This is a genomic window from Thermostichus sp. MS-CIW-30, assembly GCF_054058015.1.
In genome coordinates, this window is sequence record NZ_JBSRZW010000015.1 from 1 (window position 1) to 57097 (window position 57097).

General features: G+C 58.7%; 50 protein-coding genes, 2 tRNA genes and 2 pseudogenes (1 of these 54 cut by a window edge). 35 read left to right on the plus strand and 19 right to left on the minus strand.

Going from position 1 to position 57097, the window contains the following annotated elements; genetic code table 11:
- On the minus strand, positions 1–289 hold a 289-nt coding region (locus ACVWXW_RS08025), incomplete at its 3' end, for an IS607 family transposase (RefSeq protein WP_457403461.1).
- Between the two features lie 258 nt (positions 290–547).
- On the opposite strand from ACVWXW_RS08025, the gene ACVWXW_RS08030 reads away from it, so the two are divergent.
- From ACVWXW_RS08030 to malQ, 11 genes and pseudogenes are all read left to right on the plus strand, one after another.
- Positions 548–1150, plus strand: a complete 603-nt coding sequence (locus ACVWXW_RS08030; RefSeq protein ID WP_457403462.1) for an aldo/keto reductase — start codon at positions 548–550, stop codon at positions 1148–1150.
- 35 nt (positions 1151–1185) lie between these two features.
- A pseudogene (locus ACVWXW_RS08035) lies at positions 1186–1369 on the plus strand (hypothetical protein); the annotation flags it as partial.
- 33 nt (positions 1370–1402) lie between these two features.
- Positions 1403–1822 carry an aldo/keto reductase gene (locus ACVWXW_RS08040; protein WP_414331959.1) on the plus strand — a complete coding sequence of 140 codons (420 nt, stop codon included), beginning with the start codon at positions 1403–1405 and terminating at the stop codon, positions 1820–1822.
- A 168-nt stretch (positions 1823–1990) separates the two neighbouring features.
- The gene (locus tag ACVWXW_RS08045; RefSeq protein WP_457403463.1) at positions 1991–4585 is read left to right on the plus strand and encodes a heavy metal translocating P-type ATPase; all 2595 of its coding nucleotides are present in this window, start codon (positions 1991–1993) and stop codon (positions 4583–4585) included.
- Between the two features lie 288 nt (positions 4586–4873).
- A complete protein-coding gene (locus ACVWXW_RS08050; RefSeq protein WP_457403464.1) occupies positions 4874–5755 on the plus strand; it encodes a DUF4388 domain-containing protein in 882 nt (293 codons plus the stop codon).
- An 80-nt stretch (positions 5756–5835) separates the two neighbouring features.
- Entirely contained in the window at positions 5836–6204 is a 369-nt protein-coding gene (locus ACVWXW_RS08055) for a roadblock/LC7 domain-containing protein (protein WP_011433098.1), read from the plus strand.
- A 54-nt stretch (positions 6205–6258) separates the two neighbouring features.
- Positions 6259–6795, plus strand: coding sequence for a protoglobin domain-containing protein (locus tag ACVWXW_RS08060; protein WP_457403466.1), 537 nt, complete (start codon positions 6259–6261; stop codon positions 6793–6795).
- A gap of 37 nt (positions 6796–6832) precedes the next feature.
- On the plus strand, positions 6833–7378 hold the full coding sequence (locus tag ACVWXW_RS08065) for a GTP-binding protein (RefSeq protein ID WP_457403467.1): 546 nt from the start codon (positions 6833–6835) through the stop codon (positions 7376–7378).
- A gap of 195 nt (positions 7379–7573) precedes the next feature.
- Positions 7574–8191: an orotate phosphoribosyltransferase gene (gene pyrE / locus ACVWXW_RS08070; protein WP_414408097.1), complete on the plus strand. Its 618-nt coding sequence runs from the start codon at positions 7574–7576 to the stop codon at positions 8189–8191.
- Positions 8192–8231: 40 nt separating this feature from the next.
- Positions 8232–9104, plus strand: coding sequence for a polysaccharide deacetylase family protein (locus ACVWXW_RS08075; RefSeq protein WP_457403469.1), 873 nt, complete (start codon positions 8232–8234; stop codon positions 9102–9104).
- A gap of 155 nt (positions 9105–9259) precedes the next feature.
- Positions 9260–10861 carry a 4-alpha-glucanotransferase gene (malQ, locus tag ACVWXW_RS08080; RefSeq protein WP_414341584.1) on the plus strand — a complete coding sequence of 534 codons (1602 nt, stop codon included), beginning with the start codon at positions 9260–9262 and terminating at the stop codon, positions 10859–10861.
- Here the strand turns inward: malQ and ACVWXW_RS08085 are convergent.
- The 4 genes from ACVWXW_RS08085 to thrS form a co-directional block, all read right to left on the minus strand.
- Positions 10858–12405 (minus strand): ABC transporter ATP-binding protein, encoded by a 1548-nt coding sequence (locus ACVWXW_RS08085; RefSeq protein WP_457403470.1) that lies wholly within the window; start codon positions 12403–12405, stop codon positions 10858–10860. The two genes, malQ and ACVWXW_RS08085, sit on opposite strands and share 4 nt — an antisense overlap.
- Before the next feature lie 314 nt (positions 12406–12719).
- Positions 12720–13025 carry an FmdB family zinc ribbon protein gene (locus tag ACVWXW_RS08090; RefSeq protein ID WP_414341588.1) on the minus strand — a complete coding sequence of 102 codons (306 nt, stop codon included), beginning with the start codon at positions 13023–13025 and terminating at the stop codon, positions 12720–12722.
- Between the two features lie 10 nt (positions 13026–13035).
- Entirely contained in the window at positions 13036–14241 is a 1206-nt protein-coding gene (fmdA, locus tag ACVWXW_RS08095) for a formamidase (protein WP_414341590.1), read from the minus strand.
- Positions 14242–14683: 442 nt separating this feature from the next.
- Entirely contained in the window at positions 14684–16495 is a 1812-nt protein-coding gene (gene thrS / locus ACVWXW_RS08100) for a threonine--tRNA ligase (protein ID WP_457403471.1), read from the minus strand.
- Positions 16496–16702: 207 nt separating this feature from the next.
- On the opposite strand from thrS, the gene ACVWXW_RS08105 reads away from it, so the two are divergent.
- Positions 16703–18430, plus strand: a complete 1728-nt coding sequence (locus ACVWXW_RS08105) for a Ppx/GppA phosphatase family protein (RefSeq protein ID WP_457403473.1) — start codon at positions 16703–16705, stop codon at positions 18428–18430.
- Positions 18431–18448: 18 nt separating this feature from the next.
- On the opposite strand, the gene ACVWXW_RS08110 is transcribed toward ACVWXW_RS08105, so the two are convergent.
- Positions 18449–20134, minus strand: a complete 1686-nt coding sequence (locus tag ACVWXW_RS08110; protein WP_414408682.1) for an S-layer homology domain-containing protein — start codon at positions 20132–20134, stop codon at positions 18449–18451.
- Between the two features lie 309 nt (positions 20135–20443).
- Between ACVWXW_RS08110 and psbE the strand changes: the two genes are divergently transcribed.
- The 7 genes from psbE to ACVWXW_RS08145 all read left to right on the plus strand — a co-directional run bounded on the left by psbE (position 20444) and on the right by ACVWXW_RS08145 (position 23019).
- Positions 20444–20689 carry a cytochrome b559 subunit alpha gene (gene psbE / locus ACVWXW_RS08115; RefSeq protein WP_011433109.1) on the plus strand — a complete coding sequence of 82 codons (246 nt, stop codon included), beginning with the start codon at positions 20444–20446 and terminating at the stop codon, positions 20687–20689.
- A 76-nt stretch (positions 20690–20765) separates the two neighbouring features.
- Positions 20766–20897, plus strand: a complete 132-nt coding sequence (gene psbF, locus ACVWXW_RS08120; RefSeq protein ID WP_011433110.1) for a cytochrome b559 subunit beta — start codon at positions 20766–20768, stop codon at positions 20895–20897.
- A gap of 5 nt (positions 20898–20902) precedes the next feature.
- Positions 20903–21028 carry a photosystem II reaction center protein L gene (locus ACVWXW_RS08125; protein WP_011433111.1) on the plus strand — a complete coding sequence of 42 codons (126 nt, stop codon included), beginning with the start codon at positions 20903–20905 and terminating at the stop codon, positions 21026–21028.
- Positions 21029–21169: 141 nt separating this feature from the next.
- The gene (locus ACVWXW_RS08130) at positions 21170–21289 is read left to right on the plus strand and encodes a photosystem II reaction center protein J (protein ID WP_011433112.1); all 120 of its coding nucleotides are present in this window, start codon (positions 21170–21172) and stop codon (positions 21287–21289) included.
- Between the two features lie 536 nt (positions 21290–21825).
- Positions 21826–22296, plus strand: coding sequence for a photosystem I reaction center protein subunit XI (locus ACVWXW_RS08135; protein WP_011433113.1), 471 nt, complete (start codon positions 21826–21828; stop codon positions 22294–22296).
- A gap of 38 nt (positions 22297–22334) precedes the next feature.
- Positions 22335–22448 (plus strand): photosystem I reaction center subunit VIII, encoded by a 114-nt coding sequence (locus ACVWXW_RS08140; protein WP_011433114.1) that lies wholly within the window; start codon positions 22335–22337, stop codon positions 22446–22448.
- Between the two features lie 304 nt (positions 22449–22752).
- Entirely contained in the window at positions 22753–23019 is a 267-nt protein-coding gene (locus tag ACVWXW_RS08145; RefSeq protein ID WP_011433115.1) for an ARPP-1 family domain-containing protein, read from the plus strand.
- A gap of 83 nt (positions 23020–23102) precedes the next feature.
- Here ACVWXW_RS08145 and ACVWXW_RS08150 read toward each other — a convergent pair whose 3' ends face one another.
- The 5 genes from ACVWXW_RS08150 to ACVWXW_RS08170 form a co-directional block, all read right to left on the minus strand.
- Complete coding sequence (locus ACVWXW_RS08150; protein WP_414381867.1) at positions 23103–24536, minus strand: 1-acyl-sn-glycerol-3-phosphate acyltransferase; 1434 nt, start codon at positions 24534–24536, stop codon at positions 23103–23105.
- A 334-nt stretch (positions 24537–24870) separates the two neighbouring features.
- A complete protein-coding gene (locus tag ACVWXW_RS08155) occupies positions 24871–26463 on the minus strand; it encodes an Hsp70 family protein (protein ID WP_414416189.1) in 1593 nt (530 codons plus the stop codon).
- A complete protein-coding gene (locus ACVWXW_RS08160) occupies positions 26463–27026 on the minus strand; it encodes a helix-turn-helix domain-containing protein (RefSeq protein WP_457394672.1) in 564 nt (187 codons plus the stop codon). Before ACVWXW_RS08160 ends, ACVWXW_RS08155 begins: the two co-directional genes overlap by 1 nt.
- 47 nt (positions 27027–27073) lie before the next feature.
- Positions 27074–27616: a hypothetical protein gene (locus ACVWXW_RS08165; RefSeq protein WP_414351906.1), complete on the minus strand. Its 543-nt coding sequence runs from the start codon at positions 27614–27616 to the stop codon at positions 27074–27076.
- A 259-nt stretch (positions 27617–27875) separates the two neighbouring features.
- On the minus strand, positions 27876–28235 hold the full coding sequence (locus tag ACVWXW_RS08170) for a hypothetical protein (RefSeq protein WP_457403474.1): 360 nt from the start codon (positions 28233–28235) through the stop codon (positions 27876–27878).
- A 208-nt stretch (positions 28236–28443) separates the two neighbouring features.
- Between ACVWXW_RS08170 and trpB the strand changes: the two genes are divergently transcribed.
- The 9 genes and pseudogenes from trpB (at position 28444) to lysS (ending at position 36906) form a co-directional block, all read left to right on the plus strand.
- Positions 28444–29721 (plus strand): tryptophan synthase subunit beta, encoded by a 1278-nt coding sequence (gene trpB, locus ACVWXW_RS08175; RefSeq protein WP_457403475.1) that lies wholly within the window; start codon positions 28444–28446, stop codon positions 29719–29721.
- Between the two features lie 247 nt (positions 29722–29968).
- Entirely contained in the window at positions 29969–30589 is a 621-nt protein-coding gene (locus ACVWXW_RS08180) for an AMMECR1 domain-containing protein (RefSeq protein ID WP_414407326.1), read from the plus strand.
- Positions 30579–31343: a pantothenate kinase gene (locus ACVWXW_RS08185; RefSeq protein ID WP_011433124.1), complete on the plus strand. Its 765-nt coding sequence runs from the start codon at positions 30579–30581 to the stop codon at positions 31341–31343. Before ACVWXW_RS08180 ends, ACVWXW_RS08185 begins: the two co-directional genes overlap by 11 nt.
- 53 nt (positions 31344–31396) lie before the next feature.
- On the plus strand, positions 31397–32533 hold the full coding sequence (gene aroC, locus ACVWXW_RS08190) for a chorismate synthase (protein ID WP_414351901.1): 1137 nt from the start codon (positions 31397–31399) through the stop codon (positions 32531–32533).
- A gap of 12 nt (positions 32534–32545) precedes the next feature.
- Positions 32546–33940, plus strand: coding sequence for a DNA repair protein RadA (radA, locus tag ACVWXW_RS08195; RefSeq protein ID WP_457403476.1), 1395 nt, complete (start codon positions 32546–32548; stop codon positions 33938–33940).
- A 240-nt stretch (positions 33941–34180) separates the two neighbouring features.
- Complete coding sequence (locus ACVWXW_RS08200; protein ID WP_457403477.1) at positions 34181–34600, plus strand: hypothetical protein; 420 nt, start codon at positions 34181–34183, stop codon at positions 34598–34600.
- A gap of 35 nt (positions 34601–34635) precedes the next feature.
- A pseudogene (locus ACVWXW_RS08205) lies at positions 34636–34819 on the plus strand (hypothetical protein); the annotation flags it as partial.
- Between the two features lie 33 nt (positions 34820–34852).
- Positions 34853–35320, plus strand: a complete 468-nt coding sequence (locus tag ACVWXW_RS08210) for a hypothetical protein (protein WP_457403479.1) — start codon at positions 34853–34855, stop codon at positions 35318–35320.
- A 50-nt stretch (positions 35321–35370) separates the two neighbouring features.
- Positions 35371–36906, plus strand: a complete 1536-nt coding sequence (gene lysS / locus ACVWXW_RS08215; protein ID WP_457403481.1) for a lysine--tRNA ligase — start codon at positions 35371–35373, stop codon at positions 36904–36906.
- Positions 36907–36999: 93 nt separating this feature from the next.
- Here lysS and ACVWXW_RS08220 read toward each other — a convergent pair whose 3' ends face one another.
- From ACVWXW_RS08220 to ACVWXW_RS08240, 5 genes are all read right to left on the minus strand, one after another.
- Entirely contained in the window at positions 37000–40875 is a 3876-nt protein-coding gene (locus tag ACVWXW_RS08220; protein ID WP_457403482.1) for a tetratricopeptide repeat protein, read from the minus strand.
- A gap of 95 nt (positions 40876–40970) precedes the next feature.
- Positions 40971–42596 carry a copper resistance CopC/CopD family protein gene (locus ACVWXW_RS08225; RefSeq protein ID WP_457403483.1) on the minus strand — a complete coding sequence of 542 codons (1626 nt, stop codon included), beginning with the start codon at positions 42594–42596 and terminating at the stop codon, positions 40971–40973.
- Between the two features lie 17 nt (positions 42597–42613).
- Positions 42614–43207, minus strand: a complete 594-nt coding sequence (locus tag ACVWXW_RS08230; RefSeq protein WP_457403485.1) for a YcnI family protein — start codon at positions 43205–43207, stop codon at positions 42614–42616.
- Between the two features lie 62 nt (positions 43208–43269).
- Complete coding sequence (locus ACVWXW_RS08235; RefSeq protein WP_457403486.1) at positions 43270–43617, minus strand: hypothetical protein; 348 nt, start codon at positions 43615–43617, stop codon at positions 43270–43272.
- Positions 43617–43958 carry a c-type cytochrome gene (locus tag ACVWXW_RS08240; protein WP_011433133.1) on the minus strand — a complete coding sequence of 114 codons (342 nt, stop codon included), beginning with the start codon at positions 43956–43958 and terminating at the stop codon, positions 43617–43619. The genes ACVWXW_RS08235 and ACVWXW_RS08240 overlap by 1 nt, the downstream gene beginning before the upstream one ends.
- 135 nt (positions 43959–44093) lie before the next feature.
- On the opposite strand from ACVWXW_RS08240, the gene dnaG reads away from it, so the two are divergent.
- Positions 44094–46034, plus strand: a complete 1941-nt coding sequence (gene dnaG, locus ACVWXW_RS08245; RefSeq protein WP_457403488.1) for a DNA primase — start codon at positions 44094–44096, stop codon at positions 46032–46034.
- Between the two features lie 147 nt (positions 46035–46181).
- On the opposite strand, the gene alaS is transcribed toward dnaG, so the two are convergent.
- Complete coding sequence (gene alaS, locus ACVWXW_RS08250; RefSeq protein ID WP_457403489.1) at positions 46182–48836, minus strand: alanine--tRNA ligase; 2655 nt, start codon at positions 48834–48836, stop codon at positions 46182–46184.
- A gap of 284 nt (positions 48837–49120) precedes the next feature.
- On the opposite strand from alaS, the gene ACVWXW_RS08255 reads away from it, so the two are divergent.
- Positions 49121–50764, plus strand: a complete 1644-nt coding sequence (locus ACVWXW_RS08255) for a protein kinase domain-containing protein (RefSeq protein ID WP_457403490.1) — start codon at positions 49121–49123, stop codon at positions 50762–50764.
- A 272-nt stretch (positions 50765–51036) separates the two neighbouring features.
- On the opposite strand, the gene ACVWXW_RS08260 is transcribed toward ACVWXW_RS08255, so the two are convergent.
- A complete protein-coding gene (locus ACVWXW_RS08260; protein WP_457403491.1) occupies positions 51037–51540 on the minus strand; it encodes a hypothetical protein in 504 nt (167 codons plus the stop codon).
- 49 nt (positions 51541–51589) lie between these two features.
- Here ACVWXW_RS08260 and ACVWXW_RS08265 point away from each other — a divergent pair.
- The 3 genes from ACVWXW_RS08265 (at position 51590) to ACVWXW_RS08275 (ending at position 55445) form a co-directional block, all read left to right on the plus strand.
- Positions 51590–51663 (plus strand) — tRNA-Asp (locus ACVWXW_RS08265).
- A 159-nt stretch (positions 51664–51822) separates the two neighbouring features.
- Entirely contained in the window at positions 51823–53004 is a 1182-nt protein-coding gene (locus ACVWXW_RS08270) for an aldo/keto reductase (RefSeq protein WP_457403492.1), read from the plus strand.
- A gap of 92 nt (positions 53005–53096) precedes the next feature.
- The gene (locus ACVWXW_RS08275; protein ID WP_457403494.1) at positions 53097–55445 is read left to right on the plus strand and encodes an exonuclease domain-containing protein; all 2349 of its coding nucleotides are present in this window, start codon (positions 53097–53099) and stop codon (positions 55443–55445) included.
- 227 nt (positions 55446–55672) lie between these two features.
- On the opposite strand, the gene ACVWXW_RS08280 is transcribed toward ACVWXW_RS08275, so the two are convergent.
- Positions 55673–55746, minus strand: a tRNA-Pro gene (locus ACVWXW_RS08280).
- Between the two features lie 290 nt (positions 55747–56036).
- On the opposite strand from ACVWXW_RS08280, the gene rpsB reads away from it, so the two are divergent.
- Positions 56037–56831: a 30S ribosomal protein S2 gene (gene rpsB, locus ACVWXW_RS08285; RefSeq protein WP_414358039.1), complete on the plus strand. Its 795-nt coding sequence runs from the start codon at positions 56037–56039 to the stop codon at positions 56829–56831.
- A gap of 144 nt (positions 56832–56975) precedes the next feature.
- A protein-coding gene (gene tsf, locus ACVWXW_RS08290) for a translation elongation factor Ts (protein ID WP_457387299.1) crosses the window boundary here: on the plus strand, positions 56976–57097 show its start. 670 nt of this gene lie beyond the right edge of the window; the window shows 122 of its 792 coding nt (coding positions 1–122); it begins with the start codon at positions 56976–56978; the stop codon falls past the right edge of the window.

Consider the following 57097-nt stretch of genomic DNA (forward strand, 5'->3'; position numbering starts at 1 on the left):
GACCGCCGCCAATCTCTCCGACCACTTCGGCTCCAGGATAGAGGTTAACCAGTCTTGCAATCTGTCTCTCCAAGTCTGGTTTCTGCCCTCGACTGTTGACTCGGGCGTACAAGACGACTCGTTTGTCCTTTTTGGGCGCTCTGATGTAGCTGTCGAGGTCATACCTTCTCGCCCTACCAGATGGTGTACGTACTGCATGGATCCAGCCCTTCTGTTCCCATCGCCTCAAAGTGTGGAGACACACCCCAAAATAATCTGCCGCTTCTCTCGGTTTTACATACCTAGCCATACCAAGCAGCCATACTGAACATACTGTACATTATTTTCAGTATAGTCCAGCGTATCATTGACTAGAGTCATGCTCTACCAGTGAGTGATCTAGCTGGAATCACTACTCTACTGAGCCTCTCTCCCCAACAAGCAGAGGAAAAAGCCTGGTTGCTGTTTCCCAAGGCAGCTAAAAGAGGGAGGTCGTTGGCGCAAGGGGGACTGCCCACCTGCTGACGGTTGCTAGCATGCGGGAGGAGACCGCCTCGCAGAAGTTGCCATGGAGTTCATCGATCTTGCCGAGACGGGGCTAAAACTAAGCCGCGTGGGGCTGGGCACCTGGAGCATGACGGGGGATTGGTGGGGGCCAGCAGATCCTGAGGAGGCCTACGCCACTCTCCGCAAGGCCATTGACCTAGGCATCACCCTCTTTGACACCGCTCCGGCCTACGGCCGCGGCCTTTCGGAAGTGCTTTTGGGACGGGCCATCCGGGATGCCGGCTGCCGGGATCGCCTAGTCATTGCCACCAAGGCCGGCCTGCAGTGGGTCAACGGCAAGGTGGTGCGCAACTGCAGCCTCAGTTGGCTAGCTCAGGATTTGGAAAACTCCCTCCGCCGCCTGCAGACGGAGGTCATTGACATCTACCAGGTACACTGGCCAGATCCCCTAGAGCCCCTGGAGGAAACAGCCGCCTTTTTCCAGCGCCTGCTGCAGGAAGGCAAGATCCGCGCCATTGGGGTCAGCAACTTTTCCCCAGAACAGATGGATCGGTTTCGCCAGGTGGCTCCTCTGCACACCGCCCAGCCCCCCTACAACCTGTTCGAGCGGCAGATTGAAGCAGAGGTCTTGCCCTACTGTCGAGAGCATGACTCTAGTCAATAATAAGCTCAACTATACTGAAAATAATGTATAATATGTTCAGTACGGATTACTACCAGTTGATCTTTCTGTTTACTTTCGAGTCTGCCAACATGGTAGCCAAAGCAAAGCAGAAAATTGGTAGTAAGACGACACGGAAACTGCGCTTTGGGTATTCTACTCAAAGCTTTGCGGGATACCGCCATTCTGGTTGGAAACAAACAGAATGCTATCGCTGCATAGTTGAACAGTGATGTTCAGCAGTGTTCAGCGTAAATGTATCAGCACGGCATTCACACCTTGGTGTACAGCCCCCTCTGCCGAGGTCTGCTGAGCGGACGGATGACGCCGCAAACCACCTTCCCCCCAGGGGACATGCGCGCCGGGATCGATCCCAAGTTTGTTGAACCGCGCTACTCCCAGTACCTAAAGGCGGCAGAGGCATTGAGCCGGTTTGCTCAGGATCGCTATGGCAAGACCTTGGCTCAGTTGGCGGTGCGCTGGCTGCTGGATCAACCAGGGGTGAGTGTGGCACTGTGGGGGGCACGCAAGCCCTATCATCTGGAGGCAATATCCGGCCTTTGGGGCTGGTCGTTGGATGCGGAAGCGATGCAGACCATCGAGGATATTTTGCAAAGGTATGTTCCCGAGTCCATTCCCCCCAGCTTTATGTCCCCGCCTGCCCGCGCTGCCTAGTTGTTGCTTTCTGTTCCCTTGCCGTTTGCGTTAGCGGTGGGGAGCACTTTGTCGCCGGGATCCCAGTCCTACGATTGAGTTTGGCAAAAAATGGGATGTAGAGCCCTGTCCTACCGCTACATAACTGGCCAGTAGGGCGAGGGGGCTGTTAACCACGGGAGAACAAAGATGGCCATCCCAGATGCATTCGCGTCAGCAGTGCGGAGCACTTTGACCCACAAAGCAGACAGGCCAAGGGATCCGGCTGACCAGAATGGGCCCACAGCGCCTTCTCAGGAGGGATCCCTGATTCTCCAGGTGGGGGGCATGAGTTGTGCCGGCTGCGTTCGCACCGTTGAGCAGGCCCTGCTGAGACAGCCGGGGGTGGTCAAGGCCAGCGTTAACCTGGTTACCGAGTCGGCCCTTGTGGAGTTTGCCCCTGGGATCCGGCCCGACCCGCAGCACCTGGCCCAGATTTTGACAGAGGCAGGGTTTCCCAGCCGCTACAGTTCAGAGGGTGAGGCCCTCTCCGGCGGGAGTTCCGTTCGCGTCAGCGGTGCGGAGCACTCTCAAGATCCCTCTTCCCCTCCCGGTGGGTGGGAAGAAGCCTTGGATGTGCCTGCGGATCCCCTCTCTCGGCAGCGACAGCAGACCCGACACCACATTCGCCAAGCGCTCACCGCCGCTTTTTTGCTGCTGATTTCTGCCGCCGGACACTTGGATCTCTTCGCCCGTCTGGGCTTGCCCCTCCTTAATGATGTCTGGCTGCACTGGGGCTTGGCGACCTTGACTTTTGTCGGCCCAGCTCGCGGCATTGTCCTGGATGGTTGGAGAGGGGCACGGCGGCTGGCCCCCAACATGAACACCTTGGTTACCTTGGGATCCGGATCCGCTTACCTAGCCAGTCTGGTGGGGTTGCTGGCCCCTCAGGTGGGCTGGGAGTGCTTTTTCGACGAGCCCGTCATGATGCTCAGCTTCATCCTGTTGGGACGGGCCTTGGAACAGCACAGCCGCCTGCGGGCGGCCAGCAGCCTGCAATCGCTGGTGAGCTTGTGTCCCAGTTTGGCTCGGCGGGTTCAGCCTGCAGAGAAGGCGGGATCTCTGGCTTCCAGCCCAGAGGGGAACCTGGATCTGGGATCCCAAACCGGAGAATGGTGCCCTGTCGAACAGGTGCGAGTGGGGGATTGGCTCCAGGTGCGAGCCGGCGAACAGATCCCGGTGGATGGAGAGGTCATTGCCGGCCAGGCCACGGTCAACGAGGGGATGTTGACAGGGGAACCCTTGCCGGTGCTGAAACAAGCGGGGGATCCCGTGGTGGCGGGGACGCTGAACCAATCGGGGTTGCTGCTGTGCCGGGCGACGCGCACCGGGAAAGACACCACCTTGGCCCAGATCATCCGCCTGGTGGAAGAGGCCCAAGCTCGCAAGGCCCCCATCCAAGGGATAGCCGACCAGGTGGCGGGCTACTTTACCTATGGGGTGGTGACGCTGGCCATTCTCACCTTTGGGTTCTGGTACTGGATTGGGATCCCGCTTTGGGGGAGCGACGGTGCGGAGCACTTTGTCCTGGAGGGGTTCAGCCTGCACTCCCATCTGCATCTGAGCGACCATCCCCCTCACCCCACACCCCTGCTCAGCAGCCTCAAGATGGCCATTGCCGTTTTGGTGGTGGCCTGCCCCTGTGCTTTGGGGTTGGCTACGCCGATGGCCATCCTGGTGGGTACTGGCTTGGGAGCCGAGCGGGGTTTGCTCATCCGAGGGGGAGATGTTCTGGAGAAAGCCCATCGCTTGCAAACGGTGGTCTTCGACAAAACCGGCACCCTCACCCAAGGGGATCCCCACCTGACGGACTGTCTCAGCCTTGACCCCTCCCTGGATCCCAATCGCCTACTCCAACTGGCGGCCACAGTGGAAAGCGGCACTCGCCACCCTCTGGCGCAAGCCATTTTGCAAGCCGCCCGCACCCAGGGTTTGCCGTTGCTCTCCGCCGGCGAGTTTCAAACCCAACCGGGGATAGGAGTCGCCGCCCAAGTGGAAGGGCAGGAAGTGGTGTTGGGATCCCTGGATGGGCTGGCTGCTTTGGGGATCCCGCTGTCCCAGGAGACCCAGGCCCAGGCCGAGGCGCTACTGGCAGCCGGCAAAACGGTGGTGGGCGTGGCTGTAGAGGGATCCCTGGTGGGGCTGCTGGCAGCCCAGGATCCCTTGCGGCCCGATGCGCAGGCAACGCTGCAACAGCTCCGGAAAATGGGCCTGCAGGTGGTTTTGCTAACCGGCGATCGGGCGGAGGTGGCCCACCAGGTGGCTGAGGCTCTGCAAGTGCCAGGTCTCCGCGTTATTGCCCAGGTTCACCCGGCAGACAAAGCTCAAGTCATCCGCGACCTGCAGACCCAAGGCCAGAGAGTTGCCATGGTGGGAGATGGCATTAACGACGCTCCGGCTTTGGCCCAAGCCGATGTGGGCATTGCCCTGCATTCCGCTACCGATGCCGCCCTTGAGACCGCCGATATCATTCTGATGCGCAACCACCTCTGGGATGTGGTGCAAGCCATCCGCCTCAGCCGCGCCACCTTCCGCAAGATCCAGCAGAACCTCCTCTGGGCCTTTGGCTACAACCTGGTGGGGATCCCAGTGGCAGCAGGCGTGCTCCTACCCCCCTTTGGCATTGGGCTTAGCCCGGCAATCGCTGGGGGTCTCATGGTCTTGAGTTCCCTCAGTGTAATCCTCAATTCACTCCTCTTGAGGCGAACTTTTGTACCCCGTAGATCTTCGAGTAGCCGCAGCTAAAAAAGTGTTAAAAATTACGAATGACTAAGTATCGATCGTTAAGTCTTCCGAGGTTTTACCGAGCTTCTGACACAATTTCCGCTGCGTCCAAGCCAAAAATTCGGCAACTTCGTACATTTGATTATACATTTGATTAAAAAGATTAATCCGCTTTAACTTTTGAGGATTTGGTTGTAAGACTAGGCCGAAACCAAGCTGTAAGCGCATCTTCTGGTTTCTTGCTTAGCAAAGCAAAAACCGTGAAAATACTGGGAAAGCGCATCTTGCAGCGGTGAAGGGAGCAAAAGTATGGCGATGCTTGGAGATCTTCAGGAATTTTCCTTATGCGACCTGTTGCATTTAATGGAAAAGGGTAAGAAAGCAGGGCAATTATCCATCTGGGCACCCAATGGCATTCAGCGGATTTGGTTTTACCAAGGTCGGGTGGTCGCCGCCCTCACCCCTGAAGAAAAGCATCGTTTGGAAAGCCTGCTGACGCGCTTTGGCTTGGTGGACGAGCAGGTGGTCAGCCAGTTGGTCGCTAGGGGCTTGGAGGAGCCTCTGGGGCGTTGCCTGCAGCGGCAAGGGTTGATCTCGCCCGTAGATTTGGCCAAGCTCTTTCGCCATCAACTGCAGGTGGGACTCTACAGCCTCTTTGCCCTCGAATCCGGCCAGTTCAGCTTCCTGCCCAATGTGCCCATGCCCTATCGAGAAATGACCGGCCTGAGCAAGGGCGCCACCGCTGCTGTCTTGGAAGCCCTGCAGCAGCTCAAGCTAGAGCAGCAGCCCGAAAAAGACCTGCCAGAGCCCGATAGCTGCTTTTGGCGTACCAGCACCGAACTGCCTCTGTTCAAGCTTTCTGCCCTGGAATGGGGGATCCTGGAGCAGGTGTCGCCTTCTCGCAAGCTGACGGCTTTGGCTCAAGCCCTGGGGTCCGACCTGCTGGAGGTGCGCTATGCCTGCGCCCGTCTGGCGAAGCTGGGGTTGATCAGCCCTTGTGAGGGGCCAACGGTTCTGGCTCGGTCTGGTCACTTGGAGCTGTCCAAGTCGATTGCTGAGGAGGTGAATCCCGAGCCGGTGAGGGAGAGGCTGGGGGCAAGGGTGCCTGGTCTCCAGGATGAGGGCGGCCCGGTCAAGCCTTCTCTGGTCAGTCGATTAGCCACCCTCCTCAAGGGCATGCGCGAAAAGTAAAAGCATAAGGACATTTGCGGTCATGTTTTCGGTTTTCGGGTAGAAACATTAGAAATAGGGAATCAGCAGGGAGATATAGGATGGCTAATCTGTCCTCTTTGCAGGCGATCCTCCAGAGCTATGTTGCCAATACGCCAGAAGTCCAGGGAGCAGCAGTGGTCACCCCTGACGGGTTACCTTTGGCTTCCACATTGCCTGTGGGTATGGATGAAGAGAGAACCTCTGCTATGTCGGCTGCCATGCTTTCTTTGGGCGAACGGATTGGGAGAGAGCTAGGGCGCGGAGCCATAGAGAGAGTTTTTGTACAGGGGGAAAAAGGATACGGGGTTTTAACCAGTTGTGGCCCCGATGCCGTCTTGCTGACAATTGCCAGTCATGAAGTCAAGCAGGGCTTGCTTTTTTTGGAAATTAAGCGAGTCGCGGCAAGCATTGCAGAGGCAATGAAGTAAGAAAATCAAATGTGGAGGCTAAGTTTTTGATTCTGTCCTGACGTTGAGGGAAGTATGGCCATTAAACCTTCTGAGCTGCTCCAAGTCCTGATCTCGCGCACGCAATTCACAGATGATGACAAGAAAATTTTGCAGCAAAGCGCCGACTGGGGCAGCAGCATTGCTGCAGAAATGTCGGATACGTTTTACAACTACCTCGATCGCGATGCTGAGATGGCAGCTGTCATTGCCAAGCATAACCGGCAGCGGCTGGGTCAAACCTTTGCCGAATGGTTCAAGGAAATGTTCACGGGCATGGACAATTGGGGCCCCCAGTATGCGGATCGCCGCTGGAAAATCGGCATAGTTCATGTGCGCGTTGGCATCGGCCCCCAACATGTTGTACCTGCTATGGCCACAGTTGTGCAGGAGGTGAGTCGGCGGCTGGTCAAAGAAGGCAAGCCCGAGCAACTGCGCATGAGCCTAAGCAAAGTTTGCATGATCGATCTCTCCTTTATTGAGCAGGCCTATCTTGAGGTGGCCTATAATGCTGTGCAACAGGAAACAGGCATGAGCGAGGCCTTGTTTAAGCGCTTGATCAGGGTTGAGTAGGCCCGTCTGCGCTGGGGGTTTACGGCTGAGGCTAACCATGAGCAATATTCTCCGCATTGTTGTAACAGGGCCGGTGGGAGCTGGAAAGTCTACCTTTATTCGCACGATTAGCGAGATTGAGGTAGTAGACACCGATTGCAAAGCAACCGACGAGGTGGCAGAGCTGAAGAAAACCACAACGGTCAGCATGGATTTTGGCCGCTTGAGGATTGGAGAAGATGAAGAAGAGATGTGGCTGCATCTCTACGGCACTCCCGGCCAGTCTCGCTTTAACTTTATGTGGGATATTTTAATTAAGCGCGCCCACGGCTATGTTCTTCTGGTGCCTGCGCACTTGCCGGGCCAATTTCGCAACGCCCAAGCCATTCAATCTTTTATGAAAGCCAGGACAAGTGCCCCCTGCGTGATTGGGATCACCCACGTCGATCAACCCAATGCCTGGGATCCAGAAGACATTTTGTTAATTTTGGGGAATCAGGACGGTTCAGTTCCGCACACCACTTTGAATGCCCAGGAGCCATCTTCTGTTGCCAACACGTTGCTTCTGTTGGTTGAGCAAATGATGCCCCAGGTGGTTGTTTGAACAGATTTTCAGGTATCCGCCGGTCTAGAACTTCAGCAACATCGACCCCAGCCAACACAGGCGTATCTTTTGCGTGACAGGGATCCCTCCCGTGAAGCCGAAAAACGGGAGATTGGATTCGGTGGAGATTTGCCGCATAATGAAATGTCCTGAGTGCTCTTTCTGGCCAGCCATTGAACCAAGGGGATCCCTGCTGTGTTGCTTCTCGATTGCTCTCCCCTGACCCTTTCCCCAGAGGAAGCGCGGGAGAAACTGTTGTATCTCCTCGCCCAACTGGCCTATCGAGAAGGCTCCTTTACCCTCACTTCTGGACAGAAGAGCCCCTACTACATCAACTGCAAACCGGTTACCCTTCACCCCCAAGGAGCTTATTGGGTGGGATCCCTGCTGCACCGACTGTTGCCGCCCGAAACCGAGGCAGTGGCCGGAATGACGCTGGGGGCAGATCCCTTGGTGACGGCGGTGAGTTTGGCCTCCCTGAGGGCTGAGCCTGCCAACCTAGCCGCCCTAATCGTGCGCAAAGAGCCCAAGGGGCACGGTACGCAAGCCTGGATCGAGGGGCCGGAGTTGCCGGCAGGCAGTCGGGTGTGGATCCTGGAAGATGTGGTGACCACCGGCAGTTCTGCTTTGAAGGCTGTCGAACGGGTGCGGGCAGCCGGCTACCGGGCGGAAGGGATCCTCGCTTTGGTGGATCGGCTGGAAGGGGCAGAAGATCGCTGCCGAGAAGCAGGGATCGCCTTTCGTCGCCTATTCACCCTTCCAGAAGTGCAGGCTTGCCATCGGGCCTTGACCTCAGGAAAATCAAAGGACTAGCCTGCCCCCTTGGTGAGCATCAAAGCTTTGGAGAGCGGACATGCTGCCCCCTGCCTACTCAGCTCTGCCCAGCCGAAATCTGCCGAGCCTACCGCATCGGGCGCGGGTGGCTGTGTACGTGGTGATGAACATCGAGCACTTCACCTTTGGCAAGCTGGGCACGGCCATTCAACCCCATCTCACCAGCTCCCCTGAGATCGCCAACTATGGCTGGCGGGACTACGGCAATCGGGTGGGCATTTGGCGCTTGTTTGAGCTGTTTGCCGAGCTGGGGATCCCGGTGACGGCGGCCTTGAATGCGGAAATGGTGGATCTTTACCCCCCCATCATCGAAGGGATCCGCCAATACGGCTGGTCGGTGCTGGCCCACGGCTGGAACAACTCCACCGGCCACAGCGGCCTGGCCCGCGAAGCCGAACAAGAGCTCATCGAGCGCAGCTTGTCCCTTTTGGAGAAGGTTTCCGGATCCCGCCCTTGGGGCTGGCTGACGCCGGGGTTTTCCGTTAGCGAGAACACCTTTGACCTGCTCAAGGCTGCCGGGATCCGCTACACCACCGACTGGGTAAACGACGACCAACCCTACTGGTTCCCAACTGCCGCCGGCCCCCTCTTGGGGATCCCCTACACCCTGGAGGCCAACGACATCAGCCTCTGTCTCAGCGCCCGCCTGTCGGCAGAAGCCTTTGCCCAGGCCCTCATCGACCAGTTTGATCAACTCTGGCAGGATGGGGAGCGCTCCCCTCGCATCATGGCCATCGGCCTGCACCCCTTTATTGTCGGGCAGCCTCTGCGGATGGGATCCCTGAAAAAAGCCTTGCAGCACATCCAATCTCGCCCTCAGACTTGGCTCACCACCGGTGATGGCCTCTATGACTGGTATGCCCAAGCCTGCCCTGCCCCCGAGGTGGCCTGACGGGATCCCCTGGCCAGAGGGAAAAGCGCGTCTTGGCCTTGGATCCTGCTCATTTTTTAACTTTGTTCTAATTTTGTCTTGTCTGGAGCTGTCCACCGTGGCTCTGGAAGTGACAGCATAGGCGGTGAAGCCACCTTCAGCAAAAGGGCTTGGCCATGCGCATGGGCAGACTCAGCGGGATCCTCTTGCACCCCACCTCGCTACCGGGGCCATTTGGCATCGGCGACCTGGGGCCGGCTGCTTACCGGTTTGTGGATTTTCTGGTGGAGAGCGGCCAGCGCCTCTGGCAGGTGCTGCCTCTGGGACCTACCGGCTGGGGCAACTCCCCCTACATGAGCTTTTCCTCCATAGCCGGCAACCCGCTGCTCATCAGCCCGGAGCTGTTGGTAAAAGCCGGCTGGCTAGAGCCCGACAGTTGGCAGGACCTGCCCCAATGGCCAACGATCCAAGCCGGATCCGCCGAGCGGGTGGACTACGAAACCGTGATCCCCTTCAAGCTGGGCCTGTTGCACCGCGCCTGGGCTACCTTCAAAGAAAAAGCTTCCGGCCCCGATTGGGAAGCTTTCCAAGCCTATTGCGCTGCCGAGGCCGACTGGCTGCCGGACTATGCCCTGTTCATGGCCCTCAAGGATGTGTACGGCGAGCAAGAGTGGAACCAATGGGATCCGGCCTTGGTGCGACGGGATCCGCCGGCTTTGCAAGAGGCTCGCGATCGCTATGCCGATGCCATTACCGAGCAGATGTTTTGGCAGTATCTGTTTGCCCAGCAGTGGGGATCCCTAAGGGAGTATGCTCATCGGCATCAAGTGCGGCTCATTGGGGATGTGCCCATCTATGTTGCCCCCAACAGTGCCGACGTGTGGGCCAACCGGGAGCTGTTTCACCTGGATGAACAGGGACGGCCTTTACAAGTAGCCGGTGTGCCGCCCGACTATTTCAGCCCCACCGGGCAGCGCTGGGGCAACCCCCTCTACAACTGGGAGGTGCTCAAGGCTCGCGGCTACGACTGGTGGATCCGGCGCATCCAGGCCATCCTCAAGCAGGTGGACTGTGTGCGCATCGACCACTTTCGCGGCTTCGAGAGCTACTGGGCCATTCCAGGCGATGCAGAAACGGCTGTGGAAGGGGAGTGGCAAAAAGGGCCGGGGGCAGATTTCTTTCAGACCCTGGCCGACAAGTTGGGGGAAATCCCGGTGATTGCCGAAGATCTGGGAGACATTACGCCGGAGGTGTTGCAACTGCGGGATCAATTTGGCTTGCCCGGCATGAAGGTGTTGCTCTTTGCCTTCGGCTCTGGGCCCGATAACCCCTATTTGCCCCATGCCTATGAGCGCAACTTTGTCGTTTACACCGGCACCCACGACAACAACACGGTGGTGGGTTGGTTTAATGACCCGGATCGCTCGGAGTGGGAAAAACAAAACCTGCTGCGCTATTTGGGCTGCCAGGGATCCGGGGGCATCCATTGGGATCTGATCCGCTTGGCCCTTTCTTCCGTAGCCGACCTGGCCATCATTCCCCTGCAGGATGTGATGGGGCTGGGGGCAGAGGCGCGCATGAACTTCCCCGGCACCACCGAGAACAACTGGGCCTGGCGCTACCGCGAAGAGATGCTGCGGCAGAACATGATCCAGCGCCTGGCCGAGATGAGCGTCACCTACGGGCGCATCTCTCCTCAAGAGTTGGAACAACGGCGAGCAGCCCTAGCCCAAGAACGGGCGGCAGGATCTTCTCAAGCTGCCCCCGGCCTCGTCTAATGCTGGATCCCGCCCATCAGCAGCCCTAGCTGCTCTTCGGTGGCCTCTTCAGGCGTGAGTTCTCCCACCAGGTGGCCCTCATGGATCACCAAAATGCGATCCGACAAGCTGATCACCTCATTCAAATCCGCCGACACCAGCAGCACCCCCATGCCCTGATCCCGCGCCTGCAGGATGCGCCGATGAATGGCCTCGATGGCCCCCACATCCACCCCCTGCGTCGGTTGGGCAGCCACCAGCACCTTGGATCCACAGGAAAGCTCCCGCCCCACAACGATCTTCTGGGCATTGCCGCCAGAATAGCGGCGGGCCGTCAGGGAAATGCTGCGGGGGCGAACGTCGAAGCTCTCCACCACCTGGCGGGCATGTTGGTCAATGGCCTCTTCCCGAAAAAATCCCAACCAGCCGGTATACGGCTTTTGATGGTGATCCCCCAGGATCAGGTTGTCGCGGGTGGGGAAATCCAGCACCAAACCTCTCACATTGCGATCTTCGGGGATATGACTCAGACCCCAGCAACGCACCTGTCGGGCCGAAGCAGACAGGGATCCGGCTCCATAGCGAATTTGGCCGCGGTAGCTTCTCAAGCCGGTGATCGCCTCCACCAATTCCGTTTGGCCGTTTCCCTCCACACCGGCAAGGCCCACAATCTCGCCGGCAGGTACCTGGAAGCTCGCCCCCGCCACCGCCGGCTTCCGCCCCGGTATATCCACCCACAGATCTCGCACATCCAGCAACACCTCCCCAGGGGTAGCGGCCTTTTTTTCAACGGTCAGACTGACTTCCCGCCCCACCATCAGCCGCGCCAGTTCCTGGGCATCGGTTTGGGCAGTGGGCAACGTCGCCACCACCTTGCCATCCCGAATGACGGTGACGCGGTCGGCCAGTTGCATTACCTCCTTCAGCTTGTGGCTGATGAAAATGACAGCTCCCCCCCGCCGGGCAAAGCGGCGCAAAAACGCAAACAGCTCGCCTGCCTCCTGCGGAGTCAACACTGCCGTCGGCTCATCCAAAATCAAGATGCGGGCCTTGCGGTAGAGCATTTTCAAGATCTCCACCCGCTGCTGTAGGCCTACCGGCAGATCCTCCACTCTGGCGTCGGGATCCAGATGGAAGCCCATCTCGGCAATCAACTGAGCCACCTCAGCCCTGGCCCGACGGAAATCGACCTGAAAAAGATGGCCGGGTTCGGCCCCAAGAACCACGTTTTCCGTAACCGTCAAGGGATCCACCAACATAAAGTGTTGATGCACCATCCCAATTCCCAACCGAATGGCATCGGCGGGACTGTGAATTTTGGCCAGTTGCCCATCCACTTGAATGGATCCCTCGTCCGGGCTGACCAACCCATAGACGATCTTCATCAGGGTAGACTTGCCCGCCCCGTTCTCCCCCATCAGCGCCAGAATCTCTCCCCAACGCACCTCCAGATCGATGTGGTCGTTGGCCAACACCAGAGGATAACGCTTGGTGATCCCCTGTAAACGAAGGGCGATATCGCTGCGATGGGATCCCTCTGCCAAGGAAGGATCAGGCCCACTCATGAGGTGCTTCTTGAACGCCTTTTCCAGCATAGGTTGTGAACTGCCATGCCAGAGGAAAGCATTTCTGGGGGTATTGTGAGAGTCTCTCTTTTTCTAAGCACTATGGTCATTTCGATTCAAACTGGGACACTGCACCCACACCTAAAACGTTGGTCACGTCGTTACGTCGTCGCATCGTCGCGTCAGCGTTGCGGTTCCCGTCAGGGTGCCGTAGGCATAGCAATAGCGCTGCGGAGCAATAATGCACGGGGCCAGAAGGCTTTTTTCAATAGCCCAGGCGTCTTACCCTAGCCTGAAACAACTATGTCTAATAACTAATGGTGCAACATCCAAGGTCGCCCACAGGATTGGGAGCGATATTTTGGCGAGTTTGGATCAGAATTTGAGTGCTGTTCACGCTTGATCAGTTTGGGTTCTCTTCCCCCCTTTGAAATAGGCAAAGAGCTGGAAAGCTGAACCATGGGAACTGAAATGAGACGTTTCCCTTCCTGATTGCAAGAAGGACAATAGGCCGGATCTCGATATTGAGATAAGGGCCGCCATACCTCAAACTCCCCACAGGTTTGACACTTAAACTCATACAGCGGCATCTTCCTATTCCACCCCCTTGAACGAGGCATCGGATAACATTCACCTAGGGAGAATATCTATGTCGAAGATTTGCGTAGGAACAGCCACCGTACAGCAAGCATTGGGAATATCGACGATCCCACTCACTCTGCCCTCCACCGGTGCAGAACTGAGCAGCAGATAAGCTTGTTCTCCCGTAAAGCCGAATTTTTTCAGATATTCGATGGCATTTAAGCAGGCGCGTCGATAGGCAATGTGAACATCCATATAATGCTGCTTACCTGTAAGCTCGTCCACAGAAATGCCCTCAAACACAAGGTATTCCGAGTAACGTGGCTCAACAGGGCCGGGCTTAAAAATGGGGTTAACCAATCCGTACTTCTCAACACCACCCTTGATTAGATCGACGTGGAGATCGATGTAGCCCGACATCTCAATAGCGCCACAAAAAGAGATCTCCCCATCCCCTTGCGAGAAGTGAATATCTCCCATCGACAGCTTGGCACCCTCCACGTAAACCGGGAAGTAGATCCGTGTTCCTTTAGACAGGTTTTTAATATCGCAATTACCGCCGTGCTCTCGCGGGGGCACCGTCCGAGCCGCTTCAGCAGCAACCCGCTCATACTCTGACTTGGGCAAAGTTCCCAAAATTGCGTTCTTGGGATTGGGCAAGGCGGCCAGCACAGGCTGATTGCCGGATAGCCCCGCGCCGTAAGTGCGCAAATCGGGAGCCGAAGCGACCAGCTCAGCTTCCCGCTTATTCCAAGCCGCCAGCAACTCGTGAGATGGGGCACAGCCAATGAGGCCGGGGTGAATGATGCCGGCAAAGCGCACATGGGGAATGTGTCTGGAAGTGGTGTAAATGCCTTGAAAATCCCAGATGGCTTTGGCCGCGTTGGGAAAATGATCGGTGAGGAATCCCCCTCCATTTTCTTTGGCAAAAATACCTGTAAACCCCCACTCGTCTCCCGGCAGTGGCCCAATGTCTAACAGATCGACAACCAGGATATCTCCAGGCTGGGCGCCGTTAACCCAAATAGGCCCACTCAAAACATGGACAACGCTTAGGTCAACCTGCTCAATGTCGGAAGGATCATCGTTGTTTTTGATTTGCCCATCCGTCCAGTCTTTACACTCAATTCGGAATACCTCGCCAGGGTTTACAGAAACCACAGCGGGAATATCAGGATGCCAGCGGTTGTGACCCGGTAGATCCTGTTGATCCATTGGCTTAGTCAGGTCAACTTTAAACAGCGTTTTGGGCATGGGATCCTATCCTTGAGTCATCACTCTGCGGTCAGACTTTGAATGCACAAAAGCCTATCTCCAATAGAGAAGCTAATACTGTAGTAAAAGCTACAATTCATAGTGCTGTTATCTACAATCGCAGAGCGGGAGATGAGGAGCTTAGATCGACAGGCTATTTCACTGCAATTCAAAGTAACTATCAATCAATTCACCAAAGTAACGGCCAATCCATTCGGCGACAGATCGATTTAGCCGTCAGCTCCTAAAGCGTTGCAGGATCCTCTCCAGAAAATCCCTAGAGAACATGGTGGGTTGTCGGCCAAATCCTGATTTTTCAATTAGCCCCCTTGGCTTCCCTTGAGAAAGGGAAACTCAAGCTCTTTCTTGAGATCCTCAGAACCTGGGATCCTCAAGTTCTGAAAACCCAGTTGCCGCAAGCCAGGGATCCCGAATGCCCAAGCTAGTCAAGTGCCTGTAGCTGGGCTAGGAAATCTGCCACCGTCAGGGATCCCAGCTCTTGCCCATGACGCTGGCGTACGCTCACCGTTCCTGCCGTTTGTTCCTGTTCTCCCACGATCAACATAAAAGGGATCCGGGCCTTCTCGGCATTGCGGATTTTTTTGGGCAAACGATCGCTGTCGGCATCGATGTGGACGCGGATCCCGTGCTCCCGCAGCTGATCCCGCACCTGGAGGGCGTAGCCCAGGTATTGGTCGGAAACGGGCAAAATGCGCACCTGTTCCGGGGCCAGCCAGAAGGGAAAATCCCCAGCGTATTCTTCGATGAGGATCCCAATCAGCCGCTCCAGCGAGCCAAAGGGAGCACGGTGAATCATCACCGGACGCTGCCGGGATCCGTCCTCAGCTACGTATTGCAGATCAAAGCGCTGTGGGTTTTGGTAATCCACCTGCACCGTGCCCAGTTGCCACTCCCGATCCAGCGCGTCGCGGAAAATAAAATCCAGCTTCGGCCCATAGAAGGCTGCCTCTCCGATCCCTTCAAAGTGGGGCATCGACAACTTCTCCACAGCGCGACGGATGGCATTTTCGGCTTTGTCCCAATCTTCGGGGGATCCCAGATATTTGTCCGACTTGGGATCCCGGAAGCTGAGGCGGGCGCGAAAATCCTTGAGCTTGAGCTTATCGAAAACCACCAAAATGAGATCGACAACCTTGAGAAACTCCTCCTCCAATTGATCGGGGCGAACAAACAAATGGGCATCGTCCACCGTGAAGCCACGCACTCGCGTCAGACCTCCCAATTCCCCCGATTGCTCGTAGCGATAAACGGTGCCGAACTCGGCATATCGTAGGGGCAAATCGCGGTAGGATCTCAGCTCGGATTTGTAGATTTGGATGTGAAAAGGACAATTCATCGGCTTCATGACAAAGCCCTGTTCAGCCGCACGCGCCTGCTCATTCTCTGACATCATGGGAAACATATCTTCCCGATACTTTTGCCAGTGGCCGGAGATCTTGAACAAGTCCACACGGGCAATATGAGGGGTAACCACCGGCAGGTAGCCCCGCTTGAGCTGCTCCTGCTTGAGAAAATCCTCCAGCACCCAGCGTAGGGTAGTTCCTTTCGGAGTCCAAAGGGGCAAGCCCGGACCCACTTCATCGGAAAACAGGAAGAGACCCAGTTCTTTGCCCAGCTTGCGGTGATCCCGCCGTTTGGCCTCCTCCAGCCGCCGCTTGTATTCCTTCAGCTCCTCTGGAGTTTCCCAGGCGGTGCCGTAGATGCGTTGGAGCTGCGGCTTGGTTTCATCCCCCCGCCAATAAGCGCCGGCCACGCTGAGCAGATCGAAAGCTTTGGGGTTGAGCTCTTGGGTGTTTTCCACGTGGGGACCGGCACAGAGATCCCACCATTCATTCCCCAAGTGGTAAATGCTGATGACCTCCCCTTCGGGAATGCTGTCTAAGATCTCCAGCTTGTAGGGTTCTCCGAGGGCTTCGATGCGGCGCCTGGCCTCTTCACGGCTCACCTCCTCGCGGATCACCGGCAGGCCCTTTTTGATGATTGCCTGCATCTCTTTTTTGATGCGATCCAGATCTTCCGGCGTGAAGGGCTCGGGATGGTCAAAATCGTAGTAGAAGCCGTAGTCGGTTGTGGGGCCGATGGTCACCTGGGCCTTGGGAAACAGCTTTTGCACCGCCATAGCCAGGACATGGGAAGTGGTGTGGCGGATGCGCTCCAGTTTGGGAGACTCGTGAGTGCGCAGCAGTTTGAGGGTGCTGTTGGCCTTCTGAGGTGATTCGGCTGGCTGAGACATCGGAACCTGCTTCGACAACAAAGAAAGAACAGTGAAGAAATGGATATCCATGTCCCTATCTTAGGCTGGGGCGAGAACGGCAGGGATCCCCAGCTAATCAATTCCCCTGTTTGCCGAGTCAACCGCGAACCTCACCTCACGACTCGGCCCGGAACAAGGGGGGAAAGTACACAGTATCCTAAAGGGGTTGACCCCCTTACCCGAGCCATGATCTCTTCGCCCACCAACTTCACGGAACGCTCTGTCACCTCTGCTTCCCCAGTTTCCGAAACCAGCCCGGCTTCTCGTTCTGAATCTTGGGCGGCCCCCGTTCTGGCGGCCATCGATGTGGGCAGCAACTCTCTCCACATGGTGGTGGTGCGCATCAATCCCCGTATCCCTAGCTTCACCATCATCTCCCGCGAAAAAGCCACCGTCCGGCTGGGGGAGTTTTGCAGCCAGACGGGCGCCCTCACGCCTGCAGCTATGGAGCGGGCCCGGACGGCTCTGGAGCGGTTTTGCCGCATTGCTGAGAGCTTTCAGGTGCAGGATATTGTTGCCGTGGCCACCAGTGCTGTGCGCGAGGCCCCCAATGGGCCGGAGTTTTTGAAGCGGATTGAACGGGAGCTGGGCCTGCGGGTGGAGTTGATCTCGGGGCAGGAAGAGGCCCGCCGCATCTACCTGGGGGTGCTCTCGGCGATGGAGTTCCACAACCGGCTGCACGCAGTGGTGGATATTGGTGGCGGCTCCACCGAGCTGATCTTGGGCAATGGCCAAGAGCCGGAGTTTCTGCGCAGCATCAAGGTGGGAGCTGTGCGTCTAACCCAGGCTTTTTTGCACCACGACCCGCCCACTTCTGCCGAACTGCAAGCCCTGCGCCAGCACATCCGCGGCATGCTGGAATCCCCCATCGAGCAGATGAAGCGGATCCTTGCCTCTTCACAACAACAGGGATCCCTGCCTTTGGTGGGCACCTCTGGCACCGTCGAGTGCCTGGCCCAGTTGGATGCCCGCCGTCGGTTGGGCGCTCTCCCCCATCGCCTGCAGGGGTATGAGTTCAGCCTGGAAGCCCTGCGCGGCTACATCAAAGAGCTGCGATCCCTGACGGTGGCCGAACGGCAAAAACTTCCCGGCCTAGGGGAAAGACGGGGGGAGATCATCCTGGCCGGCGCCCTGATCCTAGAGGAAGTGATGAGCCTGCTGGGGGTAGAGCGGGTTCAATTTTGCGAACGGGCTCTGCGGGAAGGGCTGATCGTGGATTGGATGATCGGCCAAGGCTTGATTGAGGATCGGCTGCGCTACCACAGCTCGGTGCGGCGGCGCAGTGTGCTCAAGCTGGCGGAAAAATATCAGGTGGAGCTGCCCTATGCCGAACGGGTGGCCGAATTTGCCCTCAGCCTCTTCGACCAGACCCGCGGCCTGTTGCATGGTTGGGGATCCCGGGAGCGGGCTCTCCTCTGGGCGGCGGCCATGCTGCACAACTGCGGCCACTTCATCAGCCATGCCGCCCACCACAAGCACTCCTACTACCTGATCCGCCATGGAGAACTCTTGGGCTTCAACGAAGAAGAGGTGGAGGTGATCGCCAACTTGGCCCGCTACCACCGCAAGTCGCCCCCCAAGAAGAAGCACGAGAACTTCCAGCGCCTCAGCGACGAGCGGGATCGCCAAGTGGTGCTGGAACTGAGCCCCCTGCTGCGCATAGCCTGTGCTTTGGATCGCCGCCGCCTGCAGGCCATTCAAGCCCTGCACTGCCGTTTTCAGCTCCTGGGAGAAGGCCCCCGCCGCATGGAGTTGATTTTGGATCCCAGGCATCCCAAGGACGACTGTGCCCTAGAGTTGTGGAGCTTAAACGAGAAGAAAAAAGTCTTCGAGCAACAGTTCAACCTGCAGGTAATCCCCAAGCTCTCTACCCAGATCCAGCGCAGCGCCGATCCCTTTGAGGCAGCAGTTTAGCCTTCTCGGGGATCCTAGCTAAGGGGCGATGGTAATGGGCGAGGGGCTGGTTTGGGTGGTCTTTTGGCCCCCTCTTTGCAAAATCACCTCGATGATGCCGTTGTTGACCGGCTGCATGTTGAAGGGCAACTGCTGCTGGGTTTCGTATAGGCCCGGCGCCACCTCCCGCATTTCGACTTCCGGCGTTACCCCAACAATCCGAAAAGCAGCCCGCCCCCCCGGATCCCCTCGCATGGTGACTTTGAGAATTTCTCCCATGCGCAGATTGGTGCTGTTGGTGGTGACACTGAAAATCTGGGGCAGTCCCGTGGCGACGGGTGCGGAAACCGGCTGAATGGTGGAGCGGGTTCCTCTGGAGCCATCGATGGAAAAAGGAAAAATCTCCCGATGTTCCTGGCTGAGGCCGTCCTTGGTGAGCACAATCCTCAAGGTGGGATTGTTGGCCTGGTGGGTGGGGGCTACCACGTAGGTGCCTTCGTAGTGGTTGGGTCGTACCTCCCGCATCGGCTGGTTCAGGGCCAGATTCCCCAGATCAAACTGGGCGATCCCTCCAGATTCCCCCCAAATGGCAATGGTGAGAATGTCCCCTTCCACCAAGTCGCGCTGGGGATCCAAGCGAATGGCCTCAATGCGCGGATAGCGATTGCTGGCTGCAGTCAGAGGGGCTGGCTGCGGCAGAGGAGCTGGGGGCGGAAATACTGATTCCACTGGCGGAGGAGCAACATTGCCCAAGGCCAGTTGAGGTAGCCGCCGTTGAACGCGGGTACTGACGCCATTGAGGGTCAACTGAATACTGATGTCGGGGCCAAAGACGGCATCCTGAGGACCAAGGCTATAAACTGCGCGGTAGTAGCCGGGCTGCACCTCCTGCATCGGCAGACCCTGAACCACGCCGCCGATATCAACCGTAGCCCTGCCGTTGGGAGTGGCCTGCGCTTCAATGGTCAAGGTTCCCCCTGCAGGAACACTTCCTCCCTCGGGAGTGATCCGCGTTTGGAAGATTTCGGGTTGGACAGTCTCGGCCACCCGGGCTGGGGAGGGACGCAACTGGGCCACAGGGGGTGGCAAGGGCGGAAGCTGACCGCGATACACCAGGGCCTGATGCAACAACACCGCCCCTTCTGCTCGCCTCAGCACGCGATTGGGCTGAAGACGAGCTGGATCCGGCACATTCACCAGCAGCCCCGCTTCGCCTGCCATGGCCACAAAAGCCCGCCCTACCTCCGGCACATCAGCCGCATCGGTGTACAGAGCCATCCAGCGCTCAATGTCGGCCTGGGTGGGAGCAGGCAATTGCAGAGCCCGCACCAAAATGGCCAGGGCTTCCAGGTGGGTGATATCCCCTTGCGGGCGAAACTCGTTGCCCTCGTATAGGCGCATGGCCCCCGCCTGCAGCACGGCTTGGGCAGTCCAATAGTCGGGGGTGTTGGGCTCCAGGTCGCGAATCTCCTGCACCTGGTTGGGATTGGGAATGTAGCCGAAAAACTCCGTCAGCCACTGGGCCAATTCCAGACGGGTCAGGGTGGCTGACAGGGGTTCTTGGGTGATCACCACATCCGTCTGACGTTCCAGAGCCGCCACGTAGGGGTCGGTCCAGGCCAGCGAGGCTTGCTGCTCCACCCCTTGGGACCAAGCCGGCAAGCTGACACCCGACCAGCCCAGCGTCCAACACAAGCTCAGAGCTAGGGGCCACGAGCACCGCATAGCTGTCACTCCTGTTCCAACAACATCCCCTCAGGGTCAGCTTATCTCAAACTTCCGCCCCATCCTCAAGCCCTCGATGCCCCTTGGGATTGCGCCCTTTGGCAGTGAGATTCTGAAAACTCGGCTAAGAAGGTTCGCCGCAGGGATCCCTTAGGAGATTTTACCTATGCAAGACGGGATCCGGCTTGACAGCAAAGGGCCTAAGCAAGGGTCTCGTAACTTGTAGTTGTGCATCCAAATCCTTATCATTGTGTTATAGACTCAGAAAGTTCAGAAAGCACTTTTGCCCCTACCCTAGGGAGGAGTTTCATGGCTGGCAGCACCGGAGAGCGACCTTTTGTCGATATCATTACCAGTGTCCGCTACTGGGTTATTCACGCCCTGACCATTCCCGCTTTGTTTTTGGCAGGCTGGCTTTTTGTGAGCACTGGCCTGGCCTATGATATTTTTGGCACCCCGCGCCCCAATGAGTATTTCACGGCAGAGCGCCAGGAGTTGCCGATCGTTAGCGATCGCTTCAATGCTCTGGAGGAGCTGGAGAGGCTGACTCGCTAGGAGTGCCCGTGGGTAAGTGGACTATTCGTTGTTGCAATTTGTAAGTTGATTGAGCTTTTTGCGTAGGGTGATATCTATGGCCACTAAATCTGATGAACCCGTTTTTTACCCTGTTTTTACCGTCCGTTGGCTGGCGGTACATACCTTGGCGATCCCAACTGTTTTCTTCTTGGGAGCTATTGCTGCAATGCAGTTTATTCAACGGTGAACCCAATGGCTGATCAACCCGAAAGGAATCCCAACTCCCAACCGGTGGAGCTAAACCGCACTTCCCTTTACCTGGGTTTGCTGCTGGTGTTTGTGGTTGGGCTGTTGTTCTCCAGCTACTTTCTCAACTGAGGCCAGGATCCCACTCTGCTCTTGGAGTTGGGAAAGAGCGCAGGGGACAATGCTGGCTTTTGGCTAGCCCTTGCTCCCCTTTGCTAAGTTTACTGAGAATGTAATTGCTGCTAGTTCTGTCTTTTTTGGAGACCAGTTGCTATGACCAGTCAAGCAAGGATCCCTTTGTGGATAGTGGCTGTGGTTGCCGGTTTGGGTGTGATCACGGTAGTTGGGCTCTTTTTCTATGGCTCCTATGTGGGCCTAGGCTCTAGTCTGTAGGTTTGAGGTTTTCGGTCTGGTAGTAGCCCCCAATAGGTAGGGGTAAAGGGTCCCATGGTTTTTACGACCTAGCCGAATTCAGTTAGGCTTTGTTGACCCATGGCCAGTGTATCTACCACTTTTTTCGGGGCTACCTACCACAGCGCAATATCGATCCCTTGCCCAGCAGGGATCCCACTTCATTGCAGACCTTAATACTCAACTTAATACTCAATACACATAATACTCAATACACAGTCCGAAAAAGCTGCCGCTATTCCTCACCACTGGTTACAACCAGGCGGTGAATCTGGACTTCTCTCTTCTCCCCCTGGAGAGGGTGAAGTTCGCGTTAGCAGGTCAGGGATCATGGGCAAGAGCGCGAATTGCTGAGGACAGGTTCTGCGAGGGAATGTCTCAAACTTATGTCTCAATTAGAAGAGCTATCTCTGTGTTAAGCGAGCATGAACTTTTTTAACGATCCGGGTGGTGGTTGCCGAGAGGGTAACTTAGGCCCCGTAGAATGAATCGCAAAATTCCAGGCAGGACATTCGGACATGGATTACATTCGCACCTTTAACGACGATCCCTGCGAGGGGCATCTTTCGACGCCCATCAGCGATTCTCCTGTCACCCGTCTGTTTATCAACAATCTCCCCATCAACCGTCCTGGCTTATCGCCGCTGTTGCGGGGGCTGGAAATTGGGCTGGCCCATGGCTATTTCTTGGTAGGGCCAGAAATTGTGCTGGGGCCGCTGCGGGATTACCCTGAGGCAGCTAACTTAGGCGGGCTGGTTACGGCGATGGCGATTGTGCTGCTGGGAACCGCCTGCATGTCGGCCTATGGCAGCGTTACCTTCGGAAACAAGCCGGAAACACCGGGGGCCGCTCCTCTGGCTACAGCTCGGGGTTGGGGGGATCTGACGGCAGGATTTTTCTTGGGAGGTATGGGTGGAGTGTTTGCTGCCTACTTCCTGCTGGAGAACTTTGCCGGGATCGACGCCATCTTTCGAGGGTTGGTGAATTAGTTGTCAAGTTTGTCACATCACTTGAGAGGAGCAAAATCATGACCGGTTCTTACGCTGCTGCTTATCTTCCTTGGATTTTTATCCCCATTGTTGGTTGGCTGCTTCCTGCGGTAGGCATGGCAGTGCTTTTTTTGTACATTGAGCGGGACTAGTCCCGGAGTGCTTTGATACTCACTAGTGCTGATTAATTTCAATTATTTCAGGCTAGAGATCAACCCCAGATATTGAGGCAGGGATCCCTTTTTTAGGGATCCCTCTCTTTTGGTCAGGATGATTTGCATCCGCGCTACCAGAGTCCCGAAAGGCGAAGGCTGTCCCCTCACCTCTTTTTTTTAGGAAGGGAGCATTTCCAAAGGACTTTAGATTGGAGCAGGATCCGGCGAGCTGATCCCAAGCCAACAAGGGGAAGGGCAGCTTCCGCAACACCCTTGCAACTTCAACGAGAAGGAGGAGTCGATGGCCAGCCTTAACTTTCCAACCCTGCGTATTGGGGATCCCATTCAAGAGGGCAGTTTCCAGGTTTTCCCTCTCTTTTCTCAGGGGGAGCAGGAAGTTGCCTATCGCCTTCCAGATCTGCAAACCCAGGAAGCAACCATCACCGAGGTGAGCGAGGCCGGAGCAGTACCTCACCTGGTTGTGGAAAACCACAGTGAGTTCCTATTGCTGCTGGGAGTACCGAGCAGAGTCCCAGCGGGGCGACCAAGGCTCAGCTCTGTTCTATGATGGGAAGGTGGTTTATCTTTCAGCAGTCTCTCGGCAGTAGTGCCAGGCTTCTCACCTAAGCTGGTTCCCCCTTTGGGGGATCCCTAGAAATTGGAAGAAAAAGAAAGAAATTGGAAAGAAAAAACATCCTGAGTTAGCTCGGTCACCGCCTGTTTGGCTTCCTGGCGGCCTCGGCAATACCGCTCTAACCGCTCGCTAACGGAGATGGGATCCCCGACGGTCACGTGAACCCCCCGCCAGCCTAGGCGAGGGCGGGCTGGGTAGGATTCCCCTCGAAGGCGGGCCAGCACATCAAATAGAATGAGGGCAGTTTCTGCCAGCCGCTCAAAAGAGGGTTTGCTCAGCAAATACTCTTCCTGGACGGCTACACAGCTTTCCACCAAGCGCATGTGCTGCAGGTAGAGCGTTGCCTGGTGGGCTTTCCAGTCGAGCAACCCCCGCTGCAGGGGAGACAGGGATCCAGGATGCCGCAATTCTTCTCGGTAAATCTGGATCCAGGCGACTTCTTCAATGCGGCGGCAGCGGCTGTTCCAATCCCCCTGGGGAGATAGGCCAAAGTAGGTCTCTGCGGTTTCCAGGGCTCTGTGGAGCAGCCGCTCCAGGCGAGCGTTAAAGTGGCCAGGGGCTAGCCTCTGCTCTATCCGTGGTTCTTCTTCATCTCTCCCAGAGATGAAGGGAGGTAGGTCGTAGAAAGCTTCCAGTTGTCCCAGGAGATGCTGGGCTAGGCGGCAGATCCGCTGGGTGTAGCGAAGGTTGGGGCTCCTGGAGGATCTTGGCTCTGGCTTCGGAGGCGTCAACCCACTCAGGTGCTCAAGGCGCGCCAGCAGGCGCTCTAGCTTCGTCCAGGAGGGATCCGTGTAGTAGTACCGAATGCCAATGGGCAGCAAAATGACGGTCTCTGAGCGACCAGCTTTGGCCAGGTCCTCGGCGCACCAAAAGCACAGCTGAGCCATTCCCGGTTCCAGGGGATTGATCCGTTCGCTGTGGCCGTTGGTGGCTCCTTCTGGGGCGATTGCAAAGGGAAATTGCCCATCCAGGAGCAGTTGCCGGGCCGCCTTTAGCGCCACCCGATCCACCCTCCGACCGCGGCGTATAGGGATCCCGCCCAGGCGAGACAACAGCCACCCCAGCCATTCCCCTCCCCAGAGGGGCATGCCCCGGTCGTAGAGAAAATGGGCGTGAAGGGGTTCTCGAAGGCGGATCCCTTGTCGACGGGCGGCTTCGGGCACCAGGCGAGATAGAACGTACAGGCCCACCAGCGGGTCATCCACCTCCACATGTCGGAAAGCCAGGACTAGGCGAATTTGACCCTCCTGGAACTGGTGGTAGAGCCGCGCCAAGATCTCCGCCCCTGTGGCCTCGATTTTGGCAATGCCGGAAGGAAGCCAGCGCCGCACCCTCACCCGCAAGAGCAGGGGCAGGATCCCGTGGACGAGCCGTAGCACCCAGGCGCTATAGGCGGGCGGAATAAAGTCGAGGGGAGGACGGGCAAAATGGGGCGGTGGTGACAAGAGCAAGATTTGTTCCCAAGGTAGCTCAAGAGAAGAAGTGTAGTTAAACGCAAATCAGATTCATATCCCATCGCTCAGATTATTCATCAAGTCGCTACAGAGATCACTGGATATGCAGCCATTCTCAATCAATAATCAATATCAACAATATCAATGATTGAGATCCTTCCCCTGAGACCCCACGCCGTCGGCGCAACCGCTCTCTACTCTCCTCAAGCCCCCGACCCCTCTCTCACAAGGGGAGATGAGAGTTGGGAATCGTGGCCATGTCGTGCCCTTTACATTGCTTTCTTTGTCTTCCGTTGCAGTGAAGACGCTCTCTTCTCTCTACTTTCGTCTCTTAACTCAAGGTGGCTACAGGCTGGGCCTCTGCCAAGAGCGCCTGAGTTTGCAGGTCGGTGATGGTGACCAACAAGCGCCGCGAGCTATCAATGGCAAATTCGACGCGAAGGCGATCCTCTCCCACGCGGCCAGGGGGCTGCAAACGGGCCAGACAAATTGGTGATGACTCCGTCGAAGTAGCGCGAACGGTTGGGGATCCGAGAGGGGCCAGGAACCGGAAATCGGTTTGCCGGGTGAGCTGCCGGCTGCTCATCCGCCCCAGCTCGTCGTAAACCACCTCCGATTGGGCCACCTGGGCCACTTCGCCCACCTCCAGGCGAATCTCCGTTTGTCCGTCGTTGGCCACTTGCAGGATCAAGGGCTCAGCCCGTCGGCAGGGATAGGGGCTGCCCTGTTCGAAGAGGGGGTAGTAGATGTAGCTCTTCTGCAAGGGATCCCAGAGGCGGAGGGCATAGCTGTGGTGCAGGCGATCCTCCAGCTTCACCTGGCGGCCCACCTGCAGGGCGCCCAGGGCCACAGCATCGAAGGGGCGTTCGCAGCGCACTTTCTTTTTGCCGAAGTAGGAGCGCAGCAGCTCTTGAACTGCTGGCAGTTGGGAGCTGCCTCCTACCAAGAGCACCTGCTCAATTTGGTTCTTGCCCAATCCCCTCGCCTGGGCGGTGAGGAGAACGTCGTCTAGGCACTGGCGGATTTGATCCAAAAGCTGACGAGCTTCCAGGATCTCTTCCAGCTCCTGCCGGCTTAACTTCAACTCATGGGCAGTGAGGGCTTCGTCGTCAAACCAACTGCCCACCGCTTCCATCTGAGTGGAAAGGGCGATCTTGAGCTGTTCTGCCTGCTCTAGGAGGTTGAGCCAGCCCAGAGCTCCAATTTGCTGTCGGCTTAGCCCCAGTTGCTGCAGTAGGTAGTCGGCAATCCAAATGTCGATGTCCACCCCGCCCACATAGGCATCGGCCTTGGCGATCACCTCCGCTTTGAGGACAGGGCTACCCGCTTGGGGAGCGAGGGTGCGCACCAAGCTGAGATCCAAGGTACCGCCGCCGAAATCCACCACCAGCACTAGGGATCCCGGCTGGCCAACCGCATAGCCTAGGGCTGCTGCCGTGGCTTCATCGACAATTTGAACGGGATCCCAGCCACAGGCACTGGCCACTCCCCGCAGCCAATTGAGGTAGCGCTCAAAAGAGCCGACAGGGGCGGTGAACACCAGCTGTTGCGGCTGCAGGTGTTCTTTCGGGACAGCTTCCATCACCGTCTGCAAAAAAGCTTGGGCCACCCTCTCGGCGTCGTAGCGCTCTCCATCTAGAACTCGCGGCGGAGGGACAAACTCCGCCACCAAGTCCCGCTTAAACCCCTGAAACAGCCGTTGCGGATCCACTGCCCCCCACCGACCGGCGCGCACGGTTTCCCCCACCAGGAGCTGGCCTTTTCCCTTCACGTAGACCAAGCTGGGAATAGCCGAGTGGTCTGGGCGAGAGAGGCCGGGAAGAGTGAGGAGACGGGGCACTGCTTGGGCGGGATCCCAAACTGCCACCACCGTGTTGCTGGTGCCAAAATCAATGGCTAGGGTCGCTTTGGGGGCAGGTGCCATCAGCTCAATCCTCCAGGCAGGGAACGGCTGACTTTGGCCGGGCAAAGGATGTGATCTCCCCGACGGTAGCCGACAAAGCGAATGTAAACGGGATCCCCCTTTTGAATATCCAGCTGATCCGGTTGATGCAGTTGCGGATCAAAGGGGACGGACTCCAGGGGGTTGCCGATGGGCTCATACCCCCAGCGCTGCAGCAGAGCGTCTAAGGAGCGAAACAGAGCTGTCACGTTTTGGGCCGGCCAATCGGGCTTGCGCTGGGCAATCTGGCGGACAGTGGGGTAGCTGGTCAGCAACGGCTGCAGCAGAGAGAAGAGGACTTCTGATGAATCGGTGGATTCCATTTTGTCATTCCCGTTGAGGCGCAGCAGGGATCCCAAATCCCACTGCAGAGCGGCAGCCAACTTTTGCAGTTGCTCCAGGCGCAGGGATCCCCACTTCCCTCGGCGCACCTGATCAAGGGCGCGGCGGCTGATCCCCGCTTGGGCCTGTAAAGCGCGCCAAGAAGACAGGCCAACAACCCGCATCCGCTCCAGCAGGCAATCATCCAGAGGTTTCTTCACCATCGTTTTTGCCAGGGATCCCTACGATCATGCCCCAACTTGGGTCTAGCTCAGGGATCGGCAAGGCGCAGGGAACGGGCTATAGCTTCCACATCTCGGTCATAGCGCTCGCGCCGGCTGGCCGGGTACACGAACTCAAAGCCAGCTTGCAGCGAAGGGCGGACAACTGTTTTGAGATAGAAAATCCGCTGGCCAAAGGGCTCCGCACCGCTGACACGAACGGGCTCGTAGCCGGAGACCACAAAGAAATCCCGGCCAACAGCTTGGTAAGTAACCTGGCGCTGGTTTTCCCGGCTGCGGCGAAGTTCTTCCTGCAGGGCGCTGGCGGGCGTTGCTTGAAAAATGTTGTACCCACCCCAAACGCGCAGCTCAGCCCCGTCTTGACCGAGAAACACTTGGCCATCGCCGTTGTCCGATTCCCCTTGCGGAATGAAGTCTGCCGGGTAGTCGATGCGGTAGCCAAAGCGGGCATTGAGATAGGGCCGGAAACCGGCTTGGGCAACGGGAAGGGCGGGGGCGGGAGCAATGACGGGGATCCCCGCTCCTAGGATCAGTCCGGCAAGCAGACAAGCTAGGCGAGCAGCAGACTTCATGGTTTTGATTGCTCTAATCTGTAGCTATCCTAAGCTCTCTCACCTCCAGCCCCTCTCCTAGGGGGACAGAATTTGGTTTGTCCAAGCTCTTTCCCAAAAGACAAAGGGAATAGGAATCCAAGTTTCACTGCCGTTGAGAATGGGTCGGTTGCGCCGCTTGTATCTGGGTGCCACTTGAAATAGTAGGTATAGCATCTTTTTCGAGAGTTTGAAATAAAATACCGATTTTTGGGCCACTATTTTGTTTTGTCGACCAAGTTTAAGTTTGCCGATCAACATCAGGGTTTTGGCCGGAGCGCAGCCGTTCAATTTCTTCTCTTGCCCGCTGGATAGCGCCGCAGTTGTCTACTGCTGCCCAGGTGGAGGCCAGAAACAGCCCAGGGAGAGAAACCTCTCCTTCTTCGTCGCTAAACAACACGCCGATGAAGAGACACCACCCCAGAAAGATCATCAGAGCTTTCCACCGCCGCGTGTAAATGTAGGCTGCAAAAGCAAGCAGAATGGACAAAAAGATCGCCACCCCCTGAGACTTTTGAGAAAGGGCATAGGTACGACGAATTTCTGCATCCGCTCTTTTTTGATCTTCTTGCCGCAGCAACTCTTGTAGATGTTCGTCCATAGGCCACCCAAACCTGACGGCCTCATCTTAAAAATCCTTGGAAGCCCCCTGTTCAAAGACAATTGTTCGGGATCCCTGTTGGGGGAGAACGGCAGGAAAAGAGAGGAGAGGTTGGCCACCCCCCCTTCTCGAGTTCCCAACTTCTGTAGAATGGGAAAGCTCGTCTCAATCTCTTATTGCAGGCTGCAAGGCCCGGACGGATTTTGCCATGACCTCAGCTCCTCTTGCTTCTCCCCCTCGTGTTTTGGATCCTCTCGACCCTCAAGTGCGTCCGGATCCCCAGGGGCGGTTTGGGCCGTTTGGGGGTCGGTTTGTGCCGGAAACCCTGATGAGCGCCCTAACGGAGCTGGAGGAAGCCTTTGAGCATCACTGGCGGGATCCCGATTTTCGCGCCGAGTTTCACAGCCTGCTGCGGGATTTTGTTGGGCGGCCCAGCCCCCTCTACTTTGCCCAGCGGCTAACCGAATACTACGGCGGCCCGCAGATCTACCTCAAACGGGAAGATCTCAACCACACCGGCGCCCACAAGATCAACAACGCCCTTGGCCAAGTGCTGCTGGCGGTGCGCATGGGCAAGCGGCGGATCATTGCCGAGACTGGCGCCGGCCAACATGGGGTGGCCACGGCAACCGTGTGCGCCCGCTTTGGCCTAGAATGCGTCATCTACATGGGGGCGCTGGATATGGAGCGGCAGGCCCCCAATGTGCAGCGGATGCGCCTTTTGGGCGCTGAGGTGCGGGGAGTGGAATCGGGCACGCGCACCCTCAAAGACGCCCTCTCCGAGGCCATCCGCGACTGGGTAACCAACGTGGAGACCACCCACTACGTCATCGGCACGGTGGCGGGGCCCCACCCTTACCCGAAGCTGGTGCGGGCCTTTCACGATGTCATTGGCCAGGAGACGCGGCAGCAGTGCCAGGAAAAATGGGGAGGGCTGCCGGATGTGTTGCTGGCCTGTGTGGGGGGTGGATCCAACGCCCTGGGCCTGTTTAACGAGTTTGTCCGGGATCCCCAGGTGCGACTGATCGGCATCGAAGCCGCCGGAGAAGGGCTGCACACGCCCCGCCACGCTGCCACCCTCAACCGCGGTCGGATTGGAGTCCTGCATGGAGCCATGAGCTACCTACTGCAGGATGAAGAAGGGCAGGTGCAGGAGGCCCACTCCATCAGCGCCGGCTTGGATTACCCCGGTGTAGGGCCCGAGCACAGCTACCTAAAAGAAATCGGGCGGGCCGAGTACTACGCGGTTACTGACGACGAAGCGGTGGAAGCGCTGCTGCTGCTGTCGCGCCTGGAGGGGATCATCCCCGCCCTGGAGACAGCCCACGCTCTGGCCTATCTGAAAACCCTGGCCCCGCAGCAAGGACTCCGTCCCGCTAACGCGATCGGCCCTCAGCAGCGGGTGGTGGTCAACTGTTCTGGGCGCGGCGACAAGGATCTAAACACCGTTTTCAAGTATTTGCAGCAGCGGGGACGTAGCTTTTAGAGTACGGTTGTTGTGACCACCAACGGGATTCTCTTGGGTGTTCACCTGCCGAGTTCACTTCACGGTTCGATTGCTGGGTCTTCAAGGACTCCGTCCCGCTAACGCGATTGGACTCCGTCCCGCTAACGCGATTGGACTCCGTCCCGCTAACGCGATCGGCCTGCTCCTGGCTGCGGGGCTGGGCTTGTGGACGGGATCCCTGCCGCAGCCTTCTGAGACAACTGCCCCTGTTCCTCCGCCGGAGTCCATGGGTGCCTCGCACCGCTTACGGGATCGCACTGGCGGGACGGAGTCCGATTCAGAAGGGATCCCCTCTCCCAGCCGGCGACAACCTCTCCCTGACACCCTGCCGGCGCTGGCGCGTCAGGCCATTGCCTACTACTTCGCCACCGGCCAGGTGCTGCCACCTCCAGAGGAGATCCCGCCCCACTGGCGGCGCTCTGCGGGGGTTTTTGTAACGGTGAGTACAGAGGGTCGGCCCCGTGGCTGCTGGGGCAGCTTGGATCCCAGCGGCGAGGACCTGGTCAGGGCCACCATCCGGGCGGCGGTGGGGGCAGTCACCCGCGATTGGCGCTACGTACCTCTGCAACCCGGGGAGCTGGAGTCGGCCTCCATTCAGGTAGCCATTGTGCGGCGGGTGGTGCCCATTGCGTCGGCGGGACGGAGTCCTTTTGCCGCTGTGGAGCAGGTGGATCCCACCCGCATGGGCCTATTTGTCCGCTCTGGAACCCGGGGAGCGGTGTTGCTGCCGGGAGAGGCTTTGACGACAGAATGGCAGCTTGCTACCGCTAAGAGGTTGGCCGGGATCCCTGCCGACCAGCCGGTGGAGCTGTTTCGCGTGGAGGCAGAGCTGTTGCATGAGTTTTGAGGAGGGGGCAGATCTCAACGCTTCGCACTGTTGTCGTGAGTGGCTGGCAGCCGTGCTGGGCAACACTCACGTGCGCTGGGGTTGGTTTGTGGAGGAGACCCTGGTGAAGGTGGAGCGGTTTCCTGCTCACCAGCCCTTGTCCTGGCCGCAGCAGACAGAGCTGTGGCTGGCTCCTGTGGGCTCTGCCCCCCTGCCGCCAGCATCGCCCTGGGTGCATCAGTTGGAGCTGTCGCAGGTGCCGCTGCGGGATCCCTACCCAGGGCTGGGGCTGGATCGGGCCTTGGCCTTGTGGGCTGCCGGGATCCACTACGGCTGGCCTTGTTTGGTGATCGACGCGGGTACTGCCCTGACCCTCACAGGAGCTGACTCTGAAGGATCCCTGGTGGGAGGGGCCATCTTGCCCGGCCTGGGGTTGCAGGCGCAGGCGTTGGCTGATCACACAGCCCTGCTGCCCAAAGTGCAGTGGGATCCGCAGGATCCCTTGCCCCCTCGCTGGGCCAACGACACCGTGGCTGCCATCCGCAGCGGCATCCTCCACACCCTCTTGGCTGGCTTGCGCGAGTTCATTGCCGACTGGCGTCGCCGCTTTCCCCAAGGCCCCCTGCTGCTGACCGGCGGGGATGGGAAGTGGCTCCACCCTCACTTGGGCCCGCTTGACCCAGAGCTGCGCTGGGATCCCCACCTGGTGTTGCGGGGAATTGCCGGCTGCCGCCAGCTGCACCGCACTGCCCGCCACTCCCCTAGTGCAGAATAGAAAACAGTCTCTCCCAGCCGCCTGCGAGTAACGGCTTCTTGCTTGGGGATCCCATGGCCAACGGCAACTCCTTCGGTGTCCTGTTTTGCGTGACCACCTATGGCGAGTCCCACGGGGGGGCGGTGGGGGTGGTGGTGGATGGCTGCCCGCCGCGGCTGCCCTTGAGCGAGGCCGACATTCAGGCAGAGCTGGATCGGCGGCGTCCTGGCCAGAGCCCCATCACGACGCCCCGCCAGGAAGCGGATCGCTGCCAGATCCTCTCCGGGGTTTTTCAGGGCTTTACGCTGGGCACCCCCATCCACATCCTGGTGCGCAACCAGGATGCCCGCCCCCAGGACTACCAGGAGATGGCCACCACCTTCCGCCCTTCCCATGCCGATGCCACCTACCAGGCCAAGTACGGCATCCGCAACTGGCAGGGGGGCGGACGGGCCTCAGCGCGAGAAACCATTGGCCGGGTGGCTGCCGGGGCCATTGCCAAGAAGATCCTGCGCCTAGCGGCAGGGGTGGAGATCCTGGCCTACGTGCAGCGGGTAAAAGACGTGGAAGCCCAGGTGGATCCCAGCTCGGTAACTGCAGAGCAGGTGGAGGCCAACATCGTCCGCTGCCCCGATCCCCAAGCGGCGGCGGCCATGATCCAAAAAATTGAGGAGGCGGCGCGGGAAGGGGATTCGCTGGGGGGAGTGGTGGAGTGTGTAGCCCGCCGGGTGCCGCGCGGGCTGGGATCCCCGGTGTTTGACAAGCTGGAGGCCGACTTGGCCAAGGCGGTGATGTCCCTGCCAGCCAGCAAGGGGTTTGAGATTGGCTCGGGGTTTGCCGGCACCTACCTGACGGGCAAGCAGCACAACGACGAGTTTTACATGACCCCCGGCGGCTGGCGCACCCGCAGCAACCGCTCCGGCGGCATCCAGGGGGGCATCAGCAACGGCGAAGACATCGTCCTGCGGGTAGCCTTTAAGCCCACTGCCACCATTCGCCAGCCTCAAAACACCGTCACCCTCAATGGGCAAGAGACGGTTTTGGCGGCGCGGGGACGCCACGATCCCTGTGTCTTGCCGCGGGCAGTGCCGATGGTGGAGGCGATGGTGGCCCTGGTCCTCTGCGACCATCTGCTGCGCCACCACGCCCAGTGCGGATCCCTGGTCTTGCCGGAGGTGCCCCTCCCTGTCGCCGCTGCTCCCCAGGCCTAGGAGTCCCCGGCTATGGCCAAGGCCAAAACCGTCTGGGAGTGCAGCCAGTGCGGCGAGCGCTATGCCAAGTTTTTGGGCCGCTGCGACCATTGCGGCGCCTGGAACACCCTGACGGAAGTGGTCGTCGCCCCAGCGGCCAAGTCCCCACGGGCCCAAGCCCTCGCTCCTAGGTCCAACCGCGCCAATGGGATCCCCCGGTCGGCCCTCCCCCTCTCCCAGGTCTCCTCAGATCGCCACCCTCGCCTCTCCTCCGGCTATGGCGAGTTTGACCGGGTGTTGGGAGGTGGCATTGTGCCGGGATCCCTGGTGTTGATTGGCGGGGATCCGGGCATTGGCAAGAGCACCCTGCTGCTGCAGAGCGCTGCCCACCTGGCCAAGAGCGGGCCCATCTTATACGTGTCGGGGGAAGAATCAGCCCAGCAGATCAAGCTACGCGCCGAGCGGCTGGGGGTGGAAAGCGAGCAGCTCTACCTCTTGGCCGAGACCGACCTGGAGGCCATCGTGGCGGAGATCCAGGCTCTGCAACCGCAGGTGGCGGTGATCGACAGCATTCAAGCCATCTTCTGGGGGCAACTCACCTCGGCGCCGGGATCCGTTTCCCAGGTGCGGGAATGCACCGGCCTGTTAATGCGGCTGGCCAAAAAACTGGGGGTGGCTCTGCTGATTGTAGGCCATGTTACCAAAGACGGATCCCTGGCCGGGCCGAAGGTGCTGGAGCATTTGGTGGACACGGTCTTGTACTTTGAGGGGGATCGCTTCCAAAGCCACCGCCTATTGCGCGCCGTCAAAAACCGCTTTGGGGCAGCCCAGGAAATGGGTGTTTTTGAGATGACCGCCTCTGGCTTGGTGGAGGTGGAGAACCCCTCGCAGCTTTTTTTGAGTAGCCGGGATCAGGCCATGCCCGGAACAGCCACCATCGTTGCCTGCGAGGGCACCCGCCCCTTGGTGGTGGAAGTGCAGGCCCTAGTCAGCCCCACCAGCTACAGCTCCCCCCGCCGCACCTCCACCGGCATTGAAATCAACCGCTTTTTGCAGATCTTGGCCGTGCTGGAAAAACGGGTGGGGATCCCGCTTTCCAAATACGATGCTTACATCGCCTCTGCCGGCGGCATTCAGGTAGCCGAGCCAGCTGCCGACTTAGGGGTGGCAGTGGCTGTGGCCGCCAGCTTCCGGGATCGACAGGTGGATCCCTTGACGGTCTTGATCGGCGAAGTGGGGTTGGGAGGACAGGTGCGCCCGGTGGCCCAATTGGAGCAGCGCTTGAAAGAAGCCAGCAAACTGGGGTTTCGCCACGCCATCATTCCCAACAGTCCCGTTTTGTCAGATTATGGATTGCGCTTGAGCCGGGTGCAGCGGGTGCTGGAGGCTCTGCTCGTGGCTCTGCCCGGTTCCCAGAGCCCAGAATGAGGGCAGTTGCCCAAGAAAATCCCCTTGCACTTCATCCCGTCGCCGGGTTTTGCTGCGCCCTATCTCCAGAGGCTACGCCTGCTGCAGGAACATCGTCGGCTGCTCTGGTGGTGCCTTCATCACTTTCCCGAAGACTTTTGTTACTCTCAAAAAAGGTTACGCCTGCTGCGCGAACAGCTCAGTAGCATGAGTCAAACCCCAGCCCTCAGTTAGCAACACCAGCAACGGATCCCGGTGAGCATGGTTTCCGCACCCTCCAGCCCAGTCCAGCCCTCGATGCCGGAGGCGGCATTTCCTCTGCCAGAGCCACCGGATATTAGTGACCTGGTCATCGAGGATGATGAGCCCGCGGACAGCATTCTCTCCAAAAAGCTGCAGCGCCTGCTCACCAGCGCTCTCTACGCCTCCTTCCAGCCCAAGGCCGAAGACACGGGGGAGCTGATCCCCTTTTTGGCCACAGCCAATATTGGCCTGTTCTCTGCCCTCAAACTGCCTCCCCTGATGCCCGATGTGACGCTCAGCCTGGAGGTGGCTCCCCCCGCCAGCTTTGAGCGCAAGGAAGATCGCACCTACCTGGTCTGGGAGATGGGTAAGCCGCCGGATGTGGTCATTGAGATTGTCTCCAAGCGCAAAGGGGAAGAGCATGACTCTAGTCAATAATAAGCTCAACTATACTGAAAATAATGTATAATATGTTCAGTACGGATTACTACCAGTTGATCTTTCTGTTTACTTTCGAGTCTGCCAACATGGTAGCCAAAGCAAAGCAGAAAATTGGTAGTAAGACGACACGGAAACTGCGCTTTGGGTATTCTACTCAAAGCTTTGCGGGATACCGCCATTCTGGTTGGAAACAAACAGAATGCTATCGCTGCATAGTTGAACAGTGATGTTCAGCAGTGTTCAGCGTAAATGTATCAGCTGGGCCGCAAACGCAAAGACTATGCCCGCGCCGGCGTCAGCTACTACGCGGTCTACGATCGCACAGCGGGCGTAGCCTCTCCCTTGCGGCAACTAAGGGAACTGCAGGGATCCCCTCTGGCCCTTTTTCAGCGGCGGGGAGGTGAGTTTGTCCCCTTCGCGTCCACATGGCTGGAGGACAAAGGACTCCGTCCCGCTAACGCGAAAGGACTCCGTCCCGCTAACGCGATCGGGCTGGGCTTAACCCTCTGGCAGCGATCCTTTGAGGTCGTGAATACCGAATGGCTACGCTGGTGTGATCGGGAGGGGCAGGTTTTGCCCACCGGCGAAGAAAAGGCTGCTCTGGAACAACAGCGCGCTGAGGCAGAACGCCAACGGGCCGAAGCCCTTTTGGAGCTGCTGCGTTCCCACGGCAAAGGACTCCGTCCCGCTAACGCGATCGCACCGCCGGCAGCCTGAAAAATCCCGTCCCTAACGGGGCTTCCATTGTCCATTGCCTATCCACCGCCATGTCCACTCTCCCCAGCAGCAGCGAAGCCGCCCAACGGGCCGCCCGCCTGGAAAAAGCCCAACACCTGCGGGAACAAGGGATCCCGCCCTATGCCTATTCTTTTCCTGTTACCCATCTGGCTGCCGAGCTGCAGGAGCAATTTGCCGACCTAGAGCCCGGCGGCGAGCGGGAGGATGTGCAGGTGGCGGTGGCCGGGCGGATCCGGGCGCGGCGGGTCATGGGCAAGCTGGCTTTCTTTACCCTTCAGGATCGCTCCGGCACCATCCAGCTTTACCTGGAGAAGCAACGGCTGACGAAGCAGATGGGGGAGTTGGCCTTCAAGAACTTGGACAAGCTCCTCGACGTGGGCGATTGGCTGGGGGCCAAGGGCTGCCTGAAGCGCACCGAAAAAGGGGAATTGTCGGTGCGGGTGGACGAGTACCAGGTGCTAACCAAGGCGCTGTTGCCGCTGCCGGACAAGTGGCACGGCCTGCGGGATGTGGAGAAACGCTACCGCCAGCGCTACGTCGATCTCATCGTCAACCCTGAGGTCAAGCAGACCTTGCTCGACCGCGCCCAGATCATCCGCTCCCTGCGGCAGACTCTGGAAGAGCGAGGTTTTGTGGAAATTGAGACGCCAGTGTTGCAGGTGATCCCCGGCGGGGCGGAGGCGCGGCCTTTTGTTACCCACCACAACGCCCTGGATCTGGATCTCTACTTGCGCATTGCCACCGAGCTGCACCTGAAGCGGCTGGTGGTGGGCGGGATCGAGCGGGTCTATGAAATTGGGCGGGTCTTTCGCAACGAAGGCATTTCCACCCGCCACAACCCGGAGTTCACCTCTCTAGAGGCCTATCAAGCCTTCGCCGACTACCACACCATGATGGAGCTGACGGAAACCCTGGTCTGCAACGCCGCCCTGGCGGTGCGGGGATCCCTGCAGCTCACCTACCAAGGGGAAGCCATCGACCTCACCCCTCCCTGGCGACGGGTGACGATGCAGGAGCTGGTGGAGGAGGCCACTGGCATTTTCATCGATGTGGAAAAGGGATGCCCTGAAGAGCTCTTGCCGGCCTTGGCCGCCCAAGGGATCCCCGATCTCTCACCCCAGGACTCCCCTGGCAAGTTGCTGGTCAAAGCCTTTGAGCACTGCTGTGAGAGCCACCTGCGCCAGCCCACCTTTGTTCTGGACTATCCCCTGGAGGTGTGTCCCCTCACCAAGCCTCACCGCAGCAAACCGGGGTTGGCAGAGCGCTTTGAGCTGTTCATCGTGGGGCGGGAGACGGCCAACGCCTACTCAGAGCTCACCGATCCGGTGGATCAGCGGCAGCGGCTGGAGGCCCAGGCAGCCCTGAAGGCAGCCGGCGATGAAGAGGCCCATTTTCTGGATGAAGACTTTCTCACCGCCTTGGAATACGGCCTGCCCCCCACAGGTGGCCTGGGCGTGGGGATCGACCGCTTGACAATGCTGCTGTGCGATGCCCCCAGCATTCGCGATGTCATTGCCTTTCCGCTGCTGCGGCCCGAGACGGGAGAAGTGGCGGAGGGGGCTTGAGCCGATCCCTCTAACTGTCCATTCAAATCCCATCGATTTCTAAGAGAGGTTGGAGGTGGCCGCGGCGACGGCGCGGAGCCTTTGGGAAGTGTCTCAACCTATTTTGAAATAACTAGCGATAACGTCTTCCAAAAGCCGACCTTCGTACCCTTGCATCTGGAGGGCAGCCTGGAAATCCTGGCAGGCTCTCTGCCAATCCCCAAGGGCAGTCCGGGCCAGGGCGCGGTTGAGGTGGGCCTTGAGGTGGCAGGGATCCCTATCGCTCGCGTCAGCAGTGCAGAGTGTTATGGCTTGGTCGTAGTCGCGGATGGCCGCCGAAAAATCCCCCTGTTGGGCGTAGGCCCAGCCGCGGTTGTTCAAAACCCAGACCCGCTCCTGGGGATCCAGCTCCAGTTGCAGCAGTCGGGTGTAGTCTTCTATCGCTTTGTCCGTCTGTCCCTCGCCATCCCACAGGAGAGCTCGGTGGAGCAAAGCAGAGTGCTCCTGGGGGTTCAAGGCCAGGGCCTGCGTGTAGTCGGCAATGGCCAGCTCAGGGCAATTGGCCTGCCGGTGTAGATCCCCCCGTTGACGGTAGGCCAGGGCAGCATCGGCCACCCCCCAGTTCTGGTCGAGGCTCAGAGCTTGGTTGAGATCCGCCAATGCCGCCTCTTGATCCCCCAAAGCCAGATGCACCCTTGCCCGCAAAGCAAAAGCCTGAGAAGCCTGCGGTTGCTGCTGGATCAGCGCCGTGAAATCGGCCAACGCCCCAGCCAGATCCCCCCTCTCTTGGCGACACAAGCCCCGATACAACAGGGCTTCGGTGACCAGCACTTCTGGATCCCCTGGGCTGGCCAGCTCCAAGACCCGATCCCAATCGGCTATTGCCCCCTCCAGGTTGTGGCGCAGGCGGCGGACTTGGGCCCGCTTCAGGTGGGCCTCCAGATAGAGCTGCCGGGACTGTTCCCCGTCTTGGGCCTCTTCCTGGATGACTTGGTCGAAGTCGGATTCAGCCTGCGCGTAGTACCCCAGCTCCAAGGACTCCGTCCCGCTGACGCGATCCTGCTCCGCACGGTTGGTAGGGCCATCGGTGCCGCGCACCGCCAACGTCAACAACAGAGAGCCGCGGGCCAAGCGGGCCATCCTGTGTTGGGGATCCCGCTGCAGCAGACGGTTTAGATCTTGCAAGGCCGCTTCGGTCTGACCCAACTGCTGCAGAGCTTGTCCTCGGTGCCACAGCGCTTCCCTGTGGTCAGGATCCTGCTGCAAAACCCGGCTGAGATCCTGAATGGCGGAATCCCAGTTGCCCACCTGTCCATGGGCCATGCCCCGTCCCAGCCAAGCCGTCCAGTCCTGAGGATCCTGCCGCAACACCTCGTCGTAGTCGGCAATGGCCTCTGGCCACCGGCCCAGCTGTCGGCACAACTCAGCTCGCTCTTGGCGCAGATCCCGCCGTTCCGGCTGCAAGCGCACCGCCTCGTTCAACTGCTCCAAGGCCGCCTGCAGATCTCCCGTCTGGATTTGGGCCCGCGCCAGATCTCGGCGGATATCCGCCTCGGCCACTGCCACCCCCAGCGCCAAAGCCTGGTGGTAATCCTGGATGGCCCCCAGCCCATCTCCCAGAGCAGCCCGCACTTGGCCGCGATGGAAATAAGCCAAGCCCGACTGAGGATCCCCTTGCAGAGCTTGGTCGAAATCGGCCAGCGCTCCCTGCCAATCCCCCAAGCGTTGCCGTGCCATACCGCGGCGCAGATGGGCATTAACCAGCAGCTCCGGCCCGCGTGGGATCCCAGGCCTCGCCGCCCACTGCAACACCTGCGAGAAGTCCTCACAGGCTGCCGGCCAATCTTCCCGCTCAACATGGAGTTGGCCGCGGTTGAGGTAGAGCTGAGGGTTCTGCGGATCCCGCTCCAGGGCAGCTGTATAATCCCGCAGAGCCGCTAGGGGATCCCCCAACAGCCAATGGATTCGCCCGCGGCTGCTGTAGGCACTGGCATCTTGGGGATCCAAAGCAATGGCCTGGTTCAAGTCGGACAAAGCCGCTTCAATGTTGCCCAAGTCCAGGTGGGCAATGCCCCGGTTGAGGTAGGCTTTGGCCATTTGGGGATCCAGCTCCAGGGCGCGGTTGAAGTCTGCCAGAGCGCCGCCGGGATCCCCCAGCCCCTGACGGGCCAAGCCCCGGCAGAGATAGGCCCGCGACAGCTTAGGATCCAGGCGGAGAGCCTGTTCACAATCGGCCAGCGCCGACTCCAGGGCGTTGCTGCTCAGGTAGGCCATCGCCCGCTGCAAGTAGAGATCCGCCTGGGCTGCCGCCTCTGCCTCAGGTAGCTCAGTGGCCTCAGCAGACCGTAGGGATAGGGCCTGAGAAAAATCTTCAACGGCCCCTTGGGGATCCCCCAACGCTTGTCGGGCCAGGCCCCGGTGGTAATAGGCTTTGCCGTGGCGAGGATCCAACTGCAGCGCTTGGGTGTAGTCCTCGACGGCCCCTTGCAAATCTGACAACTGGACCCGCGCCACTCCCCGGTTGAAGTAGGCTTCCCCGTCCTGAGGGTCCCGCTTGATCACCTCGGAAAAATCGGCTGCTGCCCCCTGCGCATCTCCCAGATGGCCGCGCACCACGCCGCGGTTGAAATAGGCCCGCACATCTTCCGGGTTGAGCTCAATGGCCCGCGAATAGTCTTCGATGGCCTGCTGCTGCTGATTGAGTTGCCGGTAAGCATTGCCACGGTTGTAGTAGGCCACCGCCCATTGTGGGTTGAGGCCGAGAGCCTGGGTGTAGTCGGCAACAGCTCCCTCGTAGTCCTCCAGCCGGTAGCGGGCAATGCCGCGGTTGAAATAGGCGCGGGCGTCCCCTGCCAGTTGAATGACTTGGGTGTAATCTGCGATGGCCCCTGCCAAGTCCCCACTTTTGTAGCGGGCGCTGCCCCGCTGGCTGTAGGCGCGGCTATTTTGGGGATCCAATTGAATGGCCAACGTACAGTCGGCAATCGCCCCCTGGAAATCCCCTTGGCGGGCTTTCTCCTGTGCGCGGGCCAACAGGCGCGTCACCAAAACCTGATCCACCGAAACATCGCCGAGCGTCGCCTCTTGGGGAAAAGGCAACAGGGGCCGCAGCGCCTCCAACACTTCAGCAGCGGACTGGAAGCGCTCTTGCCAGTGGGGGCAGATCAGGCGATCCAAAATCTCGGCCAGCTCCTCGCTGACCTGAACCAAATCCCGCCAGAGCAGTTGGCCGGTGCGGGGATCATCCCGGATCTTATGGGGAGGACGACCGGTGAGGGCTTGGATGGCCAGCACCCCTACGGAGTACAGGTCGCTGCAGGGCTGGGGCTTGCCGTTGAGCTGTTCGGGCGCCATGTAGCCAACCGAGCCAATCACCGTCGCCAACTGAGTTTGGCCGGGGGCATGGCTGACCAACCGCCCCACTTCCTTGACTGCCCCAAAGTCGATCAACACCAACTTGCCATCGGCATCGCGGCGCATCAGGTTGGCCGGCTTGATATCCCGATGGACGATCTGGTGGGCGTGTACATGGCGCAGGATCTCCAAAATATCCCACAACAGTTTCAAAACCTCGGCCTCGCTCAGCGGCTTGCCCGGGATCAGCTCCTGGCTGAGATCATGCCCGGCAACAAACTCTTGCACCAAGTAAAAATCCTGATCCTGCTCGAAGTGGGCCAAAAGGCGGGGCACCTGGTCGAAGTGGTTGAGCCGGTTGAGAACCTTGGCTTCCCGTTCAAAGAGCTTGCGAGCCGTGGCCAACGTATAGGGATCCGTGGAGAGGGGGCGAAGGCGCTTGACGACGCAAGGGCTATCGAAGGTGTCTTGATCCACCGCCTTGTAGGTTACGCCAAACCCTCCTTCCCCGAGGGGATGGAGAATGCGATAGCGTCCCCTGAGCACACTTCCCGCTCTGATCTTGTCTTCCATAGCCAAGCCAGTCGCCTGAGCGGCGCAGCCTTTTGCCACTACGAGCTGGCTCGATTCTGCCACAGGCCGACGCCCTTGGGCGGAGCAACCCACAGCTCCTATCCAGGGTCTTTTTCAGCTTTTTCTTTTCGCGATCTTCAATGTCTGTAACAATTCAGTCAGAGAGAAACCGCGATCTGACCTCGCCGCTCTTCAAAATCGCTGATCAGCAGTCTCACCTCGATCTGCCATTCCCCCGCCAGGGCTAGGGGCACATTTTCCACCACAAATTGGCCAGGCCCATCCGGCGCTACAGTGCGGCGTAGAGGGGGGATCCCGTGTTCTGGCAGGGAAAACCCAAGGGTCAATTCCTGGGCCGGGACTCCCTTCACCTCAGCCCGAATTTGATTTTCCCCAGGACGACAGGGCAGAATCCTCAGGTGCAGGCTGCCTTCCGGCCAGTTCAAGCTCTCTTCACAACTGGTCTGCCAACCTGATTCCAGGGGGGATCCCATGCCGTGCCTTCCATGACTGGGAGGAGCCTGGGCCACCAGGAAGCTGGTCAAGGCCAGCACCAGCATCAGCCCCACCAACTCCAGGCGGACGATCCGGCGCAGCGACCGGCCCGCGGCCTGTCCACCTTGCTGTAATCCCGGCACCAGCCGAAACTTGTTGTGGGCGCCCAGCCCCACCATCATCAGCACCAGCAGCAGCTTGGCCCAGAGATACTGGCCGTAGGGATGATCCCAGTGCCAGCCGCGGTGGATCCCACCCATCCCCACCCCCGCCAGGATAAGCCCCGGTACCGCCCAGGTGGCCACGTCAGAAAACCGTTGGATGATGCCTACAGATGGGTAGGGAGCAGATTCCTTGCCCAGCAGGCGCTCCAGCCCCCACAACCCTCCCAACCAGAAAGCTGAACCGGCCAGATGCAGCCCCAGCAGCGCCATTGTCCCCATCGGATGCTCACTGGTGAGAGCATGGCCAATGGGCAAAAAGGAGCCGAGCACCAACACCGACCCCATACCGCTGGCCCAGACGGCACCTCCCTCACAGGCCCAGATCAGGATCCCTAGCCCCACCAGCCGCAGTCCTGTACCCCAACCGTAGGGAGAAAGCATCACACGCAGCAGCTCTCGCCCATTAAAGTAAGGGTAGAGCTGGGCCAAATGCAGACTGAAGGCCACCACGGTCAAGCTGAGGGTGATCCAAGCTGTCGCAAAAGCCCAAGATAAGGGCTCCGCCCCGCTGACGCGATCGGAATCGGCGAAACTGCTCCGCTGCCCCCGCAACAGTCGCCACCAGCCCAGCACCCCCACCACAAAAAGGCTGCCCAAGTAGATCCCCCAGCGTACCCCCACCAGCGGCCAGTACAAGGGATCCCTTCCTTGGGCGTGAGCTGTCCTCGCCGCCTGCAATTGCCCAGGATCGGCTGCCCCCACCTGGAAGGCAAACGATCCACTCACCGGATGGGAATCGGCAGAAATGGCCCGCCAACTGACGATGTAAACTCCCTCGGGGATCCCCTGCGGCAAATCCCCCTGCGGTGCCTCACCCCTGGTCACCCGATTTTCCAAGGGCAGAGCTCGTCCGTTGCTGTCTAAAACCTGGAGCTGTGTGATCTGCACCGGCTCATTGAAAACAAGCCGCACCTGGGCCGGAGCTTCCTGCAACACTGCCCCATCCTCCGGGAAGGTGGATAGCAAGCTGGCATGGGCAAAAACGGCCTGGATCCCGGCCAGCCACAGCAAGAGGCAGAGGATCCCAGACCAAATCCAAGCAAAACCCCTTTTGGGATGAAACATGCTCCTAAGCAGACCGCTTAGCGGGTACCGTGACCATGCCCATGTCCATGCCCGTGGCCGTGCCCATGTCCACTGTCTCCACCCGTCAGCTTCAGCAGCGGAGCCGGCTCCGGCAAACTGTTGGGATCCTCGCCAGGCTGAGCCACCTGAATCCAGCGGTACATGCCCTGCTCGCACTCCTGAATCACTGGGATGGGGATGACCTCACCGGGGCGATTCGGCAGCTTGAGGCTGATGCTGAACTCATCCATGAACTCATCGGGCAGCGAGCCGCCGCTCCAGATCACCTCGGCAACCGTTTCGGTAATCATCTTCCCATGCGACTCATAGGGGGTCTCCAGCGGCTTTTTGACCGTCTCGATTTTCCACAGGGGATGCACCATCGGCTTCACAGAGACGAATCCCTCCGGGATCTGCACCCGCAGGCGCACGGTCGGGGATCCATCGCAGCCATGGGGCACCCGAAAGGTGAGCTTGGCATAGCTGCCCGCCGTGGCCTCTTTGGGATGGACGGTGACATGGGCCCAGGCAGAAGAAAGGGGCAAACAACTCATTCCCAGGGCCAGCAGAGATTTCTTGGCCAGGGTCAAGTAACTTTGCAGACTGAACATTCGCAGATGCTCCTTACAAACCTGTAGAGAAAGAGAAAAATGCAGTGTTTGTTGGTCAAAACCTAGGGATGGTGATGGGATCCGTGGGATTCCGTTATGCTCATGCTGTGCTGTCCCCAACTGGAGAGGCCCATCGACACCAGGCCGGCACTGGCCAAGCCCATCGACACCAGCCCGAAGGAGAGCGCTCCCATAGCCACCAGGCCGACAGAGAGGATGCCGTGGGTCACCACGCCGATGGCCACCACCCCATGGGCGGAAATGCCCACCGCCACCAAGCCATGGGCTCCCACGCCAACCGACAAGATTTTGCGGCGGGATCCCTGTCCTTCACATCCCTGCTCGTGAGGCAGCCGCTCCACTGGTCTCCCCTGGAGCAGGGCTGGATCTTGAGTCCTCTCTTTGGACACTAGCCTCTACTCCAGTTGTGCTCAGCGCGATCCAAAACGTAGGCCGCCACCGCCTCGATCTCCTCCGGCTTGAGAATCTTGGCAAAAGCCGGCATGGCCCCTTTGCCGTTTCTCACTTGGGCCTGGATCAGCTCAGGGGTGTCTACGTGGTACTCATGAAGAGCCGCCAGAGAAAGGTTTTTCGCTGCCACCAAAGTGTTGCGCCCGTTCAAGTGACAACCCACACATTTGGCCTGAAAGACCTTGGCTCCCAAGGCCAAATCAGGCTCAGCAGAAGCCATTTGCGGGCCTAAAAAGAGGGCAAATACTGCCACCAAAAGCCCGATAAAAAGGTTGATCATTCGCATTTTCATCTCAGGGACTGACCGAAAACTAGCCTTTAAGGCCCGCCCATTATCCCAAGCCCGTTGGGCCAGGTCAAAAGACAGCCTGTCGAGTTTCCCCCGGCTACTATAAGGTCAGGATCCCCCGAAGCCATGAGCGGTCTGCCCCCCGATTTCATTCAGTTGGTGCGCCAAAAGGCCGACCTCGTGGAAGTGGTGGCCGAAAAAGTGGTGCTGCGCAAGCAGGGAAAGAACTTCGTTGGGCTTTGCCCTTTCCACAACGACCACAAACCCAGTTTTCAGGTCAGCCCCAGCAAGCAGATCTACAAGTGCTTCTCCTGCGGGGCAGGGGGAGATGTGCTGCGCTTTGTCATGCAGACCGAGCATCTCTCCTTTGCTGAGGCCGTGCGCCACTTGGCGCGGCGATACCACATACCTCTGCCCACCCGCAATCCCGAGGCGCAGCCCTTGGGATCCCTTGATGAGCGGGAGCTCTCCCACCGGGAAAAGCTGCTGGAGATTTTGGCCATGGCTGCCGATTTTTATCGGCATGCCCTCCGCTCCCAGCTAGGATCCGCCGCCCGCCAGTACCTGCACAGCCGCCACCTGAGCGAAGAAACTTTGCAAAAATTTCAAATCGGCTTTGCTCCCCCCGGCTGGCAATCTCTCTACGAATACTTGGTCAACCACAAGCGCCAACCGGTCAAACTTTTAGAAGAGGCTGGATTGCTGGTTCCCCGCCAGCAGGGATCCGGCCACTACGACCGCTTTCGCAACCGGATCATGCTGCCCATTTTCGATGTGCAGGGGCGGGTGATCGGGTTTGCCGGCAGAGCCTTGGGGGAGTCAGGACAGCCCAAGTACCTCAACTCTCCAGAAACAGAGCTTTTCAACAAAAGCCAGGTGGTCTATGGTCTCAACTTTGCCCGCGATGCCATTGCCAAAGCCGATCAAGTCTTGGTGGTGGAAGGCTATTTCGATGTCATCGCCCTGCATCAGGCGGGGGTTGCCTATGCCGTAGCCGCTATGGGCACCGCTTTGACGCCCCACCAGGTGAAGATCCTGCTGCGCTACACCCAATCGAAGCGACTGATTCTCAATTTTGATGCGGATCGGGCCGGTTTGAACGCCGCCAGCCGGGCCATTGAAGCCATTGAAGAACAAGCGCGGCGCGGAGAAATTGAGCTGCGCATTCTCACCCTTCCTGAGGGCAAAGATGCCGACGAATTTTTGCGGGAGCACAGGGGCTCCGCCCCGCTGACACCAGCGGTTGCTGAACTGCAAACCCTGATCGAGCAGGCCCCCCTGTGGCTGGATTGGCGAATTGAACAGGTGCTGGCCGGTCGGGATCTGAGCCGGGCCGCCGATTTTCAGCAGGCCCGTCAAGCCCTTGTGCAACTGCTGGCCGGTTTGGGTGGACAATGGCGCTCTTTGTATTTGCACAAAGTGGCAGAATTGCTCAGCCGCGGCAACGGTCGCCTCAGTCGAGACTTGGAAGAAGACCTGCGCCGAGCCGTGCGGCAGTACCGCTGGGCCAAACCCCAGCAACCTTCCCTCAATAAGGGATCCAAACTCTTGCAGTCGGAGTCCCATCTTTTGCAGATTTTTCTGCATTTTGGCGAGTATCGCCGCGAAATTCGCCAAACTTTGCTGGAGCGAGAGCTGCAATTTAGCTTTCGCCCCCACCGGGAGCTGTGGCAGCGGATCTTGGAGCTGATCTCGGCTCAGCCGGAGCTGGAAGAGCAAGAAGAGACGTTGCTGACGGCTTTGCGCACCCTCTGTGCCCAAGATGAGCAGCTCAACGAGCGCCTCAGCCATCTGCTTTGGCTGGACGAAAACACCCGCGTAGCCCTGATGCGTCCACGGATGGTGGTGCGGGCCGCCATTGCCAACATGGAGCTGGAAATTCGCCAGAAGCGCTACCGCTACTGGACCCAACTGTGGGATCAAGCCTTTTCCGAAGGCAACACCGCCCTGGCTGCCCAGTACCAGGCCAGCATCCAGCAGGAATACCAGGCGATTCAGGCGCTGCAGCGGCAGGTGCAACTGAGCCTGGAAAACATGTCGGAAACCCCACTGGCCGAAGATTTATAGTCATTTCGATTCAAACTAGGACACTAAACCCATAACCCCATACGCGGCCAGAAGGCTTCTCTCTATAGCCCGAGTGTCTCACCCTAAACTGAACAGACTGTAGTGGCTGATGGACGGCCTGTTGCTGCTCAAAGGGGCTTCGCTCCCCTAGCGCGAGATCAGCTCCGCTTGCAACCGCTCCCGGGCCACCTGCAAAGCCTCTGCCAATTTCTCCGGCTGTTTGCCCCCAGCTTGGGCCAAGTTGGGCCGTCCGCCACCACCGCCCCCAGTCAGTTTGGCGATCTCGCCGACGAAGGATCCCGCCTTCAGGCCAAGTTGCTGCACCGCAGGGCTAAAGGCAGCCACCAGGCTGACCTTACCGGCTTCCGGCACCGATCCCAGCACCACTGCCCCTTCCCCCAGCTTGTGGAGCAGATGCTCGGCAGCGGTTTTGAGGGCCTCAGGGGTGGTGGATCCCAGCTCGGCCACCAGCACCTTGAGATCTCCGACGGCAACCGCCTGGGCCAGCAGACCTTCGGCCTGTAGCAAGGCCAATTGGCTGCGCACCTCTTCCAGTTCCTTCTGGGCAGCTTTCAGCTCCGCCTGTAGGGCGGCAACCCGCTCCGGCAGTTCCTGGGGCTTGGCTTTGAATTGGGCGCTCAGCTCCCGCACCACCCTGTCCCGTTCGTTCAGGTATTCCAGTACAGCCGGCCCGGCCACGGCCTCGATGCGACGGATCCCGGCAGCCACCCCGGTCTCGGCGATGATCTTGAACAGGCCGATCTCGGCGGTGTTGTTGACGTGGGTGCCGCCACACAGCTCCATCGACACCCCCGGAAAGTCGATTACCCGCACCTCGGCGCCGTATTTTTCCCCGAACATGGCCACGGCACCTCTGGCTTTGGCTTCGGCCAGGGGCATGATCGCCACTTGAGCAGCATGGGCCTCGGCAATCCAGGTGTTCACCAAGTTCTCGATCTGTTCCAGCTCCTCAGGGGTGACTGGCCGGGATAGGGTGAAATCAAAGCGCAGCCGGTCAAAAGCCACCAGGGATCCCGCCTGACCAATCGAGGGATCGACAATTCTTTTCAGGGCTGCCTGCAGCAGGTGGGTGGCGGTGTGGTGGGCTTGGGCGCGCCGCCGACAGGCCAGGTCGATTTGGGCTTGGACGGGATCCCCCACCCGCAGGATCCCGCGTTCCACACGGCCAAAGTGAACGAACAGATCCCCTTGCTTTTGCACATCTTCAATCCGCACCAGCAGGCCGTCCCCAGAAAGGTAGCCCCGGTCGCCAATTTGCCCGCCGGACTCGGCGTAGAAGGGCGTGCGATCCAAAACGACCTGCACTGCCTGCCCTGCCTCCACTTGGGGCACCGATTTTCCCTCGACCAACAGGGCCTCGACCACGCCGCGGGCGGAAGATTGGCTGTATCCCAAAAACTCCGTTTGGCTGAGGAAATCCGCCAACTCGTCCAGGGATCCCTGGGCTGTGAGGTCGATGGTTTGGTGGGCGGCGCGGGCCCGCTGCCGCTGTTTCTCCATTTCTTGTTCAAAGCCCTCCAGATCCACGCTGAAGCCGTGTTCCTGGGCAATTTCTTGGGTTAGCTCCAGCGGAAAACCGTAGGTATCGAAGAGCTTGAAGGCGTCGGCGCCGGAGATCTGCTTTGGCGAGCTGCTGTCACGGCGGGAAGATTCGACAGCAGTAAACAAATCCAGCAGTAGCCGTTCCCCCCGCTCCAGGGTTTTGAGAAATTGCTCTTCCTCCCGTTGCAGCTCGGTCTTGATCAGGGTTTCTCGCTCCCGCACCTGAGGATAGGCAGCCTCGGCCAACTGAATCGCGGTCTCGATCACCGGGATGGTGAAAGGCTCGCCGATCCCCAGCAACCGACCGTGGCGCACCATTCGCCGGATCAGCCGCCGCAGCACATAGCCCCGATCCACATTGGAAGGAAGCACCCCATCGGCAATCAAATGCATCACTGCCCGCGCGTGATCCCCGATCACCTTCAGGGAGATTTGCTGCTCCGGGTCGGCCTTGGAGTAGTTCAGCCCGGCGATCCCAGCCGCCGTTTGAATGATGGGAAAGATCAAGTCCGTCTCGTAGTTGTTGGGCACCCCCTGCAACACTTGGGCCAACCGCTCCAACCCCAGGCCGGTGTCGATGTTTTGCTTGGCCAGCGGCATCAGGTGACCTTCGCTATCCCGGTTCAGCTCCATGAACACCAGGTTGTAGATCTCCAGAAAGCGGGAGTCATCCTCCAAATCGATCCGCTCATCCCCCAGCTCCGGCTTGAAGTCGTAGTAAATCTCAGAACAAGGGCCACAGGGGCCGGTGGGGCCGGCAGCCCAGAAATTATCCGCCTCTCCCATGCGCTGGATGCGGTGGGCCGGGATCCCTATCTCATCTCGCCAGAGGGCAAAAGCCTCCTCATCTTCGCGAAAGACGCTCACCACCAGCCGTTCCGGGGGCAGGCCGAACACCTCCGTCACCAGCTCCCAGGCCCAGGCGATGGCCTCCTTTTTGAAGTAGTCGCCAAAGCTGAAGTTGCCCAGCATCTCGAAGAAGGTGTGGTGGCGCGCCGTTCGGCCCACGTTCTCGATGTCGTTGGTGCGCACACATTTCTGGGCCGTTGTAACCCGTGGGTACTCCGGATCCCGTTGCCCCAGGAAAATGGGCTTAAAGGGCAACATGCCAGCAATGGTCAGCAGCACCGTTGGATCTTCTGGCACCAAGGAGGCGCTGGGCAACACCTGGTGGCCCCGCTGGGCGTAGAAGTCCAGAAAAGTTTGCCGAATGGCGGCACCGGAAAGAGCTGGAAACATGACAGGCGAAGATGGCTGTATTCATCAATTCTAAGTTTTCCCTCTGCAGGGCAGTCCAGCCCTTGTTGTTCTCCTCTGTTCCACCAAACCCCATCCGCCGAAAACCTGAGCGATTTGTCCGATTAACCTCAGGGCGGGCAGACGCTAAGATCAGCCTATCTGAGGCAGTTGTGCAAGATTTGTTTCTTCTTGGTCTAACCTGTATGTATCTCTCACAACTTGCCTGCCGACTTCTTGGCTCCGTCTCGGTTGTCCGGATCGCCAGCCGGTAACCCCAAACTGGTATGCCCACTTGCTACTGCCTTAACCCTGCCTGTTTGCACCCGGAAAACCCGGCGGATGCCTCTACCTGTGCCTCTTGTGGCCATCCCCTCCTGCTGCGCAATCGCTACCGGGCCTTCAAGCGCATCGGCCAGGGGGGATTTGGCTCTACCTTTTTGGCGCGGGATGAGGACATGCCCTCCAAACCTTGGCGGGTGATCAAGCAGTTGCGCCCGGTCGAGGGATCCCCGCAACTGGCCAAGCTGGCGGAGGAGCTCTTCAATCGCGAGGCCCAAGTGTTGGAGCGCCTGGGCGAACATTCGCAGATCCCCAAGCTCTACGCCCACTTTCAGGAAGGCGGCAAGTTCTACTTGGTGCAGGAATTTATCCAGGGCACCACCCTCTCCCAAGAAATGCGTCGCAATGGGCCCTTTTCCGAAGAACAAACCCGGCAGGTGATGCAGGAGGTGCTGCTGATCCTCAGCTATGTCCACAGCCAAAACACGGTTCACCGAGACATTAAACCCGCCAACCTGATTCGTCGCAAAGAAGATGGTCGATTGGTGCTGATCGACTTTGGGGCCGTCAAGCAGCTCGGCCTGGGCCAGGATTCGGCAGAAGAGGCGACGGCCATTCGCTCGCTGGGCTTTTCTCCCCCAGAGCAAGTAGCCGGCCAGGCGGTCGGTCCCTCTAGCGATCTCTATGCCTTGGCTGCCACCTGCATCAACTTGATGACGTTGGAATCTCCGGCCAAGTTTTATAACCATGAAACGGGACAGTGGGATTGGTCGGATTGCCTGCAGCTCAGCCCGGAATTCGACGCCATTCTGCACCGCATGTTGCAGCCGGCCATCAATCAGCGCTTTGCCACCGCCACCGAGGTCTTGCGGGCGTTGCAAGGGATCCCGGTGGAAGAAGCACCGATTGTGTTGCCCAACTCCCCCCTGTCTGCCAATCCCAGCACATCGGTGATCTCCGGCTACTGGGCCAAGCGCCGCTCAGGCGGTTTCTCGCCCACACCCCTACCTCAGTTCACTGCAGGGGGAATGACAGCCAGCAGCCCGCTATCCATCCCCTCTGAGTGGGGGAGCACCACCGGTTTTACCCAACTGGGCCGAGCCAGCAGCATCACAGGCAGCGGACGGATCAAGCCGGCTACCCCACCGCGGATCCCTTCCATGGCGGGGGCCGATCTACGGGGCAAGTCCTTTGCCAACCAAAACCTAGCCGGCTACGATTTGCGCCAGGCCGATCTGCGGGGGGCCGATTTCTCAGGGGCCAACTTGCAGGGGGCGGATCTGCGCGGCATCCTCTTCAACACCCCTCAACCCTACTGGCTGCGGGTTTTGATCCAACTGTCTGGATCGGCCAAGACGTTGGGAGGGATCCTGACAGGCTTGGGGGGGCTGCTGGGCTCAGGGATCCTGGCCTTTTTGCTTGTCCGCCTGACCACGGGCAATTTGGTTTATGCGTTAGGAGCGGCTGGGATCGCCTTGGTGGTGGCCAGCTCGGTGATCTGGTCGATGGGCGGTGGGGTTCGTTTGGCTCGATACCCAGAAGAAAAGAGCAAGCGCTTTACCAACTTTTGCAAAGCAGATCTGCGGGGGGCACGGATGGACGAGAAGCTACGGAAGTTTGCCCGCCGACAGGGGGCCATCTTGAGTTGACGCAGGGCGGATTGCGGACCTGGCGGATCTGGAATTTTGCGTTGCGATCTTTAACTTTAATACTTTAATAGTTTTATAGTTGTTTCAGGTTAGGATGAGACGTCTGGGCTACTGCTCGCGCCAGCGGGACGGAGTCCTTAGAAAAGCCTTCTGGCCCTCCGCATTATTGCCCCGCAATGCCATTGCTCCGCAACGCTGACGCGAAGACGCGACCGACGTCTTAGTGTGGGCACAGTGTCCTGGTTTGAATCGAGATGACTATAAACAAGAGATCAAGCCATCGAAGGGGGTGGGGAAGCCCATCTGCGAAGAGACCGGTTGACCTGTTCCGTCAGAGCTCGGCAGGCTACGGTTTTGCCCTGTTGCCGATCCCCAGCTTGGTCGTAAAAGACAATACCATCGGCCCGGGAAAGGCCCAACGCCAAGAACAACAGCTCCAAAACCCCAAAAGAAGCGGTCTCCAGCTCCGGCGCTCGATCCTTGAGCTCTGCCAGCGTGGTGTGGGCATCTTCCAGGTGGCCGAAGGCCGGGATCCACAGATGAGTTGCCGGCTCGGATCCCTCTGAGGATGAGTCGCCAGCAGCAGGATCCTCGACCACCCGCACCGTCAGCCAGCCGCCATCGGGGTAGCGCAAGGTGGTGTATTGCAGGTGATCCAGGTGTTGGGCCACCTGAGTGAGCACATCCGCCACCTGTTGCATCGCCGCCGTCGGGATCCCGTTTTGGGGAGCAGTATCCACAAGGGTTGCGGCCTGTGCTGCCAAACTAACCACCATGATTGACAACAATCCTCATTCACATCCAGAATAGATATTCGCAGCGATTGGGGCTGTAGTTCAATTGGTTAGAGCACCGCCCTGTCACGGCGGAAGTTGCGGGTTCGAGCCCCGTCAGCCCCGTACTCTTGAGAACACTCTAGCTTAGTCGCTCCCCTGCAGCCTCATATCTCCAGACTGATCTGATTTCTGATGGAGACTGCTGCGCAACGCGGTCGGCCTGGGGTTTAAGCTTCGGCGGTGGGGCCACTCTAAAATGGGGCTTAGTCCAGGGGAAAAACCATGCAGTATCGCAGATTTGGGCGTACCGAGCTGTCTATGCCCGTGCTGAGCTGTGGTGGCATGCGCTATCAACACAGCTGGCAAGATACTCCTTGGTCAGGGATCCCAGCGGCAAGCCAGCAGAACCTGGAGGCGACGATTCGCCGGGCCTTGGAGGTGGGCATCAACCACATCGAAACTGCCCGCGGCTATGGCACTTCTGAAATGCAGTTGGGCCGCATTTTGCCGCTCTTTCCCCGGCAAGATCTGATTGTGCAGACGAAAATTGGCCCCAGCGCCGACCCGCAGCAGTTCCTGGCCAAGTTCGAGCAATCGATGAGCTACTTGAACCTCGATTATGTGGATCTGCTGGCCATCCACGGGTTGAACACCTGGGAAGACTTGGAACACAGCCTGCGTCCAGGGGGGTGCCTGGAGGTGTGTCAGCGCCTAGTACGGCAGGGACGGGTGCGTTTTGTCGGCTTCTCCACCCATGGGCCAACGGAGTTGATTGTGGAAGCCATACAGTCAGGGGGCTTTGATTACGTCAACCTACACTGGTACTTTGTCAACCAAACCAACTGGCCCGCCATTGAGGCTGCCGCCCAGCAGGATATGGGGGTATTCATCATCAGTCCCTCGGATAAGGGGGGCAAGCTTTACGATCCGCCCGCCAAGCTGGTGCAGTTGTGCCAACCCCTCAGCCCGATGGTCTTCAACGACCTGTTCTGTCTGTCCCATCCCCAGGTTCACACCCTCAGCATTGGGGCGGCCCGACCCAGCGATTTTGATGAGCACCTGCGGGCGGTGGAGCTGTTGGATCGGGCTGATGAGCTGTTGCCGCCGATCCTGGCCCGCCTAGAGCAAGCTTTGATCGAGAAGGTGGGGGAGCACTACGCCAAAACTTGGCACCAGGGCCTGCCTCGCTACGACCAAACCCCCGGACAGGTGAATATCCCGTTCATTCTGCTGCTGCGCAATTTGGTCTTGGCCTATGACTTGGTGGACTATGCCAAGAGCCGTTACAACCTGTTGGGCAATGCCGGCAGTTGGCTCCCCGGCCAGCGGGCAGACAAAGTGGATGCCGAAGCCCTGCGACCTTATCTTATCCACAGCCCCCACCGCGACCGGATCCCGGCTTTGTTGCAAGAAGCCCATCGCTTGCTCTCTGGAGCTGAGGTGAAGCGCCTATCTCAGAGCTAGCTTGCTCAGGGATCCCCCCGTTTGACGGTCGAGATCCGGTGGAATTACACTGAGATATTGAGCACATTAGCATCACGGGATCCCGCCCCTCCATGAGCTACTTGGTTATCGACACCGAGGGCAACCCCAACCTCAAAGAAATCGCCCTTATCGACAGCAGCGGCAAGCTTATTTACCATGCCTACACCCAAGAATACTCGCCCCACCACCCCCAGCCCAAACCTTTGGCCCAAATCGTTGCTGACCTGCGGCGCTTGGCACAAGGCAAGACTCTTGTTTTCCACCACGCAGAGCAAGACCTAAAAATCCTTAAACAAGCCTTTGAGCAAGCTAACCAAGAGTGGCTTTCTAACCCCGTTTTTTGCACTTGGCTAGCTGCCAAGGAATGTTTCCCCAACCTCCCCAGCTACAGTCTAGAGTATCTTAGCAAACATCTTAGTATCCAACTGGAGAGCGGCTATTTCAACTCCAAACTGGCCCACGACGCCAGCTACGATGCCCTTTTTACCTATCACCTTTACCGCCACCTCACCCACGCTCAGCTCAAAGCCCAGAATGTTCCCAATCCTTTCGCCAACAGCAGAGTTGACAATCCCTTTCAGCATTATCCCGACGAGACCACCATCTATCAGCCTCAGTACCAGCAGCTCACTGCCACCCTACAGGACATCCAACGGGATCCCAACCACCAGAGCCGAGGGGTTGTCTTACTGGGAGAACCTGGATCCGGCAAGACCCACCTGATCATGCGGGTGGCCCAAAACCTCCTGCGCTACAACCGTCTCCTGTTTATCCCTCAGCCCACCCATCCCGACAACATCTACCACCACATCTACAGCCACACCCTGGAATCCCTGCGCGAACGGGTAGATGCCCATCGCCACACCCAGCTCGACTACTTGATTGCCAAGAGCTTTGTGGAAATCTTGAAAACCTTCCCCCAAACCTCAAAAACTGAAGAGCTTCTCTCCCTTCTCACGGCGGATCCCCTCAACCTCTTTCATCGCCTGGGAGCAGAAGGCACCGAGCGTCGTCGTCAACAATGGCAAGCCATTGAAAAACGGGTTCTGCGCTGGTGGGCAGAGCAAAACTTTCTCACCGGCCCCACCGAAAACATTCTCAAGGGCATCATCAAATATTGCAGTTACAGGGATCCCAACCGCCGTCACCAGATCATCCGCTGGCTCAGCGGTACCGACCTGGATCCTGAAGAAACCAACTTGATTGGGTTGCCCCCTTGGAGTGCAGATCTGGATCGCAACACCTTTGCCCTAGAAGGGATGAAAGTCATCGGCAGGCTTTCGCTGCTCGACCAGCCCCTGATCATTGTCTTCGACCAATTGGAGGCTCTGGGCCGAGAGGAAAATCGAGATATCCTTCTCAACTTTGGCGATGCTCTAAAAGAGCTTTTTACCCGTATTCCCAACAGTCTGTTTGTCCTTAATTTGTTTCCTGATCGTTGGCAACATTTCCAAACCCAATTTGACCGGGCTACCGTCGATCGCCTCTCCCAAACCGTCCTCTCCCTAGATCTCCCCTCTCTTCCCCAGCTTCAAGCCCTTCTCCAGAGCCGCCTGCCTTCAGGGATCCACCTCCAAGCTCTCTTTACCGCCGATGACCTCAGCGATATCCTCAGCCAACCCTCCATCCGCGCCATTCTCAACCGGGCCTCAGCCTACTATCGCCACTACATCAACGGGATCCCTCTCCCTCCCCAGGTGCAAGTTGTACCCACTGCCAGCAATCTAGCCGCCCGTGTCCAGCGGCTCGAAACTGAGCTGCAAACCCTCAAACAACTGCTCATCCCCCTTCTTCCTGCCCAGAGTCTTGTTGCTGTAGCTCCGCCTCTCCAGCCACCCAGCCTCTCTGAGGATCTTGCCGAAGTCTTGGAACCCTACCTCCGTGATACCGAGGCCCAGCTTCGTGCCAGCTATCCCCAAGAGGCGATTATAGACAGCACAGCCGATATCGGCAAATTGCGCACCATCGTCAATGCCCTGCAAGGGATCCATCCCCTCCCCATGAGCACCCTGAGACTGGGCCAATGCAAACTTCCAGATCACCTCTATTTCTCCGACCAGAAGCGGGTGATCGCCTTTATCCAAGTGGATCCCGGCAGCATGTGTGGACAGCTCAAGAACTTCAACCAATTGGTGATTGCTCACCCTGAGCTTCAGTTTCTTTTGCTACGGGATGCCCGCCTTAAGCCTCCTTCCAAAAAGGCTACCGCCACCAAAGAGGCCTTGGCTGCCCTCAACAACAGCCCTAATGGCAAGTATAAGCTGCTCACCAAAGAGGATCGCATTCACCTGGAGCTGATGTACAGAATGATCACCGACATCCAAAACCGCGACTTGGAGCTAGACCTGACCTCAGCCGTTCGGTACTATCTTGAGCATAGGGATCCCCCCCTTATTGCCTGGATCCTGGGCCGTGATTAAGCGCTCCAGATCCGTCGAAACCCCATGTTGTTCAAGGTCGGCTCCGCATCGGGATCCAGCACCGTAAAACCGGGATCCCATATTGTCCGGCCAAGCTTGTGACCTGATTCTTAAGGCTGCCGATCAACGGAGCCAATGGCAAGGGATTGACAGCGGAGCCAAAGTACCTCAAAGTTTCCGGCATAGTGGGCTTTGTCCGGCTCAAGCCCTCCCCTGATTACTCAGTATCGGAGCGGCGGGATTTGAACCCACGACCCCCACTACCCCAAAGTGGTGCGCTACCAAGCTGCGCTACGCCCCGGCGCACTTATGGGTAGAAGCCCATGAAGTGCCTAGCTAGTCTAGCATCGGATCGCGGCCAGAGTTAACCCCAAGCTGCGGGATCCCGTGGAAAACATGCTAGCTTAGTTAAGCCGTTAAGAAATCGCACGCCTGAACCACCGGGTGTCCTTACAGCCCTTTCGCGGTTTGCTGCAACAGCTCCTGAGTTCCTTGCCAATGGGGGTAGAGCGCTCTGTGCAGGTAACCGGCGGGAAGGCCGTAACTGGGATCCGTTCGGGCGGAGGCTAACCCGTAGGAGAGGAAAAACTCATGAGCGTAGTCAGTTTGCCTCAACTGTTGGAGGCAGGGGTTCACTTCGGCCACAAGGCCAGCCGCTGGAACCCGAAAATGCGGCCCTACATCTTTACCGAGCGGAACGGCATCCACATTATCGATTTGGTGCAGACGGCCCGCTATCTGAACGAAGCCTACGAGTATGTGCGGGATGCTGCTGACAGGGGTTGGCGCTTCCTGTTTGTGGGCACCAAACGGCAAGCTGCCGGGATCATCGCTCAAGAGGCTCGTCGCTGTGGCAGCTACTACGTCAACCAGCGCTGGTTGGGGGGCATGCTCACCAACTGGGCCACCATCAAAACCCGCATCGACCGCCTCAAAGAAATTGAGGAGATGGAGAGCAGTGGTCTTCTGGATCGCCTGCCCAAACAAGAGGCCAGCCGTCTGCGGCGAGAGTTGGCCAGGCTGGAAAAGTACTTGGGCGGCATTAAAACCATGCGCAAGCTCCCCGATGCGGTGATCATCGTCGATCAGCGGCGGGAGGCCAACGCCGTTCAAGAATGTATCAGGCTTAACATCCCGATCATCTCACTCCTGGACACCAACTGCGACCCCGATCTCAGCGATATCTTCATTCCCTCTAACGACGATGCCATTCGAGCGATTAAGCTGATTGTAGGCAAGTTGGCGGATGCCATCTACGAAGGGCGGCATGGGCAGCTCGACACCGTTGAAGAGGATGAGTACGACTACGAAGGGGCCATGGATCTGGACGACGACATGCTGGAGGATATGGAGGACGAAGAAGAAGGAGAAGCCGAGGAAGGCTAGACCGAGGGCAGGGATCCCGTGCAATCCGGGCACTTCCCTGCCTGTTCCCTATCCAGAGGCGTGTATTCTTGAAATCTAGGTTTACAATTCTACCGAAGCCCGCTCATTCTCACTCATATCCCGCCACATTCTTCCCGTTCTTTCATTCGAGGAGCCCTCATGAGCATTGATGCCAAACTGGTCAAAGAGCTGCGCGAAAAGACGGGCGCAGGCATGATGGACTGCAAAAAAGCCCTGGAAGATTCCGGTGGCGATATGGAGAAAGC

Excerpts from the sequence above, each read along its gene's own strand:
- ACVWXW_RS08130 (WP_011433112.1), top strand. The coding sequence starts at position 21,170 with ATGACCAGTCAAGCAAGGATCCCTTTGTGGATAGTGGCTGTGGTTGCC.
- dnaG (WP_457403488.1), top strand. The coding sequence starts at position 44,094 with ATGAGCGGTCTGCCCCCCGATTTCATTCAGTTGGTGCGCCAAAAGGCC.
- psbF (WP_011433110.1), top strand. The coding sequence starts at position 20,766 with ATGGCCACTAAATCTGATGAACCCGTTTTTTACCCTGTTTTTACCGTC.
- ACVWXW_RS08050 (WP_457403464.1), top strand. The coding sequence starts at position 4,874 with ATGGCGATGCTTGGAGATCTTCAGGAATTTTCCTTATGCGACCTGTTG.
- ACVWXW_RS08200 (WP_457403477.1), top strand. The coding sequence starts at position 34,181 with ATGGTTTCCGCACCCTCCAGCCCAGTCCAGCCCTCGATGCCGGAGGCG.
- thrS (WP_457403471.1), bottom strand. The coding sequence starts at position 16,495 with ATGTCTCAGCCAGCCGAATCACCTCAGAAGGCCAACAGCACCCTCAAA.
- aroC (WP_414351901.1), top strand. The coding sequence starts at position 31,397 with ATGGCCAACGGCAACTCCTTCGGTGTCCTGTTTTGCGTGACCACCTAT.
- ACVWXW_RS08145 (WP_011433115.1), top strand. The coding sequence starts at position 22,753 with ATGGCCAGCCTTAACTTTCCAACCCTGCGTATTGGGGATCCCATTCAA.
- ACVWXW_RS08255 (WP_457403490.1), top strand. The coding sequence starts at position 49,121 with ATGCCCACTTGCTACTGCCTTAACCCTGCCTGTTTGCACCCGGAAAAC.
- ACVWXW_RS08155 (WP_414416189.1), bottom strand. The coding sequence starts at position 26,463 with ATGGCACCTGCCCCCAAAGCGACCCTAGCCATTGATTTTGGCACCAGC.
- ACVWXW_RS08040 (WP_414331959.1), top strand. The coding sequence starts at position 1,403 with ATGTATCAGCACGGCATTCACACCTTGGTGTACAGCCCCCTCTGCCGA.
- ACVWXW_RS08275 (WP_457403494.1), top strand. The coding sequence starts at position 53,097 with ATGAGCTACTTGGTTATCGACACCGAGGGCAACCCCAACCTCAAAGAA.
- ACVWXW_RS08065 (WP_457403467.1), top strand. The coding sequence starts at position 6,833 with ATGAGCAATATTCTCCGCATTGTTGTAACAGGGCCGGTGGGAGCTGGA.
- malQ (WP_414341584.1), top strand. The coding sequence starts at position 9,260 with ATGCGCATGGGCAGACTCAGCGGGATCCTCTTGCACCCCACCTCGCTA.
- fmdA (WP_414341590.1), bottom strand. The coding sequence starts at position 14,241 with ATGCCCAAAACGCTGTTTAAAGTTGACCTGACTAAGCCAATGGATCAA.
- ACVWXW_RS08170 (WP_457403474.1), bottom strand. The coding sequence starts at position 28,235 with ATGGACGAACATCTACAAGAGTTGCTGCGGCAAGAAGATCAAAAAAGA.
- ACVWXW_RS08160 (WP_457394672.1), bottom strand. The coding sequence starts at position 27,026 with ATGGTGAAGAAACCTCTGGATGATTGCCTGCTGGAGCGGATGCGGGTT.
- ACVWXW_RS08030 (WP_457403462.1), top strand. The coding sequence starts at position 548 with ATGGAGTTCATCGATCTTGCCGAGACGGGGCTAAAACTAAGCCGCGTG.
- ACVWXW_RS08210 (WP_457403479.1), top strand. The coding sequence starts at position 34,853 with ATGTATCAGCTGGGCCGCAAACGCAAAGACTATGCCCGCGCCGGCGTC.
- ACVWXW_RS08075 (WP_457403469.1), top strand. The coding sequence starts at position 8,232 with ATGCTGCCCCCTGCCTACTCAGCTCTGCCCAGCCGAAATCTGCCGAGC.
- psbE (WP_011433109.1), top strand. The coding sequence starts at position 20,444 with ATGGCTGGCAGCACCGGAGAGCGACCTTTTGTCGATATCATTACCAGT.
- ACVWXW_RS08045 (WP_457403463.1), top strand. The coding sequence starts at position 1,991 with ATGGCCATCCCAGATGCATTCGCGTCAGCAGTGCGGAGCACTTTGACC.
- ACVWXW_RS08230 (WP_457403485.1), bottom strand. The coding sequence starts at position 43,207 with ATGTTCAGTCTGCAAAGTTACTTGACCCTGGCCAAGAAATCTCTGCTG.
- ACVWXW_RS08180 (WP_414407326.1), top strand. The coding sequence starts at position 29,969 with ATGGGTGCCTCGCACCGCTTACGGGATCGCACTGGCGGGACGGAGTCC.
- ACVWXW_RS08270 (WP_457403492.1), top strand. The coding sequence starts at position 51,823 with ATGCAGTATCGCAGATTTGGGCGTACCGAGCTGTCTATGCCCGTGCTG.
- ACVWXW_RS08055 (WP_011433098.1), top strand. The coding sequence starts at position 5,836 with ATGGCTAATCTGTCCTCTTTGCAGGCGATCCTCCAGAGCTATGTTGCC.
- ACVWXW_RS08260 (WP_457403491.1), bottom strand. The coding sequence starts at position 51,540 with ATGGTGGTTAGTTTGGCAGCACAGGCCGCAACCCTTGTGGATACTGCT.
- ACVWXW_RS08135 (WP_011433113.1), top strand. The coding sequence starts at position 21,826 with ATGGATTACATTCGCACCTTTAACGACGATCCCTGCGAGGGGCATCTT.
- ACVWXW_RS08240 (WP_011433133.1), bottom strand. The coding sequence starts at position 43,958 with ATGATCAACCTTTTTATCGGGCTTTTGGTGGCAGTATTTGCCCTCTTT.
- ACVWXW_RS08105 (WP_457403473.1), top strand. The coding sequence starts at position 16,703 with ATGATCTCTTCGCCCACCAACTTCACGGAACGCTCTGTCACCTCTGCT.
- ACVWXW_RS08085 (WP_457403470.1), bottom strand. The coding sequence starts at position 12,405 with ATGAGTGGGCCTGATCCTTCCTTGGCAGAGGGATCCCATCGCAGCGAT.
- alaS (WP_457403489.1), bottom strand. The coding sequence starts at position 48,836 with ATGTTTCCAGCTCTTTCCGGTGCCGCCATTCGGCAAACTTTTCTGGAC.
- ACVWXW_RS08125 (WP_011433111.1), top strand. The coding sequence starts at position 20,903 with ATGGCTGATCAACCCGAAAGGAATCCCAACTCCCAACCGGTGGAGCTA.
- ACVWXW_RS08090 (WP_414341588.1), bottom strand. The coding sequence starts at position 13,025 with ATGCCTCGTTCAAGGGGGTGGAATAGGAAGATGCCGCTGTATGAGTTT.
- ACVWXW_RS08140 (WP_011433114.1), top strand. The coding sequence starts at position 22,335 with ATGACCGGTTCTTACGCTGCTGCTTATCTTCCTTGGATTTTTATCCCC.
- ACVWXW_RS08165 (WP_414351906.1), bottom strand. The coding sequence starts at position 27,616 with ATGAAGTCTGCTGCTCGCCTAGCTTGTCTGCTTGCCGGACTGATCCTA.
- ACVWXW_RS08225 (WP_457403483.1), bottom strand. The coding sequence starts at position 42,596 with ATGTTTCATCCCAAAAGGGGTTTTGCTTGGATTTGGTCTGGGATCCTC.
- trpB (WP_457403475.1), top strand. The coding sequence starts at position 28,444 with ATGACCTCAGCTCCTCTTGCTTCTCCCCCTCGTGTTTTGGATCCTCTC.
- ACVWXW_RS08060 (WP_457403466.1), top strand. The coding sequence starts at position 6,259 with ATGGCCATTAAACCTTCTGAGCTGCTCCAAGTCCTGATCTCGCGCACG.
- ACVWXW_RS08185 (WP_011433124.1), top strand. The coding sequence starts at position 30,579 with ATGAGTTTTGAGGAGGGGGCAGATCTCAACGCTTCGCACTGTTGTCGT.
- rpsB (WP_414358039.1), top strand. The coding sequence starts at position 56,037 with ATGAGCGTAGTCAGTTTGCCTCAACTGTTGGAGGCAGGGGTTCACTTC.
- ACVWXW_RS08110 (WP_414408682.1), bottom strand. The coding sequence starts at position 20,134 with ATGCGGTGCTCGTGGCCCCTAGCTCTGAGCTTGTGTTGGACGCTGGGC.
- radA (WP_457403476.1), top strand. The coding sequence starts at position 32,546 with ATGGCCAAGGCCAAAACCGTCTGGGAGTGCAGCCAGTGCGGCGAGCGC.
- lysS (WP_457403481.1), top strand. The coding sequence starts at position 35,371 with ATGTCCACTCTCCCCAGCAGCAGCGAAGCCGCCCAACGGGCCGCCCGC.